At 54.5% G+C, this 57,671-nt stretch carries 52 protein-coding genes, 2 tRNA genes and 1 pseudogene (2 of these 55 cut by a window edge); 35 read left to right on the top strand and 20 right to left on the bottom strand.

Annotated features, from left to right (window positions below):
- The 3 genes from WC593_10055 to WC593_10045 all read left to right on the top strand — a co-directional run.
- Positions 1 to 2,030, top strand: the 3' portion of a protein-coding gene (locus tag WC593_10055) for an IPT/TIG domain-containing protein (GenBank protein MFA4825482.1). 1,405 nt of this gene lie to the left of the window's left edge; the window shows 2,030 of its 3,435 coding nt (coding positions 1,406-3,435); the start codon falls outside the window, past its left edge; the stop codon is at positions 2,028 to 2,030.
- Between the two features lie 587 nt (positions 2,031 to 2,617).
- A complete protein-coding gene (locus tag WC593_10050) occupies positions 2,618 to 3,547 on the top strand; it encodes a hypothetical protein (protein MFA4825481.1) in 930 nt (309 codons plus the stop codon).
- A 171-nt stretch (positions 3,548 to 3,718) separates the two neighbouring features.
- Entirely contained in the window at positions 3,719 to 5,053 is a 1,335-nt protein-coding gene (locus WC593_10045) for a type IV pilin (GenBank protein MFA4825480.1), read from the top strand.
- Between the two features lie 57 nt (positions 5,054 to 5,110).
- On the opposite strand, the gene WC593_10040 is transcribed toward WC593_10045, so the two are convergent.
- From WC593_10040 to WC593_10020, 5 genes are all read right to left on the bottom strand, one after another.
- Positions 5,111 to 6,490 (bottom strand): hypothetical protein, encoded by a 1,380-nt coding sequence (locus tag WC593_10040; GenBank protein MFA4825479.1) that lies wholly within the window; start codon positions 6,488 to 6,490, stop codon positions 5,111 to 5,113.
- A gap of 210 nt (positions 6,491 to 6,700) precedes the next feature.
- A complete protein-coding gene (locus tag WC593_10035; GenBank protein ID MFA4825478.1) occupies positions 6,701 to 8,203 on the bottom strand; it encodes a class I SAM-dependent methyltransferase in 1,503 nt (500 codons plus the stop codon).
- 43 nt (positions 8,204 to 8,246) lie between these two features.
- Positions 8,247 to 10,283 carry a type B DNA-directed DNA polymerase gene (locus tag WC593_10030; protein MFA4825477.1) on the bottom strand — a complete coding sequence of 679 codons (2,037 nt, stop codon included), beginning with the start codon at positions 10,281 to 10,283 and terminating at the stop codon, positions 8,247 to 8,249.
- The gene (locus WC593_10025) at positions 10,270 to 10,449 is read right to left on the bottom strand and encodes a hypothetical protein (GenBank protein ID MFA4825476.1); all 180 of its coding nucleotides are present in this window, start codon (positions 10,447 to 10,449) and stop codon (positions 10,270 to 10,272) included. The genes WC593_10030 and WC593_10025 overlap by 14 nt, the downstream gene beginning before the upstream one ends.
- Before the next feature lie 111 nt (positions 10,450 to 10,560).
- Positions 10,561 to 11,085: a hypothetical protein gene (locus WC593_10020; protein ID MFA4825475.1), complete on the bottom strand. Its 525-nt coding sequence runs from the start codon at positions 11,083 to 11,085 to the stop codon at positions 10,561 to 10,563.
- Positions 11,086 to 11,176: 91 nt separating this feature from the next.
- On the opposite strand from WC593_10020, the gene WC593_10015 reads away from it, so the two are divergent.
- The 3 genes from WC593_10015 to WC593_10005 are packed head-to-tail and all read left to right on the top strand — an operon-like array spanning position 11,177 to position 12,324.
- On the top strand, positions 11,177 to 11,875 hold the full coding sequence (locus tag WC593_10015; protein MFA4825474.1) for an SOS response-associated peptidase: 699 nt from the start codon (positions 11,177 to 11,179) through the stop codon (positions 11,873 to 11,875).
- A 14-nt stretch (positions 11,876 to 11,889) separates the two neighbouring features.
- Positions 11,890 to 12,063, top strand: a complete 174-nt coding sequence (locus WC593_10010; protein ID MFA4825473.1) for a hypothetical protein — start codon at positions 11,890 to 11,892, stop codon at positions 12,061 to 12,063.
- Between the two features lie 9 nt (positions 12,064 to 12,072).
- Positions 12,073 to 12,324: a hypothetical protein gene (locus tag WC593_10005; protein ID MFA4825472.1), complete on the top strand. Its 252-nt coding sequence runs from the start codon at positions 12,073 to 12,075 to the stop codon at positions 12,322 to 12,324.
- A 425-nt stretch (positions 12,325 to 12,749) separates the two neighbouring features.
- Here the strand turns inward: WC593_10005 and WC593_10000 are convergent, their stop codons facing one another.
- Together WC593_10000 and nadA are read right to left on the bottom strand one after the other, a co-directional pair.
- Positions 12,750 to 15,002, bottom strand: coding sequence for a hydrophobe/amphiphile efflux-3 (HAE3) family transporter (locus WC593_10000; GenBank protein MFA4825471.1), 2,253 nt, complete (start codon positions 15,000 to 15,002; stop codon positions 12,750 to 12,752).
- A 165-nt stretch (positions 15,003 to 15,167) separates the two neighbouring features.
- Positions 15,168 to 16,055: a quinolinate synthase NadA gene (nadA, locus tag WC593_09995; GenBank protein MFA4825470.1), complete on the bottom strand. Its 888-nt coding sequence runs from the start codon at positions 16,053 to 16,055 to the stop codon at positions 15,168 to 15,170.
- Positions 16,056 to 16,177: 122 nt separating this feature from the next.
- On the opposite strand from nadA, the gene WC593_09990 reads away from it, so the two are divergent.
- Together WC593_09990 and WC593_09985 are read left to right on the top strand one after the other, a co-directional pair.
- A complete protein-coding gene (locus WC593_09990) occupies positions 16,178 to 16,372 on the top strand; it encodes a MoaD/ThiS family protein (GenBank protein ID MFA4825469.1) in 195 nt (64 codons plus the stop codon).
- Positions 16,373 to 17,311, top strand: a complete 939-nt coding sequence (locus WC593_09985) for a TIGR00269 family protein (GenBank protein MFA4825468.1) — start codon at positions 16,373 to 16,375, stop codon at positions 17,309 to 17,311.
- On the opposite strand, the gene fdhD is transcribed toward WC593_09985, so the two are convergent.
- From fdhD to WC593_09970, 3 genes are read right to left on the bottom strand one after another with little or no spacing between them, the layout of a single operon-like run.
- The gene (gene fdhD, locus WC593_09980) at positions 17,297 to 18,103 is read right to left on the bottom strand and encodes a formate dehydrogenase accessory sulfurtransferase FdhD (protein MFA4825467.1); all 807 of its coding nucleotides are present in this window, start codon (positions 18,101 to 18,103) and stop codon (positions 17,297 to 17,299) included. The genes WC593_09985 and fdhD overlap by 15 nt on opposite strands.
- A gap of 19 nt (positions 18,104 to 18,122) precedes the next feature.
- Positions 18,123 to 18,929 carry an ATP-dependent sacrificial sulfur transferase LarE gene (gene larE, locus WC593_09975; GenBank protein MFA4825466.1) on the bottom strand — a complete coding sequence of 269 codons (807 nt, stop codon included), beginning with the start codon at positions 18,927 to 18,929 and terminating at the stop codon, positions 18,123 to 18,125.
- Positions 18,930 to 18,979: 50 nt separating this feature from the next.
- A complete protein-coding gene (locus WC593_09970; GenBank protein ID MFA4825465.1) occupies positions 18,980 to 19,312 on the bottom strand; it encodes a transcriptional regulator in 333 nt (110 codons plus the stop codon).
- A 201-nt stretch (positions 19,313 to 19,513) separates the two neighbouring features.
- Between WC593_09970 and nifS the strand changes: the two genes are divergently transcribed.
- From nifS to WC593_09945, 5 genes are read left to right on the top strand one after another with little or no spacing between them, the layout of a single operon-like run.
- Entirely contained in the window at positions 19,514 to 20,713 is a 1,200-nt protein-coding gene (gene nifS, locus WC593_09965) for a cysteine desulfurase NifS (protein ID MFA4825464.1), read from the top strand.
- Positions 20,703 to 21,134 (top strand): Fe-S cluster assembly scaffold protein NifU, encoded by a 432-nt coding sequence (gene nifU / locus WC593_09960; GenBank protein ID MFA4825463.1) that lies wholly within the window; start codon positions 20,703 to 20,705, stop codon positions 21,132 to 21,134. Before nifS ends, nifU begins: the two co-directional genes overlap by 11 nt.
- Before the next feature lie 42 nt (positions 21,135 to 21,176).
- Entirely contained in the window at positions 21,177 to 21,932 is a 756-nt protein-coding gene (locus WC593_09955; GenBank protein MFA4825462.1) for a HesA/MoeB/ThiF family protein, read from the top strand.
- Complete coding sequence (locus WC593_09950; GenBank protein ID MFA4825461.1) at positions 21,929 to 22,207, top strand: ubiquitin-like small modifier protein 1; 279 nt, start codon at positions 21,929 to 21,931, stop codon at positions 22,205 to 22,207. Before WC593_09955 ends, WC593_09950 begins: the two co-directional genes overlap by 4 nt.
- Before the next feature lie 12 nt (positions 22,208 to 22,219).
- Positions 22,220 to 22,642 (top strand): molybdenum cofactor biosynthesis protein MoaE, encoded by a 423-nt coding sequence (locus tag WC593_09945; GenBank protein ID MFA4825460.1) that lies wholly within the window; start codon positions 22,220 to 22,222, stop codon positions 22,640 to 22,642.
- Positions 22,643 to 22,700: 58 nt separating this feature from the next.
- On the opposite strand, the gene WC593_09940 is transcribed toward WC593_09945, so the two are convergent.
- Positions 22,701 to 23,186: a helix-turn-helix domain-containing protein gene (locus tag WC593_09940; GenBank protein ID MFA4825459.1), complete on the bottom strand. Its 486-nt coding sequence runs from the start codon at positions 23,184 to 23,186 to the stop codon at positions 22,701 to 22,703.
- A 103-nt stretch (positions 23,187 to 23,289) separates the two neighbouring features.
- Between WC593_09940 and WC593_09935 the strand changes: the two genes are divergently transcribed.
- The 6 genes from WC593_09935 to comE are packed head-to-tail and all read left to right on the top strand — an operon-like array spanning position 23,290 to position 29,039.
- On the top strand, positions 23,290 to 24,072 hold the full coding sequence (locus WC593_09935; protein ID MFA4825458.1) for an ATP-binding cassette domain-containing protein: 783 nt from the start codon (positions 23,290 to 23,292) through the stop codon (positions 24,070 to 24,072).
- A complete protein-coding gene (locus WC593_09930; protein MFA4825457.1) occupies positions 24,069 to 24,776 on the top strand; it encodes a GTP-binding protein in 708 nt (235 codons plus the stop codon). Before WC593_09935 ends, WC593_09930 begins: the two co-directional genes overlap by 4 nt.
- Before the next feature lie 3 nt (positions 24,777 to 24,779).
- Entirely contained in the window at positions 24,780 to 25,400 is a 621-nt protein-coding gene (locus tag WC593_09925) for a (Fe-S)-binding protein (protein MFA4825456.1), read from the top strand.
- A 9-nt stretch (positions 25,401 to 25,409) separates the two neighbouring features.
- Complete coding sequence (locus WC593_09920; GenBank protein ID MFA4825455.1) at positions 25,410 to 26,657, top strand: methanogenesis marker 16 metalloprotein; 1,248 nt, start codon at positions 25,410 to 25,412, stop codon at positions 26,655 to 26,657.
- On the top strand, positions 26,654 to 27,922 hold the full coding sequence (locus WC593_09915; GenBank protein MFA4825454.1) for a cysteate synthase: 1,269 nt from the start codon (positions 26,654 to 26,656) through the stop codon (positions 27,920 to 27,922). The genes WC593_09920 and WC593_09915 overlap by 4 nt, the downstream gene beginning before the upstream one ends.
- The gene (gene comE / locus WC593_09910) at positions 27,915 to 29,039 is read left to right on the top strand and encodes a sulfopyruvate decarboxylase subunit beta (protein ID MFA4825453.1); all 1,125 of its coding nucleotides are present in this window, start codon (positions 27,915 to 27,917) and stop codon (positions 29,037 to 29,039) included. The genes WC593_09915 and comE overlap by 8 nt, the downstream gene beginning before the upstream one ends.
- A 254-nt stretch (positions 29,040 to 29,293) precedes the next feature.
- On the opposite strand, the gene WC593_09905 is transcribed toward comE, so the two are convergent.
- From WC593_09905 to WC593_09895, 3 genes are all read right to left on the bottom strand, one after another.
- Positions 29,294 to 30,502, bottom strand: coding sequence for an aminotransferase class I/II-fold pyridoxal phosphate-dependent enzyme (locus tag WC593_09905; GenBank protein ID MFA4825452.1), 1,209 nt, complete (start codon positions 30,500 to 30,502; stop codon positions 29,294 to 29,296).
- A gap of 222 nt (positions 30,503 to 30,724) precedes the next feature.
- On the bottom strand, positions 30,725 to 31,690 hold the full coding sequence (locus WC593_09900; protein MFA4825451.1) for a transcriptional regulator: 966 nt from the start codon (positions 31,688 to 31,690) through the stop codon (positions 30,725 to 30,727).
- Between the two features lie 98 nt (positions 31,691 to 31,788).
- On the bottom strand, positions 31,789 to 32,682 hold the full coding sequence (locus tag WC593_09895; protein ID MFA4825450.1) for a DUF5667 domain-containing protein: 894 nt from the start codon (positions 32,680 to 32,682) through the stop codon (positions 31,789 to 31,791).
- 446 nt (positions 32,683 to 33,128) lie between these two features.
- Here WC593_09895 and WC593_09890 point away from each other — a divergent pair, with 446 nt between their 5' ends.
- The 3 genes from WC593_09890 to WC593_09880 all read left to right on the top strand — a co-directional run bounded on the left by WC593_09890 (position 33,129) and on the right by WC593_09880 (position 34,444).
- Complete coding sequence (locus tag WC593_09890; GenBank protein ID MFA4825449.1) at positions 33,129 to 33,692, top strand: hypothetical protein; 564 nt, start codon at positions 33,129 to 33,131, stop codon at positions 33,690 to 33,692.
- Between the two features lie 174 nt (positions 33,693 to 33,866).
- Positions 33,867 to 34,187, top strand: coding sequence for a DUF2933 domain-containing protein (locus tag WC593_09885; GenBank protein ID MFA4825448.1), 321 nt, complete (start codon positions 33,867 to 33,869; stop codon positions 34,185 to 34,187).
- Between the two features lie 104 nt (positions 34,188 to 34,291).
- Positions 34,292 to 34,444, top strand: coding sequence for a hypothetical protein (locus tag WC593_09880; GenBank protein ID MFA4825447.1), 153 nt, complete (start codon positions 34,292 to 34,294; stop codon positions 34,442 to 34,444).
- 109 nt (positions 34,445 to 34,553) lie between these two features.
- Here WC593_09880 and WC593_09875 read toward each other — a convergent pair whose 3' ends face one another.
- Positions 34,554 to 36,662, bottom strand: a complete 2,109-nt coding sequence (locus WC593_09875) for a heavy metal translocating P-type ATPase (protein ID MFA4825446.1) — start codon at positions 36,660 to 36,662, stop codon at positions 34,554 to 34,556.
- Between the two features lie 310 nt (positions 36,663 to 36,972).
- Positions 36,973 to 37,203: pseudogene (locus tag WC593_09870) on the bottom strand (pyridoxal 5'-phosphate synthase lyase subunit PdxS).
- 701 nt (positions 37,204 to 37,904) lie between these two features.
- On the opposite strand from WC593_09870, the gene WC593_09865 reads away from it, so the two are divergent.
- The 9 genes from WC593_09865 (at position 37,905) to thiI (ending at position 44,904) form a co-directional block, all read left to right on the top strand.
- Positions 37,905 to 37,975: transfer RNA gene (locus WC593_09865), tRNA-Cys, on the top strand.
- Between the two features lie 58 nt (positions 37,976 to 38,033).
- Positions 38,034 to 38,104: transfer RNA gene (locus tag WC593_09860), tRNA-Cys, on the top strand.
- A gap of 12 nt (positions 38,105 to 38,116) precedes the next feature.
- Positions 38,117 to 39,478, top strand: a complete 1,362-nt coding sequence (gene pscS / locus WC593_09855) for an O-phospho-L-seryl-tRNA:Cys-tRNA synthase (GenBank protein ID MFA4825445.1) — start codon at positions 38,117 to 38,119, stop codon at positions 39,476 to 39,478.
- Positions 39,479 to 39,622: 144 nt separating this feature from the next.
- Positions 39,623 to 40,918, top strand: a complete 1,296-nt coding sequence (locus WC593_09850) for an O-acetylhomoserine aminocarboxypropyltransferase/cysteine synthase (GenBank protein ID MFA4825444.1) — start codon at positions 39,623 to 39,625, stop codon at positions 40,916 to 40,918.
- Positions 40,919 to 41,000: 82 nt separating this feature from the next.
- Positions 41,001 to 42,491 (top strand): homoserine O-acetyltransferase, encoded by a 1,491-nt coding sequence (locus WC593_09845; GenBank protein MFA4825443.1) that lies wholly within the window; start codon positions 41,001 to 41,003, stop codon positions 42,489 to 42,491.
- Positions 42,488 to 43,033 carry a threonyl-tRNA synthetase editing domain-containing protein gene (locus tag WC593_09840; protein ID MFA4825442.1) on the top strand — a complete coding sequence of 182 codons (546 nt, stop codon included), beginning with the start codon at positions 42,488 to 42,490 and terminating at the stop codon, positions 43,031 to 43,033. The genes WC593_09845 and WC593_09840 overlap by 4 nt, the downstream gene beginning before the upstream one ends.
- Complete coding sequence (locus tag WC593_09835) at positions 43,030 to 43,512, top strand: DUF1890 domain-containing protein (GenBank protein MFA4825441.1); 483 nt, start codon at positions 43,030 to 43,032, stop codon at positions 43,510 to 43,512. The genes WC593_09840 and WC593_09835 overlap by 4 nt, the downstream gene beginning before the upstream one ends.
- Positions 43,491 to 43,778 carry a DUF1894 domain-containing protein gene (locus tag WC593_09830; GenBank protein MFA4825440.1) on the top strand — a complete coding sequence of 96 codons (288 nt, stop codon included), beginning with the start codon at positions 43,491 to 43,493 and terminating at the stop codon, positions 43,776 to 43,778. Before WC593_09835 ends, WC593_09830 begins: the two co-directional genes overlap by 22 nt.
- 16 nt (positions 43,779 to 43,794) lie before the next feature.
- Positions 43,795 to 44,904: a tRNA uracil 4-sulfurtransferase ThiI gene (gene thiI, locus WC593_09825; protein MFA4825439.1), complete on the top strand. Its 1,110-nt coding sequence runs from the start codon at positions 43,795 to 43,797 to the stop codon at positions 44,902 to 44,904.
- Positions 44,905 to 45,440: 536 nt separating this feature from the next.
- Here thiI and WC593_09820 read toward each other — a convergent pair.
- The gene (locus tag WC593_09820) at positions 45,441 to 46,163 is read right to left on the bottom strand and encodes a DUF4013 domain-containing protein (GenBank protein MFA4825438.1); all 723 of its coding nucleotides are present in this window, start codon (positions 46,161 to 46,163) and stop codon (positions 45,441 to 45,443) included.
- 196 nt (positions 46,164 to 46,359) lie between these two features.
- Between WC593_09820 and WC593_09815 the strand changes: the two genes are divergently transcribed.
- Positions 46,360 to 47,085 (top strand): DUF169 domain-containing protein, encoded by a 726-nt coding sequence (locus WC593_09815; protein ID MFA4825437.1) that lies wholly within the window; start codon positions 46,360 to 46,362, stop codon positions 47,083 to 47,085.
- Positions 47,086 to 47,321: 236 nt separating this feature from the next.
- Here the strand turns inward: WC593_09815 and WC593_09810 are convergent, their stop codons facing one another.
- A complete protein-coding gene (locus tag WC593_09810) occupies positions 47,322 to 47,726 on the bottom strand; it encodes a pyridoxamine 5'-phosphate oxidase family protein (protein ID MFA4825436.1) in 405 nt (134 codons plus the stop codon).
- Between the two features lie 265 nt (positions 47,727 to 47,991).
- On the opposite strand from WC593_09810, the gene WC593_09805 reads away from it, so the two are divergent.
- Complete coding sequence (locus WC593_09805) at positions 47,992 to 51,888, top strand: PAS domain S-box protein (GenBank protein MFA4825435.1); 3,897 nt, start codon at positions 47,992 to 47,994, stop codon at positions 51,886 to 51,888.
- A gap of 136 nt (positions 51,889 to 52,024) precedes the next feature.
- Here the strand turns inward: WC593_09805 and WC593_09800 are convergent, their stop codons facing one another.
- Both WC593_09800 and WC593_09795 read right to left on the bottom strand, forming a co-directional pair.
- The gene (locus tag WC593_09800; GenBank protein ID MFA4825434.1) at positions 52,025 to 53,113 is read right to left on the bottom strand and encodes an ABC transporter permease; all 1,089 of its coding nucleotides are present in this window, start codon (positions 53,111 to 53,113) and stop codon (positions 52,025 to 52,027) included.
- On the bottom strand, positions 53,110 to 54,204 hold the full coding sequence (locus WC593_09795) for an ATP-binding cassette domain-containing protein (protein MFA4825433.1): 1,095 nt from the start codon (positions 54,202 to 54,204) through the stop codon (positions 53,110 to 53,112). The genes WC593_09800 and WC593_09795 overlap by 4 nt, the downstream gene beginning before the upstream one ends.
- A gap of 559 nt (positions 54,205 to 54,763) precedes the next feature.
- Between WC593_09795 and WC593_09790 the strand changes: the two genes are divergently transcribed.
- Both WC593_09790 and thiM read left to right on the top strand, forming a co-directional pair.
- Positions 54,764 to 57,448: an aminotransferase class V-fold PLP-dependent enzyme gene (locus WC593_09790; protein MFA4825432.1), complete on the top strand. Its 2,685-nt coding sequence runs from the start codon at positions 54,764 to 54,766 to the stop codon at positions 57,446 to 57,448.
- Positions 57,449 to 57,563: 115 nt separating this feature from the next.
- Positions 57,564 to 57,671 carry the beginning of a hydroxyethylthiazole kinase gene (thiM, locus tag WC593_09785; protein MFA4825431.1) on the top strand. 693 nt of this gene lie beyond the right edge of the window, so only the first 108 of its 801 coding nucleotides appear in the window; its start codon is at positions 57,564 to 57,566; its stop codon lies off the right edge, out of view.

Here is a 57,671-nt window from a genome sequence, read left to right as displayed (position 1 = left end):
CGGTGAGCGGTGGTACCGTTGTAACGATCACCGGTACCGGGTTTACTGGTGCAACAAATGTCATATTCGGAGACTATGAAGGCACCAACCCGATCGTAAACTCGGATACAAGCATCAGCATCACTTCTCCCGCCAATCAGGCCGGTACCGTTCATGTAACGGTCATCACCCTCACAGGTGGCTCCAGCGCTACTTCCCCAGCTGATCAGTTCACGTATATTGTTGTCCCAACGATAACCAGCATCTCACCGGTAAGTGGACCTGATATCGGGGGTACCGTTGTAACGATCACCGGTACGAGCCTTAACGGCGCAACCGCAGTAACCTTTGACGGGACACCGGCTAGCACATTCTCGGTTATCAACGAGACTTCAATCTCCGCGACCTCACCGGCTCATGCAGCGGGAGCCGTTAACGTTAATGTCACCACACCCAACGGCGCTGCAACAGGGACATATACCTATATAACTCTCCCGACCGTGACTGACATCTCACCGGCAAGTGGACCGGTGAGCGGCGGTACCGTTGTAACGATCACCGGAACGAACCTTATCGGTACAAATGCAGTAACATTTGACGGGACACCGGCTACCGCTTCCTCGGCAATCAACGAGACTTCAATCTCCGCGACCTCACCGGCTCATGCAGCGGGAGCCGTTAGCGTTGTCGTCACCACTCCCAACGGCACTGCAACCGGGACATATACCTATGTAATTCCCCCAACCGTGACCGGCATCTCACCGGCACGTGGCCCTGCGAGTGGCGATACCGTTGTAACGATCTCCGGTACGAACCTTAACGGCGCAACCACAGTAACCTTTGACGGGATACCGGCTACCGCTTTCTCGGCAGACAGCGATACTACGATCACTGCGACCACACCGGCTCATGCAGCGGGAGCCGTTAACGTTGTCGTCACCACCCTTACCGGCGCTGCAACCGGGACATATACCTATATCGGAGGTCCGACCGTATCCAGCATTACTCCAGCCACAGGAGTTGCGGGTGAATTAGTAACGATAACTGACCTTGCTGGCACGAACTTTGTTGAAGGTACGACACCGGAAGTCTGGCTAGCAAAAACGGGAGAAAAGAATATTAATGCGACCAATGTCTTCGTGGTCAACCCCAATCAGATCACCTGTACAATTCAGCTCGCCCCCTACAGTAACACATTACCCGGGAAATGGGATGTCGGGGTAAAGAATTCGGACGGGCAGTCCGGGTCACAATCTGCTTTATTCACTCTGACAAACCCTGCTCCATTGGTAAGTTCCATCGAACCAAACAGCGGCATTAACGGAACCATAATCCATGTAGTAAATGTTACGGGCCAGAACTTTGGCTTTGGGACCAACCCGATCATATGGCTGTCAAAAGATGGGCAAAGTGATATTATGGCATCAGATGTGCATATCTACGGTACGACCAGTTTGGACTTCTTACTCAATATTCCCGTAACAGCTGAGGCTGGGGTGTGGGATCTCCATGTCAGGAGCCAGGACGGGCAAACCACGGCATATCTCGGCCAGTTCACGGTAATATCGGGACTTCCTGAAGGTTTCATCTGGGACTGGACTACTGATGGCTGGGATGGCTGGACGTATTCATCTTCATATTCGGGAACGGAGTCGTATTCGGTAATCGGCCCGGATATTGTTAGTGGCAATGGTATATACGGCGTGTCACTTCCTGCGGGCACAAGAAATAAAGTGGTGACATCCACGGTCTCGAAAACCTTTACCGCCCCAGCGGGTTCCCAGTGGAGTACTTTGACCTTCAACGGTCTGCTCAGTTCCTCTGATAATGATGGCGGAAGATCGTTGAACATTAAAGTGAATAGTTTGGACGTGTATCCTGAAACAACAGCCGCAACAGACCCTACGCTCAACGGTCAGCAGGAATTCACCATTACGAAGCCATTCGACAGGGCGAATGAGGTAATTGTCACCATAATAAGTAAGGGAACGGTATTGAAAAAGACTACATTCGTGTATACAACGCAGTTCAATTCATTGACCCTGAGCTGAGAAAAGACCATCGCAATGCTTGATGAAAACAAAGGCACCGGCTGTCAAACCCGATAGTTCACTCGGGAACGCGACAGCTGGTACATGAGGGAATATCCCTCTTTTTTATTTTTTGATGTAACCCCATATTCCTTGGTGAGATTATTCACGGGGGTATTTTTTGTCCTGTCAGGAATGGATTGTTATTCGTTCAGAGAGATCACGATGCACCAATCATATATTCCGTCAGGAATATCCAGACGGTACCAGGAAACAGGGGTTGTGTTGCACCGGTGGATAGCAGAGATATTCTCTCTATTGATTCAGATAACAACCAGGACTTAGCCACATCAAAGAGCCGGGAGCGGCTCGTTCTGTCGTAAGCCGTTCATGGATACTGCCCGGCGGCAATCCCTGTTGACCCTCTCATACTATCGCTTAATTTATTTACTAATCCGACCATCGATTGTATATCTGGATAAGAGCACAAAACAGCCAACAACCCTGCTGGATCTCTCCCCTCGGTTATTGACCAGATGAGAACATACACCCGTGCGGGAAATGTCTTAAAAAATTCCCAAAACAATTCAATCGCGAAGGAGTATCGTATGACCCCCCTACCCCCCAATAAAGAAAGGTTGCTGAAGATTGTTGGGGCACTCATAGGTATTGCGATTATTGGCCTTGTCCTTGCGGTCATTGCGATGGGTGCTTTTTCGACACCCCCGCAAAAGGAGAGCCCTCCCGTGAATATAACACCGGCTCCTCCCTCAATAATTTCTGTCATCACCCCGCCCTCAGGCGGTTTAGGGACACTGGTACCGGTAACCATTGAGGGTAAGGATTTTTCCTATGGCCCGTCACCGTCCATCTGGCTGGCAAAACAGGGTGAACGCGATGTCAGCGCAACCGATGTGGCGGTAGTCTCACCAACCCTGATCAAGTGCACGTTCCCGCTCACTGCATCGTCCATGTCGGCCGGGCAGTGGGATGTTTTTTTGAAGAACGTTAACGAACAGTACGGGTCAAAGATCGGCGTGTTCACCGTAACAAACGAAATTTCGCCCCCCCTGAAGTGGAACTGGTCTGCTGACGGCTGGGGGGACTGGCAACATGCTGCTTTATGTAAAGGAACGACGAGAAAGGAGACCGGATCCTGTTCGGAATATGGCCCGTTCATGGAAAACGGCTTCGGCGTACAGGGATCAAGTGTTACTTACGACAGGGTTCAAACAGAATCCAGTGTCTGGAAGACCTTTACCGCTCCATCCGGTACCCGGTGGAATACCCTTACCTTCAACGGTCTGCTCAGTTCCTCTAAGCTACCTCGCGCACGATGGATGGCCGTCGAGGTGAATGGTGAGAGGATATTTTATGCCAATGCCACCCAGACACCCCCGGGCAACGGCCAGGCATTTACCATTACACAGTCATTCAACCCTGCAAATAGTGTAACGGTCATGATATCAGGCGGGCAGGACCCGACATGGGGCACAACGATGTTTACCATGCAGTTCGATACATTGACCCTGAGTTGAGAAGAGAACGCGCCAATGCTTATGACGGCCTGGCTGTGAAAGCAGCGGATAACTTTCAGCCAGACCCGGACCCGTGATCCAGGAGAATAATAACCCGGTGCTGCAACAACTCTATCGAGAAAGAGTGTAGGGGATCATCTGCATAATTCACGTACCCACGGGTAATGCCACATGACCCATCCACCGGATTCTGAACAGCCCGCGTCTGAAATTGTCGGTGCGATTATCCTTATCGGGGTTATTGTTATGGTTTTTGCCTTTGCAGGGATCCTGCTGTTCTCCCAGCCCCCGTCCCAGAAACTCCCTACCTTGAGCGTCACTACATCCATCAACGGGCGGGTAATAGATATTCACCATAACGGCGGGGATATCCTGTCGCACCCGGATATGTATATTCTTGTCAATGATGCACGACAGGATTTTTCCAAGAATAACGATCCTTCCTGGACAACATGGTCTGTCGGAGAATCCCTGGAATATGAGGTTCCCGGTACCGTTCCGATCTCATCGATAAAAGTTATTTATGACAGCTCAGGTACATCCGCTGTATTATACTCTGCCAGTTTCGAAACCTCTGCACTACCGGCCACGGTTACCACGACGCCCCCCATTATTACCCATACTATCGTCGCATCAGCAGGAGCCGGTGGATCGATCAGTCCGTCGGGCTCAGTGATCGCATCTGATGGATCCGATCAGAGCTTCACCATAACCCCGTCACCTGGCTATCATATTGCAGATGTTTTTGTTGACAGCGTGTCACAGGGAACCCTCTCCAATTATTTCTTCACAAATGTGGAGGCCGACCACACGATCTCGGCATCGTTTGCGATCAACACGTACACGATAACGGCGAGTGCCGGAGCAAATGGAACGATCACTCCGGCTGGAGTAATGACCGTCACCTATGGAGCCATGCCGGCCTACACCATAACACCGGATACCAGCTATCATGTCGAAGATGTCCTGGTTAACGGCACTTCAGTGGGAGCGGTAACGAAGTATCTCTTCCCGCCCGTGACCACCAACAAGACGATCTCAGCAATGTTTGCCCGGAATTCACGGGCACAAATATACTACGAAGGCTTTGAATCCGGATCAACCGGGTGGGTACTTAACGGTGCCTCCCGCCAGAATGGCATTGTCCCGAAGAACCAGACCTGGAGCATGCGACTCAGAAACACCAACAGTATGTACCGGCCCACCACAACAGCGAATTATGAATCCATTGTTGTGCAATTTGCCTGGACAGCCCAAAGTCTAGACAGCATCTCGGAGACCGTCCTGGCGGAGTATTCAACGGATGGCGGAGCGAACTGGAATACCCTTTCACAGATCACCGGACCCACCGCGAGTCCAACAACACTCACCATTGTCACCTCCGCGACACTTCCCGCAAGTGCCGGCAACAATGCCAACTTCCAGCTGCGATTCCGCATCACCGGCAATAACAACAATGACCTTCTCTATGTCGATGACGTAAAGATAACCGCAATCCCCATGTAAGGATATCAGCCCCCACTCTCCCCCAGCGGGGGAGGCAGTCCGGGTGGTGCGTCCAGTCTACAAGGGAACATGCAGGTCGATCAAACCCTTTGGTTTCTTTGTTTCCAGCCGCGAGATTAATGTCCCGTCTTTATAGACTTCAGCTACCATTTTTCCATTGGATGCGTCTGCCTTCTCGATTGACCCCTCAACGATACCAACATTTGCCGGTATCTCATATAACTGGTCCCCGGTACCCTCTATCGGTGTAAAGAGTCCCCGTCCCCCGATCGATCCGGAATAATACCCGGGATAATATACCCGAACCCATACACCGCCGGGGGGAATACTGATCTGGGGAAGGAAATCTTCAGGGGCCCGGATGTTCGGAATCGGGACAGGAGTAATTGCCACAACAGTCGTTGCCGCAGCATTCGTGATATCTTCTGGCCGGGTCGAAACCAGATCGATCACCCCAAAGGGGGACTTGGTACTCCTCCGTGAGATCAGCGTCCCGTCTTTGTAGATGTTGACTTCCATTTTATCTGCAGATCCGTCCAGTTTCGAAATTGATCCGAATATTGTGGAGGGGTCAGTAACTGACAACTGGTAGAACTTTGTCCCGGACCCACTTGCCTCGATTATTGTCCCACCGGTACTGATGGTCCCGGAGAAATTACCGGGATACTGCATCTGTACCCAGACTCCGTTGGCAGGAATATTGCTCTGGGGAAGTAACTCAACCGGGGCTGGGGTAACCTGAGGTTCGGGTGTCGGAGTCGGGGAGGGACTTGTGGGGCTGGGGCTCACACTCGTTACCGCTGAGGAGGTCGTGTTCTTCAGGAGGGTTTGGGGGGGCTCATGCAGCGTTTGTGCCATGAGGGCCACGCCAATGATAAAAACAACAAGAATAATGAATAGCGCGGTGATGGTCGTAAGGGGGGATAGCTCACGGGGCTCATCATCTTCAAGGGATTGTTTGTTATTACGTGATGGGCCAATAATGGTCCATTCCGGTACTGCCGGGCGGTTGGCCTGTTCTTCAACAACCAGCATCCCCGCGTTTTTCCGATCTATCCTGCTTAATTGAACACGAATTGCCAGCGGGCTCATGCCCTCAACCGGGATATTCTGATCTTTGAGGACTGCGATGCATCTCTCGAGTTCAACAATATTCTGATAGCCGGTCGAGCGGACAAAGATGAGTTCCAGTGTCCGGTGCTCTCCACCGGGAGAGGTTATCGTGAGCGTGATAATGGGCTCCCGTAATTTATTTACGCCGGATTCTGCCAGACCAATATCGGCATACGGGATCTCTTCATGGATGCGGCCCGTTTCACTTGCAACAACGATGAGGCGTCTGCTGGTAAGTACGGCTTCGTGCCTGACGCCATTGATAATAATCGTCTGCGTCTTCTGAAGTATCGCTTCATCGCTGTTCAGGTTGAGGTCATCCATGGCACTACATTTAACTATAAATCTGAACTATAAAAACCAATTCGGATTTAAGATACATCTACACCGGTTTTAAATAGTTTTTTGGTAGTTGTGGCAACCGGGCGGGTATGCGGGGGACCCCCCGGAGAGTCCGTCCATTCAGCATAGGGGAACACGATCCAACCGTACGCAGTCGTGTGTAAAAAATCCCGCCCGGATACGCATAGTCCGCTATTCATTTGCGGCGCCGGGTTTATGGATCCCGGTATTCCGGCTCACCAGTACATTGTACGCATCATGCTTCGGGTTGTGCCGGACGAGCACGCTCTCTAGTTCGAGGATTGTCCCGTACGGTGCCGAGACGATCGCCTCATTCTCCGGTGTCACATGGTACGCGGGCACCACCGCATATACCGGTGTATCTGCCGTGCCATCGCAGAGCTTGAACACCATCGTCTTGCCATCCCCCAGGTTCCCTGACATCTTGGCTGCAATGAGATTGATCCGTTTCTCCACGTGGCGGCGGATCTGGGACAACCGCAGGACCCGGGAACCAGTGGGCACCCGGTAAGAGTTCCGGGCTTTTCCGTCCTTCCTGAGCACCACGTACGTGTACTTGATATCGATGTTGAGATACCGGAACGGCTCTTCACCGGATGCAAGTATCCCCATCATCCGGGTGGGCTGGATGTTCCGGCTGGTGGCAAAACTCCAGCACCGGTCCGGCGTGCAGTTCGTCCCCCAGATAAATGTGCAGGGGCTGTGAATCGTCAATCCCCGTTTCTTTAACGCAAGCGAGAGCAGCCGCAACTGGGCAGAGTTGGTCTCTTCGGCAGGCTCAATAATGAGGATCGTGCCATCCGGTGCAAGCCTCCCGGCCAGTTTCATCACGAGATCCGCCCGCCGGTCAAGCGACACATCGCTGATCTCGTTGAGCACATTGGAAAAGATCATCAGGTCGATCTGCTGCGGGATTTTTGCCGGATCAAGGGTGGTGAGATCCGCCTTTATCGGGGGCTTGATACTGACATTGCCCCCTTTCTGCGTGCACTGCTCCCGCAGGTACATGAACGCCTCGATGTGCTCTTCCGAACGTTCTACCGAGTACACCGTTGCCGTAGCACCATCCAGCCGGGAATAGAAATCTGCAATCGCAAGGGGCACGACCCCTGGGCCGGTACCGGCATCCAGCACGGTCATTGAGTTCTTCAGCAGCCCGTCACAAGCGAGCATGGCGAGGATGTGCTGGGTCTGTACATAGTAGACCGGAAAATGGTACGCGAGATAGCCCAGCACATGGTATGCCTTGGTGTACTGCAGCGATCGCTGGTGCGTCGGCTTCCAGTAATCCGACTTCTGGGCAACAATTGCCCTGCGGAGCCGCTCGAGAATTATCGGGTCGGTCAGCTCCTTTCCCACTTTTTTGGGAATGTACTGCTCGATCGCTGCTTCGAGTGCCGGGGGAAGGCGGCGGGTTGCAAAAAACGCATCCTGCCTCTCCTGCTCTGCCGGGTTCAGGGTATACTCCTCTGCCGGAACCTTCCGTGAGATCTCATAGTCTGCTCCCGTCTTTTTTGCCACAAGGTTCAGTTCGTCCAACAGGGGGGTGATGAGGGTCAGTAGTTTTTCAACCGGGTGTTTTTTTTCAAGGTACGGCACGATCTCCGAGAGTAAAAAGACCGGTTTGGTGCCGGCCACGTATTTTATGGTGGAGATGAGCTGCTTATCGGTCATAGTTGCCGGTTACTTGGTGATAGACCCTATTACATCTTTTGTGTCACTCATTACTCCGCTGTTCAGCACAGATCGGCCGTTGCACCCGTCCCGCAGGAATTCCCTGCCGTTCGTTGCTGATCCCTCCCCCGCTTTTAAACGCATAGGTAATCTCGGCCCACGCCCGCTCCAGCAGTTCCCGGTAGTACGGGATATCAAAGCGTTCTGCGTTCCATGCAGGGTCCACCCGGTACGTGCGTGCATCCCGCACCACATACCGGATCTTCATGCCCGGCGCGACAGGCACCCCGCATTCCCGGTATGCATTCACCGCAGCGCCTTCAATGCAGCGGTGGGCATACGTGAGCCGGCTGATTCTCCGGCTGATGGCCATATCCTGTGCGGGGGCAGACGGGAGCTGCTGAACCGCGTTGTGGTATATCGCGTTCACCTGATCCCATACTCCGGTGAGTTCCGCAATCGTTGCCGCCTTCCCCATGACAGCGAGCATGTCGCCCTGCATTGTCCGTATATATTCCGGGGTGTCATGCCGGCGTGCGGCAATGCCCCGCACCTTCACGCTGCCATCAGAAAGCCTGCCATAGTAGCGGTTGTAGGCCCCCAGTCCGTCATTAAGCGGCAGGAAGACTAACCAGGTGAAATGTTCGACTTCGGTTGACAACCCGGTCTCGCGGTTGACCCGCTCCTGCAGTGCTGCAACCGGCGCACCCTGCACCCAGAGGCAGTCCACAATCCCGTGGAGGACGCAAAAGCCCATCGCTTCGGCAATATCCTTGGTGCGCAGGAGGATATCGCGCGATCGCCCGGTGATCCCCTCGTGCACCTCGATCCTGCCGAACTTTGCGTTCTTGTAGCCCGTGTAGCCGAAGCAGGTGACCAGCATCCACTTGAGGATCGCATCGATGCCGGCCAGGGACGGGTCGGTCTTTTTCAGCTGCTTTGTCCGTATCCGCAGGTCAAGCAGGGGTTCAAGGGCCGTGGGGAGAAAACCCCGGCGCTGCTGTTCCGGCTGGCCGATGGTCTCCGGTGACAGGTTTGCCTTAACGATGATGGAGGGGTACATGGAGGTGAAATCGATCTCGTCCACCCCGGCAAAGATGCCGGGCTCCGGCTGGAACATCATCCCGCCCCGGTCCGCAGTCCGGAGCTGGGAGAATTTCCGCAGGACTTCAGCATCGCTCTTCCTGAACGGCACAACAATTCCCCTTCGCACCGCTTCATAGGTCTCGTAGCTGGAGATGAGCGTGCCCGGGGTGAACCGGGACGCAAGGCTGGGCGAGAGTCCCGTGAGCCGGGAGGCCATGAGCACCCCGGCAAGCCCTCCCTCGCGGTATACAAACGACTGTTCGGTATCGATCAGGATCCTGCCGTATGGTATGAGTGCTGCTTCCTTGTGCTCGACCCTGCCATAGCTCCAGTAGGAGCGCGAGTCCATGGTGCGATACTTCCCGTTCCGGGAAAACGGCATTGTAAGGCCCAGTACCCCGGCCCGTACCTGTAGTTTTGAGATCCAGCGATCGGCATCGGTCATCAGGATCAGGTCCGGGTCAGATGCAGCAACGAGCCCGAAGAGATCGGCAAGCACATCCCGCTCCGGCCCGTGCAGCCGCTCGGTGCGCCCGCAGATGATCTCAATATCCGAGCAGGTCCGATCACGGGCCGGGTCATCATGGATCCGGATCTCCATGCTGTTCAGGCCGTGCCCGAACACGGGGAAGAACCGGGCCTCCGGGTCGGCACAGCAGGGAACAATTCCCCGCTCGGCCATGAAGCGCTGGTCGCGTCGCACGTCCACGTTGAAGAGCTGCGCAGCAAACTGTGTCTGCTGCTCGATCGCCTCTGCCACCCGCCTGCCGGCAAAAACCCTGTACCCCTCGCAGTTGCCAAAGATAGTGGTAAACGTGCAGGGCTCCGCACGGTAGTGCTCCTCTAAGGCTTCGATCATTTCATGATGTAAGTCCGGGTCCTTAAGCTGGAGATAAAACGGCGGATCATAATCGTGATGGCACTTCTGCACCGTTCCCTCCTTGTGCCACAGGTCCACGCCCCCGCTCCGGAACGCTGAGTCAAGGATCCACATCGCGTTTTTCTCCCCGCGCTCCCGTATCCGGGTCAGCGCATGACGGTGTTTGCTGCACTTCCTGTTGCCTGAGTATTCCCATGAGCACCGAGAAGACCGCAGCCTCCAGCGGATCATCGCAGCCATAGAATGCCTCGCTTGCATGCAGCCGGGCCAGCGCTACCACCCTCTCGCCATACGGCTGATCATCTTTCCTGAGCGCCCGCGTGGCCCGGGCCCAGCGATCTATCGGGCCCTTTACCCCCTGCCGGACGCTCGCAAAACTCCTGCCCGTCTCCTACACCTCCAGCGTCTTCTGGGCTTTTTGCACCACACCACCCTTCCGGCAGGAGCGCTGGCTTGCAAAACCAAAACGGTCCGGGGCCGGGCCCTCGGGCAGAATCTCAATGATCCGGTCCGCCTGCCGGATCAGTGCGGCAAAGGACCGGTCGCTGGCCGGCGCCCACAGGATCACCATGGCTTCCCTGCCGGCCTGCCTGAGCGCTGATGCGATCGGGCCGAGCAGGCGCTCTGCCCCGTCAAAGAGCGTGGGGTCATGCTCGACAAAGACAATCGTGTGGCTCGCCTCGTGGATGACCGTTAAGAGCTGGTCTGCGGTAAACGGTCGCCGGACTTCGAAATTGTTCGATGTGCGGCCAATGCCCGAGAGGATGCGCGAGTAGTTGCCGCAGATGTAGAGGAAGAGAAAACGCTGGAGATCGGCGTTGCTGTTGAGCGCAGCGAGGATCTTTTTTTCCGGTGCAATTACCGCCGTGAAACTGCCCGGGTGCAGGGTGATCCCTTTGGAGAGCTCGATCAGCATAGCACCGGATCCCTGCTGCACCGGGCGGGATAAGGCTCAGGCTCGCGGGGGGTGAAAGTGTTTTGGAAGGCATCGTAAGATTGATGAGCGGGTGGACAAGAAGTGGAATGTAATGTGCGGCAGGTATTCCCTCATCTGCATTGATGATCTCGGCAACCGCTTCCGCATCTTCAACCCGATGCTCGGTGCCCGCTCGAAGTTCAATATCGCGCCCGGTACCCGGCAGCCGGTGATCGTGCAGGGGGTTTCCGGCAGGGAACTTAAGCAGATGCAGTGGGGCCTTGTACCGCACTGGACAAGGAGCTTCAAGGCGGCGCACCCGATCATCAATGCCCGGGCAGAGTCCCTTGCGGAAAAACTCATGTTTGCCACCCTGTTAAAAACGAAGCGCTGTCTCGTGCCGGCCAGCGGCTTTTTTGAGTGGAAGCACGAGGGGGCAAGAAAGCTCCCGTTCTATATCCAGGTAAACGACCAGCCACTCTTTGCTTTTGCCGGGCTGTACGATGAGTGGCACGATCCTGCAGGAACGGACCTTGCCACGTACACGATCATCACGACAGAGCCCAATACCTTAATGGCAACGGTGCACAACCGGATGCCGGTTATTGTTTCGCAGGATCACGAGGAGGAGTGGCTTTCCGGCGAACAACTGGACACGGGACACCTTAAGGATATGCTCATACCGTACCCTGCAGAAAAGATGGCCATGCATCCGGTCTCCCCGCTCGTGAATTCCCCTTCAGCCGATGACGAGCGGCTGATCCACCCTCTTTTTGGGCTCACCGGGTAAACGTACCCCAACGTATGCCGGATAATGAATCATCCGGAATATCCGCAGAAGACCCTGCATCATTCTTCCATGCAGGGGGAACGATGATTTCGTGGCATACCCTGTGTCCGGAATTCACGAGCCACCCGGGCGACCCCTGCACCGCATGCATGACTTCCTGCCCGTACTTCCATAAAGGAGAACGGTGAATTACTGGTATGCTGTTGGATCATTGCCCGGGTGCGGCGAACCTGCGCACCCCCACGCTTGCAATCAAAAAGTGTCCCCGGTGCGGAGAGGAAGTGGAACTGTTCTCAAACGACATCTCCGTGAAATGCAGCTGCGGTTTTGTGGTCTATAACGACATCGAATCCTGCATTCAGTGGTGCACACATGCCAAGGAATGCGTTGGTGACGAGATGTACAATAAAATCATGGCACAGAAAAACGTGCCCGAACAGAAAAAATAGGTTCTTCGCTATTTCATGTGGGTAGAATATGTTACTAAAAATTTGTTTGTGATGTTCCCCCGCCTCAGGGCCTCTCTTTAGGCACGGCGGGGAAAGGAGGTTTTAACTTTTGGCTCTGGAGAAAACCCATTTTACGAATATATTGCCCCCCTCTTGCGCCACCAGTCCCCCATTGGGGGACGGGCGCAGTGCGATAGCCCGGGTAAGGTTACAAGTAATACGTCGTCATCACAATGAGGAGGCGCCCCGTCGGGGGCGGCGGCGTTCATCACATTTTGGGGTATGGGGGCATCAGCCCCCATCTTTGTAATCTACCTGATACTTACGTTACCCATTTAAAAATCGCGAAGAACCAAAAAATGAGATTACCGGTGATTGTCAGGTTCAGGCAGGACAACCGATTAATGTTCCTAAAAATCCTCTTTTCAGGTATCCGGGTTTTCCTTCGGGCCCGTTGATCCGCCTTCCATCGATCCCACCAGTACCAGGATCGCGGGCATCACGATGATCGCACCGGCAAGGGCAAAAAAGACCGAGATGACGGTTACCGTGCCGAAATTGCTGATGATGCCAAAGGCAGAGACCATGAGAGCGGCAAACCCAAAGACCGTGGTCATGCCCGAGACGGTAATCGCGGTGCCGATCTTCTCAATACTATACTGGATTGCCGGCAGCAGCGCGAGGCCGTTCTGCCGTTCTTCATAGTACCGCTCCATGATCAGGATCGTGTATTCCGAAGCGACACCGACCGACATCGAGCCAAGTGTTGCGGTGAGCGGGGTATAATCGATGGCAAGCATGTACATGATGAGGCCATTCCAGCCTACGATCATGATGATTGGGACCAACGGGGTTGCCGCTTTGGCAAATTTCCGGTAGATGATGTAGAGGAAGCCAAAGATCATCCCAAAACCAAGGATGGTCATGAATGTCTTCCCATCCCGGATCTCGCGGATCAGGTTGGTAAACATCTCCCACATGCCTGTGAAGGATGCGTGGATGCCCGGAGGAGGTGCCTTCCATGCGAGATCTTTTTTCATCTGCTCGATCGTTGACATGGCGATATCATTGGGCATGGCAATGAAGGTGAACTCGATAACAGCCTCGGTGTTCCAGCTCACGTACCGGTCACGGATCTGCGGGGGAATCTTTTTCATAACGGCATCGATCTCAGGGGCCGTCTGCGGCAGAACCCCGTCATTGTACTGGACAAGGTAGGTTGCAATGCTCGTTGAGCTCGTGATCTTGGGATTGTGCGTCTCTTCGTACTGCTGGAACTCATACATCCAGCGGACAGAATCCGGGGAGAGAAGATCGCTTCCCTGCACCAGCACGGGGACGCTGGAGGTCTCGCCCATCGTGCGCCTGATCTTGTCAAGGTTCACCTTTGCCGGCATATCAGCAGGGACAAAGGTCTTCTCATCGGTGTTGACAATGATCTCGTTGTCCAGCTGGAACCCGATGACAGCAAACAGGATGCAGATGATCAGGACCGGAACCGCATTCCGGGATACCGTTTTCACGACCCTGCCCACGAGCTCATTATACCGGTCGATATTCGATTTTGCGGTATCGGATTTTTTCTGTACCTGCTCTGTTACAGGACGGTAATTTACCAGGAGGGCAAAAACCGGCACAACCACGATCGCCGCAAGGTAACAGCAGATGATCCCGATCACGCAGGTCAGGCCGAAACTGCGGATCATGGGGAGCGGCGAGATGGACAGGGCGAGAAAACCCATAGCAGTGGCAATCATTGCATACAGCACGGATGGCCCGGCTTTGGTAATGGTTGTGGTAACCGCTTCAGCAATGGGTGATTTTCGAATCTCTTCATCAAATCGCGAATGGAACTGGATCGCGTAATCGATCCCGATCCCTATCATGACCGGGAAAGCACCGATGGTCACCATCGTGATCTGCATGCCCGAAAACCCAATAACCCCGAAGGTCAGGATGAGACCGGTCCCCACGATGAAGACCGAGAGAAGGCGGTACCGGACGTGCCCGAAAAGCAGGCCTACAGCGATCACCATGAGGATCATGGCAACAAGGATGAGTTCCCCCATGGACGTGCTCATTTCATCAGACGTTTCTTTGTTGTAGGCCTGGTTGCCCGAGACAACCACGCTCACCCCGGGAGGACGGTCGGAAAGACTTACCCTCTTATTGATGTTATCCACAAGCGTGAATGCCTGGGCATCCTTAAGTCCCTGGTCAACGGTAACGACAGAGATGGTCATGGTCCGGGAGGGGACGTAAAGGGTGAGAATCTCTGGGGGCACCTCTTCTTCAAGCCGGGAGATATCGGCCTTGCTGGTGGGAAGCATGCCACCATTCCGGTCCTTGACCAAATCGGAGATGCCGGAGGCTCCAGTGACATAGCGCTCCTGTGAAATATCCCGCTGGAGGCGGTCGATATAAGCGAGCACATCCGGGCTCATCACATCGTCAGACTCAATGAGGATCAGCACACTGTCGGACTGGAACGTCTTGGTGTATTTGTCGAGAAGCATCCCGCGCCGGGTGTCCTTGTCGAGGTAGGTATCCGTACCCGTAGCCATGGTGATCATGGTCATGCCGTAGAGCGCTATGATAAGCAGCAGGCAGAAAATGACTGCCAGATGTTTCGGGCGGGTGACGATGAGGGAAGCGAGCGCGTCAAACGGGTTGAACATGAGTGTCCTGCGGTGAAGTGGGAGAATGACTATCTGTATGTTAGGAGCTCGACTACAAAAAGGAGTGCGGTTTATACGAGGGGATCTGGTGAGAGAAAAAGAGTATCCAACCTGATGTCGTGAGTGACCCCGCGTGCGGATCGGGATTTTTATTCCTTAAAAAAATCAGAGGGCGAGCATCCGCTCGATCGCCCCGCGGGCACGCACCGCAATCTCTTCCGGAACTGTAATGCGGGGGCGGAGGGCCTGTAACGCGTCCCGCACTTTTTCAAGATCGGTCTTTTTCATGTTCCGGCAGACAGATGCCTGCGAGAGCGGGTAGCACCGTTTCTCCGGGCACTCCTTTGCGAGCCGGTGCAGGATGCCGACTTCTGTTCCGATAATAAATTCCTGTGAGGGAGATGTGCAGACATGGTGGATGATACCGGAGGTGCTTGCCACGTGATCCGCAAGATCGATTATTTCGGGGCGACATTCCGGGTGAACAAGCAGCACCGCACCCGGGTGCGCCTTTCGGGCTGTCGCGACCTGCGCCGGGGTGATCTGGTCGTGCACGATACAGAATCCTTCCCAGGGCAGGACTTCCTTTTTTGTGAACCGGGCTGCATAACGCCCGAGGTTCCGGTCGGGCACGAAGATCACGCGATCCTGCTCTACCGAGTTGACCACTTTTACGGCATTTGAAGAAGTGCAGCAGATGTCGCTCTCAGCCTTGACTTCTGCAGTGGTATTGACGTAGCAGACCACGGCAGCGTCCGGGTTGCGGGCTTTTGCGAACCGCAGCTCTTCTGCCGAGATCATCTGCGCCATCGGGCAGCAGGCATCGGGAGCGGGAAGCAAAACGGTCTTGTCCGGCGAGAGAATGGCCGCGGTCTCGGCCATGAAATCCACGCCGCAGAAAACGATCACCTCGCCTTCCATGGTGGCCGCAGCCCGCGAGAGTTCAAGCGAATCCCCGCAGAGATCGGCGATGTCCTGCACTTCCGGCAACTGGTAGTTATGGACAAGGATGATGGCATCCCGCTCTTTTTTCAGGGAGTGAATCTCATCCATTAGTGAAGTGGCCGGCACGTAATTGAACGCTCCTGTTTTGTATACATGCGATCCCGGGTCTCAAAAAGCTGGCGTGTGGGGAAATTTATGAACGGGCACGCCCAACTATTCCCTGCTCTCTGATGAAAATCATCCTTCCTGACAGAACAATACAGCAGATGCCCGGCGATCCGGTCCGTATCAGCCGGATCCTGGACCAGCTCGGCATCCACCCGGCCGAGGTGATCGTATCGCGGAACGGGACACTGGTTCCCGAGGATGCAGAAGCGGGTGGCAACGACGAGATCCGGATCATCCGCATAGCGCACGGGGGATGAATGGCACAGGGCGAACGCGTACCGGCAGGAACGGAACGGTGCTCGCTCTGCGGAGAACCGCCGGTCATTCTCTTACACGACCCGGAGCGACATCTCTGCGCAGCTCATCTCATTGCTGAGGTAGAGGAACGGGTAGCACAAACGATCCGTGAGCGAGAACTCATTAAACCGCATGACCGGATCGCCGTTGCGCTGAGCGGCGGCAAGGACAGCACCGCACTCCTTGTGATCCTTTCCCGACTCCTCCCGGCATGGGAGGATGTGAGGCTTGTTGCCATCACCGTGGACGAAGGGATTGCAGGCTACCGCGATGACACGATCCGGGCGGCAGAGGACCTGACCAGAAAAACCGGCACGGAACATGTGTGCGTCTCATTTAAGGATCTTATCGGCGATGATCTCGATGCCCTTTTGGTCGGGCGCGAGACGCAGGCATGCTCTGTCTGCGGGATCCTGCGCAGGAAAGCACTCTCGGTTGCGGCGTATAAGGCAGGTGCAGCCAGGATTGCCACCGGCCATAATCTCGATGACGAAGCCCAGTCAGTCCTGATGAACACGCTCCGGGGTGACCTGCCCCGCCTGGTCCGCACCAGCGATGCGGACTCTTCTGACTGCTTTATTCCCCGGATCAAACCCCTTGCCGATATTGCAGAAAAAGAGATTGCTGCGTACCTGTTCGTGCAGGACCTCTTTCCCTTCCTTCCCGAGTGCCCGTATACCCGCTATGCCCTGAGATTAGAGGTGCGATCCATGCTCTCTGCCCTTGAACAGAAACATCCCGGCACCATGCGTAACCTGATAAAAAGCAAACGGGCGATAGAAAAACAGGTGGGCCGGAGTGCCATGTCCGAACCCCTGAAACGCTGCCGGCAGTGCGGGGATCCCTGCAGCGGGGAACTCTGCCAGGTGTGCAGCCTGCGGCAATCACTGGGAAAGTGACGGCATGCCCTGCACGCGCTCGGAGTGCGTGTAGATTACCATCTTTGTACTGCGGACAAAACCGACAACGCACAGGCCGGTCTTTGCGGCGATCTCGATCGCAAGGGTAGTTGTGGCCCCCCGGGAGATTACGATCGGGATATTTGCGATCAGGCATTTACGGACCATCTCTGAGGAGATACGCCCGGAACAGATCGCATAGGTCCGGGAGAGATCCACGTTGTTTCTCAGGCCATACCCGATCACCCGGTCGAGCGCATTATGCCGCCCGATATCTTCCGAGCGGGCAATCACGCCATCGGCAGACGCAAGTCCTACAACGTGGATGCCACCGGTTTTATCGTGCAACTCGGAATCAAGAATTCCCCGTATTGTTCCGCTGATGATGGTTGAAGGGATGGAAAAGTCGGATTTGATGGAGGGCAGTTTTGCGGTATCGATGAACGATGCACTGCCGCCGCAGCCGGAGAGGATCGTCTTTTTTGGGCCCAGCACCTTGAAGAGGTTCTTTGTGATGACGCTGAGGCGGTTCTTCTCGATCCTGATCGATTCGATCTCGTCTATTCCCCTGATGATCTGTTCCGTAAAGAGATACCCGGTGACAAAATCCTCCAGCTGCACGGGGCTCATCATGGCGGTCATCGCGTGCCTGCCATTGATAAAAAGGGCATACGGGATCTCTTCGATCACTTCGTGGGTGGCAGATCCCGCTTTTTCCCCATCCACCTTTATGCAGGGCACGTGCCTGAACATTGCCTCCCCTTTACTCTCTCCATCTTTGTGTGCGGTCATTGCTGTCCTTATCCTGGTGTTACCCGGTTGTTAATACTTCGTCCATGCTGCCGGAACGGTAGCCTTCGAGATCGAGCGTGACATAGGCAAACCCGATCGCTTTGAAGGTTTTTGCAAGTTTTTCCTGTATTGCCAGCAGTTTTTGGAGATCGTCGTTCACGATCTCGATCCGGGCAATACCCCCGTGCATCCTGACCCGGCACTGGGAAAAACCACTGGTGTGCAGGAATGCTTCTGCCTTTTCGATCATGGCCAGTTTTTCAGCAGTGATCTCATCGCCATAGGGAATGCGGGAGGAGAGGCAGGCGGCTGACGGCTTGTTCCAGAACGATAAGCCATAAGCACGTGCAATCTCCCGTATGTCTGCCTTGGTGATCCCGGCATCTAAGAACGGATGGGAGATCCCTTCTTCCGTGCTTGCTAAAAGCCCGGGCCGGTGTTCACCCGTATCGGAGAGATTGATACCATCGGCAATGCAGGCAAAGTGTAGTTCCTCTTTTCGCCGTTTTAGCATTTCGGCTGAATTTTTCTTGCACCAGTAGCACCGCTCAGCAGGATTTTTCACAAACCGTTCATCACCCATGACGTGAACGGGAAGGATCTCCAGCGCCAGATGATAATCCTGCGCAATCTGTCGTGCCTCTTCAATCGCGGTACGCGGGACCACCGGGCTGTCGAGCATGATACACCGGGCATTGCTGCCCAGCTGCTCAGTTGCAAGCACTGCCAGCAGGGCGCTGTCCACACCCCCGGAATAGGATATGAGCATCGATCTCCTGGATGCGATTATTTTCTTAAGCGCCTGCGTCTTTTCATGGGTATTCATGGATGCACCGGAATTGCCATACACAATCGAATAGGATACGGATTAAAAAATTATGAACCGCACCGTTCAGGAGCCGGCTCGGCACATCCGCCCTCGCCTTCACGCAGCTGGCGGCAGATCGCGCAGATCCGTTCGATAACCCTGACCTCTTTTTTGTCAACCAGGTCCTGCGCCAGTAAGGCGATGGATTTTTTCACGTCGTCTTCGAATTCGATCCGGTACCCGCGTTTACCGGAGAGGTACTGGGAGACTGCGGACGGTGCAATCTCGAGCATTCGCGCCGCTTCTACCTGGGAGACCCCGCACTTGACGAGCTCCACGGCGATTGCCGCCCGGATCGCCGGCAGGACATCCCACACTATTTTCTGACAGGGTGCTTCCATGGTATCACAACGTTTAAGTTATCACAATTGTCACATAATATATTGTATTCACAATTGTGAATTAAGCCGGGAAACCACAAATATCTTTGGAATCCGGGGACTTTTTCGGTTCGCCCGAACAAAGAGCGTGGTTTTCCGGCAGGTATGAGTGGGAAAGAATAATCTCACTATCGGTAAACATAATCAGGTACGAGAAAAGCCATGGGAGCCCAACGCACAATCTACATGGATCATTCCGCAACCACGTTTGTAAAGCCGGAGGTGGTAAAGGAAATGATCCCCTACTTCACGGAACATTTCGGCAACCCGTCATCCATCTACGGCATTGCCCGCGAATCAAAAAAAGCGGTCGATGCCGCACGGGCGCAGACGGCAAAGGCGCTGGGCGCGGATCCGGACGAGATTTATTTTACCTCGGGCGGGAGCGAGTCGGATAACTGGGCGATCAAGGGAGTGGCGTTTGCGAACCGTAAGCGGGGCAACCATATCATCACCACGCAGATAGAGCACCACGCAGTGCTGCACACCTGCCAGTATCTCGAAAAGGAAGGTTTTGAAGTCACCTACCTCCCCGTCGACCAGTACGGGCTGGTGGATCCGGCAGTGCTCGAAAAAGCGATCACGGAAAAGACGATCCTGATCTCGATCATGTACGCGAACAACGAAATCGGGACGATCGAACCGATCGCCGAACTCGGCGCGATTGCCCGCAAACACAAGGTGTACTTTCATACCGATGCGGTCCAGGCAATCGGCAGCGTACCGATTGACGTAAAGGCGCAGAACATCGACCTGCTCTCTCTCTCCGCCCACAAGTTCTACGGGCCCAAAGGGACCGGGGCGCTCTACATCAAAAAAGGTGTCCGGATCGACAACCTGATCCACGGCGGCGGCCAGGAGCGGAGGCGCCGTGCGGGTACGGAAAATATTGCCGGCATTGTCGGCCTGGGAAAAGCAATCGAGATGGCAACTGCAGATATCCCGGGACATGCTGCAAAGATCCGCGCAATGCGGGACCGGCTCATCAGGGGCGTTCTTGCCACCATACCCCATACCCGGCTCAACGGTCACCCGGAAAAACGGCTTGCAGGGAACTTCAACGTGAGTTTTGAGTTTATCGAGGGCGAGTCCATGCTCCTGTGGCTGGACGATGAGGGCATCTGCGCCTCCACCGGGAGTGCCTGCACCTCGGGTTCACTCGAACCGTCGCATGTGCTGCTCGCAACCGGTCTCCCGGTTGAGATATCGCACGGCTCGCTCCGGCTCACGCTCGGCGATGCAAATACGGATACGGATGTAGATTTCGTGCTCAAAGTGCTTCCGAAAGTGGTTACAAAACTGCGGGACATGTCCCCGTTATACTTAAAGAGCGGAAAGGAAGGTGGCTGCAATGTACAGTGACACGGTGATGGATCATTTCAAGAACCCGCGTAATGTGGGCGAGATCGAAAACCCCGATGGTGTCGGAGAGGTCGGCAACCCGGTCTGCGGTGATATCATGAAGATCTTCTTAAAGATCGAGAACAACATTGTCACCGACGCAAAGTTCAAGACGTTCGGTTGCGGCGCGGCGATCGCATCGAGCAGCATGGCAACGGAACTCGTCCGGGGAAAGACGCTCGAAGATGCATGGGAGCTCTCGAATAAGGCGGTAGCCGAGGCGCTGGATGGACTGCCCCCGATAAAGATGCACTGCTCGGTGCTCGCAGAGGAAGGAATTCACAAGGCCATCAACGATTACCGCGTCAAAAAGGGGCTTGAACCGTGGGTGGAGAAGAATCCCCACCCGCATGAACACGAAGATATGACCTGCCAGCACTAAGGGCAGACGGTCACACGGGAACAAGAAGTCGTCAGGTGAGCTATGTTTTCACAACGGGAACTCGAACGATACAAGCGGCAGATGATCCTCTTTGGAGAGGAAGGCCAGGAGCGGCTGAAAAAGGCACATATCTTTATTGCCGGTGCCGGGGGACTGGGCTCACCGGTCTCCATCTACCTCGCTGTTGCCGGCGTGGGAACGATCACCATCGTCGACATGGACGTGGTTGACCAGTCGAACCTGAACCGCCAGATTCTCCATTTCGGCCGTGACATCGGGAGGAAGAAGACTGCATCGGCTGAAGAGAAGCTGCGGGAACTTAATCCGGATATCACGGTCAACGCGATCGATGCGAAGATCGAGGAATCGAACGCGGCAAAATTGATCGGGAACGCGGACGGGATTGTGGATGCGATGGACAATTACCCGACACGGTACCTGCTCAACGATGTCGCGATAGCAAAGGCAATCCCGCTCTTCCATGGGGGTATCCGTGGGTTCTATGGACAGGCAACCACGATCATTCCCGGCACTACTCCCTGCCTGAAATGTATCTTCCCCAAAGCCCCCCCTAAAGAAGTATTCCCGGTTGTCGGCGTGACACCGGGTATCATTGGTACGATCCAGGCAAATGAAGTGATCAAATACCTGACCGGCAGCGGGAAACTGCTGACAAACCGGCTCTTCATCTGGGACGGGATGGAAGCGCATGCGGAAGAGCTCTGCGTTGAACGCAATCCCGCCTGCGAAGCGTGCAGTGGCATGACAACAACAAAAACAGCGAGGAAGAAAAAATGACCGTTAAGATCCGATTTTTTGCACGTTTCCGCGAACTGCTCGGGACTGATATTGTAACAGATATACCCCCGGGGACGATGTTCACTTCCCTGATCACGACCATAGCCCGGAAAAATCCTGCAGGATATGCAGCCATCTTTGATGAGAACGGCGCCTTTCACGAGTTTGTCATCTTAATGAAGAACGGCAAACGGATCGATATTGCGGATGCGGCAAAGACGGCGATCGCAGACGGCGATGAGATCGCGGTCTTCCCGCCGGTTGCGGGGGGATAAAGGAGGTAGACCATGATCGCGATTCAGACTGACGATGTCGATATCGGGGCTCTCATCACTGCTGCAAAAAAGCCCGGTACGGGTGCAGTCGTCGTCTTCGATGGCGTTGTCCGTGACGATGAGATCACGGAGATGGAACTCGAAGCCTATGAGGAAATTGCGGTTAAGGAACTGGAGAAGATCGCTCATGATGCAACCCGGCAGTTCAGGCTCCTGCATGTCGATATCATCCACCGGATCGGAAGGCTCAAGGTTGGCGAGAATATCCTGATCATCGTGGTGAGTGCCGGGCACCGCCCCGAGGCATATGCCGGCTCCCGCTATATCATCGAAGAGATCAAGAAAGGGGTTCCCATCTGGAAGAAGGAACTGACAAAGGACGGGGGGCGGTGGGTGCCGGGCGAGCACGGGCACGGGAGCGGGAAACCCCGCTAACCCGCCCCGGATTTTGCTTTTATCAATCTTGTTCTGCCATCGATTACCGTGATGCGGGTCAGATCCTCCGCGCAATAACATCCAGCGCATCAAGCACGGTCCCTGCCTTGGGTTTCATGATGGCCACCGGCACATCCACAATCTTTTCGATCATTGATGCCAGGATTGGCGCACAGATGATCCCGGCGGCCCCGTCTTTTTCAGACATAACTGCGGCAATGATGCATTCCTCGATGGAATTTGCGGTATATCCCCGTATGAAATAGGTCTGGCCTTTTATGGCAATCTCCTGCCCCTCTATCTCGTCAAGAAGAAATTTTGCTGCAATCACGGCAATGAAGACCGGCAGCTTCGGTTCGAGCACCTGGACGATCTTTTTCACCGTCGACAGGCGCACATCTCCTTCACCGGAGGTGATCTTGTACAGCGTAGCCGCGGGGATTCCTGCCTTTTCCGCGAGCTCCTTAATGGTCATGTTCCTGCGGGCGAGCTCCTCCTCAAGCGCAGTCCGGAAGTCCGTTTCAAATACCCTTTTTAAGAACATTATACTATCATAGTATTAATCAAAATTAAAATATATCCTTTAATGGTAAAAATTTTTGAGTATAATGCAAACTTATATCCTACCAGGGTTCGATCTGGTAATTATGAGTCCCGGCACCATCAGCGAGATCACCATCCTTCCCGGCCATGATAAGCATGGGAACCCGGAATCGTTTGACCGCATTGTGATCCGCCCCGGGGACACCATATCCATAGTCGGACCTACGGGTTCGGGAAAAACCGCCTTCATCAACGACATCGAGGTATTTGCCTGCAATGATACCGCGACCGGAAGAACGGTACTGGTTAACGGGGAAATCCCAGCCGAAGAGTACGTGCGTGACCCCTCAAAAAAACCCATTGCCCTGATCACCCAGAATACCAAGTGCCTCGCGGACATGACCGTAGAGGCGTTTCTTGCCATGCATGTCCGGGCACGGAAGATGAGCGGATCGGCAATTGTTACCGGGACCATCGATCTGGCCAACCAGTTCACCGGGGAGCAGATACAGCCAGGCTGCCGGATCACGGCACTCTCCGGCGGCCAGACCCGCTCGCTCATGGTGGCCGACGCGGTCCTGATCAGTAATGCACCTCTTATCCTCCTTGACGAAGTGGAAAATGCAGGAATTTTCCGGGAAAAGGTGATCGAGGTCTTAAAAGAACACCAGAAATCGGTGATCTTTGTCACCCACGACCCGCTTGTGTCCCTGTTATCCGACCGGCGACTGGTCATGCGCCACGGCGGTGTCGAGAAGATACTCCAGCCGGATGGCCGGGAGATGCATATCCGGGAGATGGTAGCCCGCATGGATCTCACGCTGTGCCGGTTCCGGGAGCGGATCCGCGCCGGGGAACTCCTCACCGAAAAGGGGTTTACGGTATGAAACTTATCATCATTGCAGGACCCCCGAGTGCAGGAAAGACCGCAGTGACCCGCCAGATCGTCCGGCACTTCATTGACAGGAAAAAATGTGCTTTTTTAAAAATTGATGTTGTCAGGGCGTTTGAAGACGAAGAACTCCGGGACGAGTTCCATATCCCCGCCCGCAAGATCTATTCCGGGGACCTCTGCCCGGATCACACGGGAATTATGGTCTTGAAAGATGCCCTCGCGTGGGCTGAAGGACTGGGCACGGATATTTTTATTGTTGAAAGTGCCGGGCTCTGCCTTCGCTGTTCGCCGTATGTTACACAGTCCCTCGGGATTGTGGTCCTCTCAGCAGTCAGTGGTATGAACTCTCCGTTAAAGATGGGGCCCATGATCTCTCTTGCCGATGTTGCGGTGATCACAAAAACGGACCTTGTCTCCCAGTCAGAAAAGGAGGTGTTCCGCGAGAAGACCAAGGAAGTGGCACCGGCCATCGATATCATCGAGACAAACGCGATACAGGGGACCGGGCTCCGGTACCTTATGCGGTCTATCGATGCGCTTGCCGATATCGGGGATGCAAATACCATCATGCTTCGGGGTATCCCCCCGCTCGGGGTCTGCACCATCTGCGTAGGTAAACGGGAGATCGGTTGGCAGAACCATTTCGGGGTTGTCCGGAAACTGGACGGGGCAGACGATATATTCCGGGGTGACTAGGCTATGGACAACTGGCAGCCTCCCGGGAAGGACTGCGGTGCATGCGGTGCGAAATGTTGCGGGGATTTTCTGCTGATGGTAGGTAAGGGAACAAAGTCCCCGGCGGACTGCCCGTTTCATGGTACATCCACGCCAACCGTTGCCCTTGATGCACCTGCCCGTACAGGAACCGATGTGTGCGGGAGGGCTTATGATTTCATTATCGGCCCGCTTGCCGGGGAGCCGTCTGCGCGGAAGATCATCCTCCCGTTCCGGGCCGATCTGGTTGAACGATGGAATATTGTTGCGGGGGATATCGTGATCGGCCGGCCTATGGGGCAGGGCTGCCCGGTGCAGCATGTGCTCCGCGTGCTGGAGGCAAACCCGGTGACCGGTGTCCTCACCTGCCACACGGTCGGACCTCATGAGGCACGACTCGGTGGAGGAAAAGACGTGCAGGCATATCATGTCATCGGGTTCGAGGGGATGGCTGAGGTGGTGAAACGACGCCCGGAGTTCGGGTTCCGGCAGTTCTTCCTCCCCTCGTTCTGCATGATGCAGGTCGCCCATACCGGCGTTGTGAACATGGTGCTCGAGAAATCCACGGGCCTGCAGGTAAGAGTTGAGGATATCAGGATCCTCTAGGAGTACGGGATGAAGACCATCGACGGGATAAACAGGAAAATTGCCGAGGGCAATGCTGTCGTCTGTACTGCTGCGGAACTGAAACACCGCATCGCGGAGGGCGAAAAGGTCACCGCGGCCGATGTCGACGTGGTGACTACCGGGACATTCGGCGTGATGTCCGGCACGCTTGCTGTCCTGCACCTGCCGGTAACTGCCCCCGGCACCTTCCGCCACGCGGAAAAGGTCTGGCTGAACGGCGTGCCGGCAATACCGGGGCCTTGCCCGAACGAGGGGCTCGGGTCTGTCGATCTCGTGGTATACGGGACTGCCCGGGCAAGTGCCACGTATGGCGGGGGACACCTCTTCCGCGACATCGTTGCAGGAAAGGAGGTGGCAGTCGTAGTGGAATCGTCGCACAAACGGTTCTCCCGCACTGTGACGCTGGCCGATATGGGCCATGCCCGCCTGATCACCACGCGGAGCGCTTTTAAAAATTACCTTGCCGTCGTCAATACCCAGCCTGATCCCGTGCGGACCATCTTTTCTGTAAAGGAACTTACCGGCCCCTTCCGCGAGGCTTCAGTGAGCGGGTGCGGGGATATCAACCCGCTCCAGAACGATCCGGGCCTGAACGTGATCGGTACCGGGACAAGGATTCTTCTCAACGGGGGGACCGGTTACGTCATGGGCCCGGGCACCCGGAGCAGCCGGGAAAAACCCAACATTGCAGCATACGGGGATATGCATGCTATGATCCCGGAGATGATGGGCGGTTTTGTGACCGCGTTGGGTCCCGAGTGCAACACCTCGGTTGCCATTCCCATCCCTGTGCTTGACGATGAGATCCTTACCGGCCTCCGCATCACCAACGACCGCATACCGCTTCCTGTTGCCGATGTACGGGACCGGGTTCCCTTTGCCACTGCCAGTTACGCAGATGTCTGGGACGGTACGGATCCCGTCATCGCATTCTCACCCGGCGCCTGCGTGCAGTGCGATTCCTGCACGGCAGCGCAGATCTGTCCTACGGGTGCAATCACGCCCCAGGAAGGAATTGACCCCTTACTCTGCGTGAACTGCGGCACCTGCACCCGTGAATGCCCCGGAGGCGCATTCTCCGGAAACCTCGGGGCGATAACCGTGGGCACAACAACGGTCCCCATCACGCTCCGCCAGTCGGACCGTGCCCGGGCACTGCGTCTCTGCGGTCACCTCAAAGATCTGATCCTTGACCGTAAATTCAGCCTGACCGGCAAGGTGGAGGACCTCTGGTGAGTAACTATACCCTCCGCTGTGTCCTCTGCGGCGAGGAGGTGCCGGAGCACTATACTACAGCCTGCCCCCGGGGCCACCCCTCCCTCCTGCGGGCCGATTATGCTGAAAAGCAGTTGAATTTAACCAGGGCTCCCGGCATCTTCCGTTTCAGCAGCTGGCTTCCGATTCACGGCACGCTTCCGATAGATGCGGGCCCGGTCTGTTATCAGAGCGAAGCGCTGGCACGCGAGCTGGACCTTCCCCACCTGTATATCGGTTTCAACGGCTACTGGCCGGAGCGGGGAGGGACAATTTCCACCTGCTCGTTCAAGGAGCTCGAAGCCCTTCCGACCATGGTCCGGGTACAAGAGAACACGACCAAAACCCTTGTCATTGCATCCGCCGGCAATACCGCTCGTGCATTCCTCCAGGTCTCTGCCCTGACCGGGGTGCCCGTCGTGGTCGTGGTACCCGAGAAGGCCATCTCACGGCTCTGGACAACAATACCGGCCGAGAAGGCCTGCGTGATTGCAGTCCGGGGGGACTACACCGATGCCATCCGCTTCAGCCGCGAGGTGTGCTCCCTCCCCGGTTTCATCGACGAAGGCGGGGCGCGGAATGTTGCGCGGCGGGATGGTATGGGAACGGTCATGCTCGATGCAGCCGTCACGATCGGCCGCATGCCGGACTACTACTTCCAGGCTATCGGCAGCGGCACCGGGGGGATTGCTGCGTGGGAAGCTGCGGTCCGCCTCCGGGCTGACGGGCGTTTCGGCGCAGCGCTCCCGTCTCTCCACCTCAGCCAGAACCTCCCGTTCATCCCGATGGTTTCAGCCTGGAATGACCATCGGAGAGATCTGGCAGCGGAGACGGATATGCCGGATGCACAAACAGCCATATCCCGGGTCTATTCGGACGTTCTGACCAACCGCGAACCCCCCTATGCCATACCCGGCGGGGTATTCGATGCCATGGCGGCCACAGATGGCAGGATGTACGCGGTATCCAATGAAAAAGCCCGTGCGGCCGGGACCCTGTTTACGGAACTTGAAGAAATCGACCTCGACCCCGCTGCTGCGGTATGCACAGCCTCGCTCATCCGGGCGTGTGAGAGCGGCACTATCGATAAGAGCAGGACCGTGCTCCTGAATATCACCGGCGGAGGATATGAACGGGTGCGGAAAGATTATGCTCTTGTCCCGGTACGCCCGGCATTCTGTGTCCCGGCCGGCTCTCCGGCAGGGCAGGTGGCAAAAGAACTGGCGGAGATGGTAAACCATGTATGAAGACCTCGTTATCGATATCCTGAAAGAGCACGGTATCAACTGTATCGCGTCGATCCCGTGCGACAAGGCAAAAGACCTCTGTTTCATGCTGCCCGATCGCTTCGATCATGTCTGCCTTACAAGGGAAGAAGACGGGATCGGTGTCTGTGCCGGCCTCGCCCTTGCCGGCCAGCGGCCGGCAATGGTCATCCAGAGTTCGGGGCTGGGCAATTCCCTCAACGCGATCATGTCCCTGACAAAGACCTACGATCTCCCGCTTCCCATCATCGCGAGCTGGCGCGGGGTGCAGGACGAGGTGATACCAGCACAGGTGCCGTTCAATGCCGCGATCCCCAAGATCCTTGACGCGACCGGGATTCCCTACACAATCGTCCATACAAACGAAGAGTTCGGGAAGATCGGCGATGTGATTGAGGACGCATTTGTGCATTCGCGACCCCATGTGGCCCTCGTGCTCCCCAAAGCATGGGAAGGGACAGGGTCCTGCCGTGAGGAGTGCCTGCCCCCGTCCCGCGTACGGCAGGTCGTGGTCTCCTATGAACGGATCATCAGGGAACCGGTGATGACCCGGTTCGATGCCATCCGCGTCATTGCCCGACATCTTAAGGAGCAGGCCGTTGTCTCGAATATCGGGGTGCCCGGCAAGGAACTCTATGCCGCCCGCGACCGGCCCCTGAACTTCTACATGCTCGGCAGTTACACGCAGGCTTCGCCGCTGGGGCTCGGGCTTGCTGCCGGCTCAGAGCGCGATGTCTGGGTGATTGACGGCGACGGGAGTATCCTTGGGACCGGCATCCTGCCCGTTATCGGTGCCCGGCAGCCGGAGAACCTCACGATCTTCTGTCTCGATAATGGTGCGTTCGGCAGCACCGGCAACCAGCTCACCCCGGCATACCGGGACACGGACATCGAGCTGCTCGCCATCGCAGCGGGTTTCCGGTACACCGCAAAAGCCCAGTCGGAAGCGGAACTGGCAGCGGTTATCGGGGAACTCAAAAAGGGCCCGAACTTCGTCCATGTACTCCTGAAACCCGGCAATGCCGCGGTAAAGAATATCCCCCTCACCCCCCACGAGATCCGAGACCGGTTCTCGGCAGCGTTGAAAAATCCCCGGTGAATGGGAGGTTTTAGAGAAAATCTGCATTGGAGAAAACCTTTTTTCACGTACTCTATTACCTCCCTCTTGCGCCACCAGTCCCCCGTTGGGGGACGGGTGCAGTGCGATAGCCCGGGTAAGGTTACCGGTAATACGTTATCATCGCAAAAATCAATAGTGATCCGGGGGAACAGGCACGGTCCCCACCGTCAAAAAATTTTTGGTCTGATGCTAAAAAAACAATGTTAACTCAAAGCTTATTTTTACCGCACAACCTACCCAATCCCCAGCGTTTCCAGCCGCCGGCATGCCTCGACCAGCGTCTCGTCCTTTTTCGAGAAGGTGAACCGGAGTTTCGTCTCTCCCCCCTCGTGGTAAAACGAGCTTCCCGGTACCGCCGCAACCCCGGCCTTTTCCACGAGATAGCGGGCAAACTCTGTATCTTTCATGCCAAACCCGGCAATATCGGTGAAGATGTAGTAGGCACCTTCCGGCAGATTGCAGGCGAACCCGGCTTTCCTGAGCCCGGCAAAGAGGATCTTCCGTTTCCGGTCATATTCCTGCGCAAGCTCATGGTAATAGGATTCCGGCAGCCGGAGCGCTGCCACGCAGGCATGCTGGAGCGGGGCGGGTGCACCTACGGTTAAAAAATCATGGATCTTGCGGAGGCGTTCCGTGATCTCCTTACCTGCAAGTGCGTACCCGACACGCCACCCGGTGACGCTGTAGGTCTTGGAGAAACTCCCGATGGTGATAGTACGGTCGTGCATTCCATCCAGCGACCCGATCGAGACGTGTTTCCTGCCATCATAGAGAATATGCTCATAAATCTCATCCGTAATTGCGATCACGTTGTGGTCGATACAGAGGTCCGCAATGAACGCAAGTTCCTGTTGGGAAAAAACTTTGCCGGTCGGGTTGTTGGGAGTGTTGAGGATGATCGCCCGGGTTTTATTAGTGAACGCGGATTTCCAGGCCTCTTCATCGATGGAGAAATCATCCTTAAGCTGGACATACCGCGGCACCGCACCCGAGATCTGTGCGTCCGGCCCGTAATTCTCGTAGAACGGTTCAGGCACGATCACCTCATCGCCGGGCTGGATGATGGCGAGCATCGATGCCATCATCGCCTCGGTCGAGCCGCAGGTGACCGTGATCCCTGCCTGCGGGTCAAACTCCATCCCGTTGAATTGTTTCACCCGGGCAGCCAGTGCCTCGCGGAGGTCTTGTGCCCCCCACGTGATCGCGTACTGGTTGTAGTCCTCATTGACCGCTTTGCATGCCGCAATCTTCAGTTCAGCCGGGCAGGGAAAATCCGGAAAACCCTGCGCAAGGTTGATCGCGTTATGCTTCAGGGACAGCCGGGTCATCTCCCGGATCACCGATTCCGAGAAATTATCCGCCCGGGACGGATGAGTGGAAAAAAACTGTGCCATGGTATTGTTCCGTGATGACGGAGGGGTACCGGGCGTTGCAGGCTTCATACCCTATACGGTTGGCGCCCGGGAAAATAAGGTATCAGGTTTGCGATAAACAATGCCTGAAACATCTGCACATGCCCGCCCGTTGTGGTCCAATATTGCGATTAGGAGTGTCCCTGGTCCCTGCGATCGGTTTCCCCAAAGAGCCTCTTTCATTTGCTGTTTCCGGGACACGCCGTACATGAAAGTATTTGGTACGGGTAAGGGGTATGGGGTGCAGGGATTTTATGTCCGGCCCTGCACGAGCCGGATGAGATTCTCCCGCCCTTTTTTTACCTTCTGGATGATCCCTTTCCGGTGGAGGTTGTTGAGAGCGGAGCTCACCGTTGATTTGGGCAGATCAAGGGTTTTTACAATCTCCGACTGGTACTGCTCTCCCCCGCCGGCTTCGAGCAGCCGGGTGATCCTCTCTTCAAGGCCGGCCTCATCCGCTGCGGACAGGGGCGCTGCCGGTTCCTCCTGCTCTGCCTGCTCGTCCCGGCCTTCACGTATGTACTGCCCGGCCTCGCGTTTTGTTGCCCGGTATAAAATAAAGCCTGCAAAGACGGCGATGACAATAATCCCGGCGATCAGCGGGATGAGCGGGAATGCAGGTTTTTCGAGTACGACCCGGGGTTCACCGGGACTGAAGGATCGCAAACCATACCAGACAAGATCCTCGCGCTGCTGGTCGGGCGCCGGTTCCACCCGCGAGACGGTCCAGCCATAGGGGAACCGGATGATGAGGGTATTATCTTTTTCAAGGTACATCCCCCCGGAAAAAGCATCGCCGATCACGAGACTGCCGCCGTCAGGTTTGGCAAATCCCGACCAGCTGAACGAATAGATGACGATCCCGTACCTGCCCGTGGGGGAACTCTGGACAAGGGCGTTGCCGGTTACGTTGCTGATGGTCATGGGACGGGAGGCGGCGACCGAGGCCTGGACTGCGGAATGCTGCATCAGGTCCCTTACCTGCGGCAGGTAGACGGTCGGCAGGTCGCGGGTATAGTTATCGAACGCCAGCAGGTCGTCATCGGATGCAAGGAGCGTGCGGTACTCCAGCTGCCAGAGGGCAGAGCCGTCTTCCTGGACCGTGATCGTGTATGTTGTGGTGTATGAAGGGACCGGGGCTGCTACGGTGCCTGCCGGTAAAACGCACACCAGCAGTATTGCCAGTAAAAGAAGGCGCTTTTCGGTTACCGATCTCATGGGGCCACGTGCCTGAGGAATACTATCACATCCGGGTATTAAAAAATGCATAACCCGGTGGATGCCGGGTCATGCTCCGTTTTCCTTCCTGTATCGTATTACTTGTTCGGGGAATTGCCTTTTCCCTTGGTATCCGCATTGCCGCTGTTGCCGTTATTACCACTGTTGCCGGCCTGCTTATCATCGGATTGGTGGCCCTGCTGCTCCCTGGTCACGGTTACGGTCTGGGTCGGCTGGGTTGTGGCTGGTGCGATAGTGTCCGATACCGGTTTCTTGTTCTGGTTCTTTTCCTGTTCAGTCTGCTGTTCCTGTTTGTCTGTCACCGATGGCTGGGTGTGGGTTTCGTTTGGCTGCGTGGTCATGGTCGGTTTCCCGTTACGCTCCATCTCTTTCTGCTCGAGCCCGATTGCCCTGAGTATGGTCTTATTGTTCTTGTCAGTAGTACGGCCGAACTTTACCGCAGTCTTTTCTGCAAACTTCTCCTGCAGCTGGAGGCTGTTGCTGTACGCCCGCTGGAGACCCGTGTTGTTCGGGTGGCTGAACAGGAGGTTTTCCAGTACGAACTGGTGTTTTGCTATCTGTTCCTGTGCATGGAGGAGCCCGGTGGCATTGGACCCGAACGGGGCGATGGTGGACTGGGTGAGGTTCATCTTCTGCCAGTAGAGATCGAGGGCCTGCCGGACTGAATCGGACTGGTTCAGTTCGAGCGCCCGGCGCACTTCTGCAATGCGGAGCCGTGCGTGGCCTACCTGCTTGTCCACCCGTTCGCTCTGGTTTGAGGTGAAGGATTCATCAAGGTCCTCCAGGGTGATCTTTAATCCGTACAGGGGGCTGCCTGCACCGATCGGCCCGTCATAGGGCTGGATGTCATCGGCCAGTACAGTATCTGAAACATTGGTTGCCGATGTGTCATCCTGTGCTGCTGCAATGCCGTTGAGGCAGAGCAGGCCGAGCACGAGAAGACCCGTGAATACTATCTTGCTGGTTTTCATGTTCGTTTTCTCCAAATCCGGCGCTTGCCGTTTGCATCTATGTTGCATGTGCAGGGGCATAAGGGTCGTGAAAATCCGAGAGTTTCCTGTCCGTCCGTGCAGTCATGATTTGTTCCGGGATTGTTCCGGACGGTTTTGTTTTGCAATCGGGGGCTGGTTCTGGGGGAAAAGGATCTGGGTGATTTGGCGGGATTTTTTTGTGTACTGGGGGGTTGTGGGGCGTTCCGCGCTGTGATGGGCAGGGGTCTGTGCCGCAGTTGGTATGGGGGGGTGGGGGGTCCCCCTCTCGAATTTTGGAGAGGGGAGGATCTCCCGGTCGAATAATGCAGAGATGAGTTTGCGAGAATACCTTTATATAGACCTCAGCATAGTAACGATTACTTTGGCAAATCCCGGCACATTACATCAGTTGGTACGGAAAACGGCCGGAGCAAAGGGGTATTAACATGAAACAGAACGGCGGTTTAATGCAACGGGCTATTGTTGTGAGTATCCTGATGGCCCTCATCTGCCTTGGAATTGTTGGGATGGTTGCAGCAGTCGACAATGATATGATGGACAATTGCCGACAACTTGCAGCGGGAAATGGGACTTCCGGGTATTGGCCGGGAATGATGGGTGCCGGGGGTGTACAGATGATGGAGTCTGTCGAGATCAATGCGATGGGGGGTCCCATGCACGATGAGATGCAGGGGCTCGTTACGAAGATGATGGCCGGCAGTCTCAGTGCAACGGACCAGGGCCGCATGATCGATATCATGAACAAGTATCCCGGCGCCTCGAACATGATGATGACCCGGATGATGGGCGGCACCGGGCTGGGCGGGAGTGGCTACCAGGGCATGATGGGAGGGTATGGAACAACCGGTGCGGCCGGCATGATGAACACCGGGTTCATGTCACTCGGAGTGATTCTGGTAGTCCTGTTCTTCGTGGTCTGGCTGATTGCCGGAATACTCCTGATCATCTGGCTCGTAAAACAACTCCAGAAAGATAAAATCGCCCTATAATTTTTACGGGGAGATTTTCTGGCGGAATGGGAGATATGATACGATGAAGCAGGAACATAAAACCACGGGCACTCGCATACATCTGCAATTACATTGCACAAGGAGATAAAACAGCATGAAAAACAATGAGATAATCCGGGAGGGTTGGTTATAATGGGTTGCTGCGGTGGAGACATGAGCGGCATAGGTGCATGGTTCAGGAGGCTTGGCATCTACGGATACATCCTGATTGGATTACTGATAGTAATTGCAGCATACTTTATCATTGAACATAAGGCACATCTTGCAGCATATTCAACGATCATCTTCCTTGTGATTTTCATCGGATTGCACCTTGTCATGTGCGGCATGGGACACGGCAGTCACGGGGGACGGAGTGGGGGAAGCTGCGGAGGATCGCATGGGGAAGAGCAACAAAAGGAATCTGGTAAGGAAGCCGGAACGGGAACCGGAGACGACGAGGACAATAAAAAGAAAGATGGTAGTTGTCACTGATAATGGAGGAGAGGAGAGATAAAATCCCTTATCCGGGCGGATATGATCAAATAGCGGTACTACTGATAATCATTGGACAAGGGAAAAGGGGACGGTGAAATATTGTGACGGTAAAAAATGAACGTGTCCTTACCATAGGGACAATTCTTTTGAGTATCGGCATTTTGCTGGTGAGCGGACTGACCTCTTCGATTATCTGGGGACTGCTGATGATCTGTATCATTGCAGGTGTCTATTTTTTCCTGTTATACCGGTAATCTGCATCAAGAAAAACCGGTCGTGGATCGGTTGCGAACTCGGCAAAGCTGAATGAGACACACGATGCAGTCTGCAGTCCGCCCGTCCCTGATTTTCGCCAATAAAAAATTACGCTTTTTTCTCTTCCTCAAACTTATAACGTTTCAGCAACGCAGCATTCCCGACAACGGTCAGTGATGATAACGCCATTGCCGCTGCTGCAATGATCGGGTTCAGGAGCCCGACTGCTGCGACCGGGATCGCGAGCGTGTTGTAGGCAAGCGCCCAGAATAGATTCTGTTTGATCTTACGCATGGTCGCCTTCGAGAGCTTGATACCCTTTACCACATCGCGGAGGTCGTCCCGAATCAGCACAATCCCGCCGGTCTCTTTTGCCACGTCCGACCCGCTGCCGAGTGCAATCCCGATATCGGACTGGGCAAGCGCTGGTGCATCGTTGATCCCATCCCCGACCATGGCGACCACCTTCTTCTCTGCCTGCAGTTTTTTGATCACATCGGCTTTCTCACCGGGCAGGACATTTGCGATCACTTTTTCGATGCCTACCTGTGCGGCAATGGCATGGGCAGTCCGCTCGTTATCCCCGGTCAGCATGATTGTCTCTACGCCAATGGCCTTGAGTTCCTTCACGGCCTCAACAGCATTCTCCTTTAACGTATCGGCGACCGCGATGATCCCGCTGATGGTACCGTTCACGGCCACAAGCATTGCGGTCTTGCCCTGTACTTCGAGTGCCTGGATCTGCTGCTCGTACTGTGCGACAGAGATGCTGTTTACTTCTATCAGCCTGCGGTTGCCGACAAGAACAGTCTTTCCCCCGACAGTCACTTTGATCCCGTGACCCGGTACCGCTTCGAAGGATTCGGCACTGGTGACTTCGAGGCCGCGCTCCTTTGCTCCCCGCACGATCGCTTCACCAAGCGGGTGTTCTGAGCCCTGCTCGGCAATGGCAGCAAACCGCAGTACTTCGTTGGGGTTCTCCGCGATGATATCGGTGACCGAAGGTTCGCCTTTTGTCAGCGTGCCGGTCTTGTCAAATACCACGGTGGTGAGTTTCTCCGCCCGCTCAAGGTATTCCCCGCCCCGGATCAGGATGCCGGCCTCTGCACCTTTTCCCACGCCGACCATGAGGGCTGTTGGCGTGGCAATCCCGAGCGCACACGGGCAGGAGATGATAAGGACCGCGACGAATGCGAGCAGTCCTGCGGTAAAGTTCCCGAGGATTACCGCCCAGGTAAAGAAGGTAAGAATCGCGACTGCGATCACCACCGGGACAAAATACTCTGCTACCTGGTCCGCGAGCCGCTGGATCGGAGCACTGGATGCCTGTGCCTCCTCCACCATGTGGACGATCTGCATCAGGGTTGTATCGTGCCCGACCTTGGTGGTCCTGAACTTCAGCATCCCCATCTTGTTCATCGTTGCCCCGATCACCGGGTCGCCGGGTTTCTTCTCTATCGGGATGCTTTCGCCGGTGATCATCTTTTCGTCCACTGCGGACTGCCCTTCAATCACCACACCATCGGTCGGTATCTTTTCCCCAGGCCGGACGACGACGATCTCATCCACCATGAGCATCTCGGCCGGAATCTCCTCCTCAACACCTTTCCGGATCACGCGTGCCGTGCCGGGCCGGAGATCCATGAGGGCCCGGACTGCCGCAGACGTGCTCTGCCGCATGTAGTCTTCCATGAATTTCCCCAGCAGGACGAATGCGATAATGACGGCTGCGACTTCGAAGTATACGTCGTTGGTCTTGACCGGGAGCACCGTAGGGAAGAACAGGACAAATACGCTGAAGAGATACGCGGTGGTCGTGCCTATTGCGATGAGGACATCCATGTTCGCCCGGTGGGACTTGAGCGCCGAATACGCTCCCTTGTAAAAGCCCCAGCCACCGATGATCTGGACCGGGGTGGTCAGCAGGAAGAGCCAGTATCCCCACGTGAAGTACGGGAGCTCAGGGATCGGTGCCCAAGTGACGAGCGTGGCCCCAGCGGCGAGAGAAAGCGTTGCCACAACACGGAGCAGGGCAAGCACCGCAACTGCCGACACGGCAACGGCAACCCGGGTCTTCATACTCTTGAGCTCTTTTTCCGGGTCCTCAAAGGCCAGTGCACAACTTTCCATGCAGAAATAATACGTCCTGCCGCCGATCACCCGTTTTATCGAGGTCTCTTCGTCCACTTCCATGCCACAGACCGGGTCTTTTGCCATGGTTCACATCCTGCTGGTTTTTTTCATCGGATCTTTCCCATCGTTTGAGTTCCCTTACAGGAATCGATGATGAGCCATGCAACGTCCATCTACATAATCTGTTGGATATCGGCGAATTTCCGGTCATTTCCCCGCCACGGCCAAACATCAGAGGTACTTCCTGACAGTGTTGCGAGATGGATGAGAGGATCCGTACCGCGTTAAATCCACCGCATTTTGTTGTCCATGCATTTCATTGATGCTACATGATCCGGGAACCAGTCCGTAGTCTATCGAGCTAACCGCACAGTTAGCTGAATGATGCGGCAAACTCGACCGGGGCTTCGATCTCGCGGGTATACGCGACAAGCTCCTGCGGTTCGAGTTTCCGGATCGTCCGGATACCTCCCTGGATCGCCCGCATGTGGCGCACTGCCTCGACCACGTTGCCGGTGCCGGTCTCGCCTTTCGTTCGGATCATGGCCGCTCCTTCATTGATGCGGCGAAGCACCTCGCCAAGGTTCCGGGCACCGCACACGAACAGGACGGTGAATTTTGTCTGCATGCACTGTGCCGGGGAGTATTGCAGAGAAGGGTGAAAGGTGATACTATACTAAAAAGCAAGTATGCAGGTTAAGGGACCCTGAGGTAAAATAAGTCCAATTGGGGCTCCTTTTCTCTTCCCTATATGCCGGTCAATACCGGAAAAACCCGTAAAACCGTCCGTTTCCGGCCCTGGGGGAAATATGCCCGATATTCGACCGGATTGCCGAAAAACGGGAGGAAACGCCCTCATATAATGGCCCCCAAAGGCCCTTAAATCGAGGCTTTTTTCGCCACCTGGTTTAGCCCATTGGACCTTAGAAACCCTGCCGGAATGCGAATATGAGGGTCGTTTTTTCCGGAGAGGTGATGAAAAATTGAATTGGCGAAAACACCCTTCTTTTCGTTCTGACCGTGCTACCTATCCAGCGAAAAAAGGTGCTGCCGGAAGCCCGCTAAATTGCAGGGGTAAAAACCATTTTGTAGGGTTATTTCCCCAAAAACTCCGAATAAAACAGTATTTTTCGTAAGCGTGGACACCAATTCCACTCCGCCAAAAATCGCCTTGCCCGGATTGGCAAATGGAGCATTTTACGGGCGTATTCGGGATGAAGTCTTCTGCGATCCCCAAGGATTTCTTAAAACTCAGCCGAAGCCAAAATCTATAAATATTCACAATTGTTATTATTATGAGGAAGTTCACAATCGTGAACACCCCATGCCAGAGTGGCGGACAGGCTACGCAGCTGACTGCAGATCAGCATAACCCGGTTCGATTCCGGGCTCTGGCTTTTCTTAAGGATGCAAAAATCCTGATGAAAAAAACTCACAGCGAATCTTTGAAAAAATGCCAGCGTGGCGGAGTGGTTACGCAGCTGACTGCAGATCAGCATATCCCGGTTCAATTCCGGGCACTGGCTTGGTGGAAAACCATGAGTATCAGAATCCAGAAAACATTCGAAGCGCTCTTTGCGTTAGAAGAGATCCGGGGGATCTTCCGCGAATCCTTACCAATCGGTCTGGATGCAGAAGAGGACGCGGTGTTCCGGCAGCGGATCGCCGACCTCAAAGCCATTGTTGCGGATCTCGAAGCTGGGACCGGCGCACCTAAGGTGACCAAAATCGCCGGCACCATCGATGTCCGGACCCGCGAAGAGGAATCGATCAATATCCAGCCGATCCAGGCCGCCGGGAGACTGACAACCGAGGCAAGGAAGGCCCTCATCTCGTACGGGGACGGGTACTCCACGTGTGACGCCTGCCGGAAACCGTTCCGGCTCGACAAGATTTCAAAGCCGGGCATTGCCGATTTCCATGACGATCTCGCAAAGTTCGTCAACATGGATCTCGCCCGGGTTGTGCCGGGAGCACGGCGCGGGTTCCAGGCAGTAGCCGGTACGCTGGTCGGAAAAGGCGATACGGTGATCGTATCAGCCCTCGCCCACTACACCGAGTTCCTCGCGGTTGAAAATGCCGGCGGCGTTGTCCGGGAAGTGCCGCTGAATGCACAGAACATCGTGACCGCAGAAGCCACGGCACAGAAGATCGAAGAGGTCAAAGCAGAGACCGGGAAACTTCCGGTGCTCACGATGATCGATCACTTCGATTACCAGTTTGCAAACGAGCACGATATTGCCGCGATTGCAAAAGTCTCCCACCAGTACGATATCCCGCTCCTGTACAACGGGGCCTACACGGTCGGCGTGATGCCGGTCGATGGGAAGAAGATCGGGGCAGACTTTGTCGTCGGCTCCGGACACAAGAGTATGGCCTCGGTCGCGCCGTCCGGAGTACTGGCGATGACTGAGGAATGGGCGCCAAAGGCGCTCCGGACAACCGCGATGGTTGGCGACCTGACGAAAAGGAAGTTCGGGATCAAGGAAGTCGAGATGCTCGGGTGCACGCTGATGGGCGGGACGCTGCTCTCGATGATGGCATCATTTCCCACGGTCAAAGCCCGGACCCTGAAGTGGAACGAGGAAGTGAAGCGATCGAATTTCTTCATCGACCGCATCCTGAAGATCGGCGGCAGCAGGGTGCTCTCGGAATACCCGCGCAAACACACGTTGACGAAGGTCGACACCACCGGCAGCTTCGATACCGTTGCACAGACTCACAAGCGTCGCGGGTTCTACCTTAGCGATGAACTCTCGTCCCGGGGAATTGTTGGCGAGTTTGCCGGCGCAACCCGGACCTGGAAGCTGAACACCTACGGCCTTTCCGATAAGAAGGTACGTTACCTCGCCGATGCTTTCTTCGAAGTTGCAGAAAAATACGGCCTGCCCGTATCATAAGAAGATCGTGCGTGCATCCTGATTGAAAAGAGACAAAAAACGGCTCCGGCAAAGACCTGAATGTTACCATCCCTCTCCCTCAAAGGAGAGAAAAATTTCCATGATAACCATCCCCTGAAATAAATCCATAAAGAGGAACCCCCCATGACAGAAAAGAAATTCCGCCTTGGAACAACCGCCCTCCATGCAGGGCAGGTGCCCGATCCGACAACCGGATCCCGGGTTGTACCGCTCTACCAGACCACATCGTACGTGTTTAAGAACACCGAGCACGCAGCAAATCTCTTCGGCTTGAGAGAGATCGGGAACATCTACACCCGGCTCATGAACCCGACTACCGATGTCTTCGAGAAGCGGATCGCCGCAATCGAAGGCGGGACCGGTGCATTAGCCACCGCATCGGGAGCCGCTGCCATCACGTACGCGATCCTGAACATCACCCTTCCCGGAGACGAAATTGTCTCGGCCGACAACCTGTACGGCGGCACGTACGAGTTCTTCCACTATACCCTCCCGAAGTTCGGGCGGCATGTCATCTTCGTGGACTCCTCAAAACCCGAAGAGTTCAGGAAAGCGATCACCGGTAAGACCAAGGCAATCTATGCAGAGACCGTAGGCAACCCGAAACTGGATGTCCCGGATTTCGAGAAGATTGCCAGGATAGCCCATGAAGCCGGCATTCCGTTCATCGTTGACAACACTACCGGTGTTGGCCTCGTCCGCCCCATCGACTACGGTGCGGATATCGTTGTCCACTCGGCAACCAAGTATATCGGCGGCCACGGGAACTCGCTCGGAGGTGTTATTGTCGACTCCGGAAAGTTTGCCTGGAATAATGGCAAATTTCCCGAGTTCACTGAGCCTGACCCGAGCTATCACGGCCTGAAATACTGGGAGGCATTCGGGAATTTCCCGGGCCTTGGCAATGTCGCGTTTGTCTTTAAAATCCGTGTCTCACTCATGAGAGACACCGGAGCCGTGCTCAGCCCATTCAATGCCTGGCTCTTCCTGATCGGTCTTGAAACGCTTCACCTGCGGGTTCCCCGTCACTCGGAAAATGCGCTTGCCGTAGCCCGGTTCCTGAAAGTGCACCCGAAAGTGGCATGGGTGAACTACCCGGGACTCCCCGATAATCCCAGCCATGAGCTCACGAAGAAATATCTCACCGGCGGATACGGCCCCCTTGTCGGTGTCGGCATAAAAGGGGGAGAGACGGCGTCGAGAAAGTTCATCGACAGCCTCAGGCTCTTTTCCAACCTCGCCAACATAGGGGACTCGAAAAGCCTCGTGATCCACCCGGCGTCCACAACCCACCAGCAGCTGACGGTTGAGGAGCAGAAAAAGACCGGGGTAACTCCCGATGCAGTCCGGCTCTCAATAGGTACCGAAGATATTGAGGATATCATCGCGGATCTGGAACAGGCTCTTGCCGGGGTATAATGAATCCTGTTGCTGTCAGATCCTTTGAAAATATCCAAGACATCCTTGCGGAGCTTTCCGCATTACGGGATGGTGCGTGGAGATGATCAAAGGGTCTGTAGGTACGGTAACAACACACCATTATCACCATTCCTCCCCGCTCATACTGGAGAGCGGGGATATTCTTCCGTCCCTTACCATTGTGTACGAGACGTACGGCAAACTGAACCGTGAGCACAACAATGCCATACTGATCTGTCATGCCCTGTCGGGCGATGCCCATATTGCAGGACTCCATGAGGGCGAAGATAAACCGGGTTGGTGGGATGCCATTGTCGGGCCGGGCAAGGCCTTTGACACCGACCGGTATTTCATCATCTGCTCGAACGTGATCGGCGGGTGCAAGGGATCGACCGGGCCATCATCGATTAATCCGCAAACGGGAAAGCCGTACGGGGCAAAATTTCCCGTCATCACCATCAGTGACATGGTCAATGCCCAGAAACTGCTCATCGACCATCTCAAAATCCCGCAGCTCTACGCGGTTGCCGGTGGATCGATGGGCGGTATGCAGGCTCTCCAGTGGACGGTCAGTTACCCAGACATGATGAAAAAGGCGATCATTATCGCAGCGACAGGCTACTCCACCCCACAACAGATTGCCTTCAATGAAGTAGGAAGGAAAGCGATCATCTCGGATCCGGAATGGAATGGCGGGAATTATTACGATACGAGATCGTATGATGCGCCGGGCCCGGTCAAGGGGCTCGCCCTTGCGCGGATGGTCGGCCACATCACCTATCTCTCTGACGAATCGATGCATGCAAAGTTCGGGCGCTCGCTCCAGTCCAAAGACCGGATCGGGTTTGACTTCTCCACCGATTTTGCCGTTGAGAGTTATCTCCATCACCAGGGAGACACGTTCACCCAGCGGTTCGATGCGAACTCGTATCTCTACATCACCAAAGCGATCGATTACTTCGACCTGACAAAAGACGGCTCGCTCGTAAAAGGGCTGGCGGAAGCAAAGGCGGGATTCCTCGTGATCTCGGTATCTTCCGACTGGCTCTATCCCCCCTACCAGTCGCAGGAGATCGTCTCGGCCCTGACCGCCAATGAACGGGAGGTCCGGTACAGCGAGATCCGGTCCAACTATGGTCACGACGGATTTTTACTGGAATCCGGCCAGGTCAATTACCTGATCTCGCAATTCCTTTCAAGGACCATTGTCGGCGATGTGATGTTCCGCAATGTCCCGACGATTGAGGAAGGGGCGACAACGGCAGTCACCGCACGACGGATGATCAACCTTGAGGTCAATCACCTGCCGGTATTATCGGGTGACGGCCATCTCGTCGGCATCGTCACATCGTGGGATATCGCAAAAGCCGTTGCGAAAAATTTCCTCTGGCTCGATGAGATCATGTCAAAGGACGTGCATACTACCACGCCGGATGAACCGATCGAATCTGCTGCAAAGAAAATGGAGGAGCACTCTATTTCAGCCCTGCCGGTGGTGGATGCCGACCAGCACCTCATCGGCCTTATCACGAGCGATGCGATCAGCACCCTTGTCGGGAGAGGAAACCCGTGAGGATCCTCTCCATCCATGCCACCTCCATGTGGTACCATGCCACGCAGAAGACGAAGATGGCAGAATCCGTCACCTCCCGTGAGGACCGGATGGAGGAATGCGTTGTCCTCTTCTGCTGCATAGAGAAACTGGACGAAAAAAATCCCGGAAATGTGATCGCGAGTGCGGTAAAGAATGTCCGGAAGCGGCTTTCGATACTCGGCGTGAACCGGGTCCTGATCTACCCGTATGCCCACCTGACAAGCACGCTCGGCTCCCCGCAGGTGGCCCTTGCGATCCTTACCGGACTCGAAGACGCACTTTATGCAGAATCGGTCGAAGTGAAGCGGGCACCGTTCGGCTGGTATAAGGAATTTGAGATCCGGGGCAAGGGCCACCCGCTCGCGGATCTCTCGATGACGATCTGCCCGTACGAGGGTACAGAATGCGACTTCACCTGCCCGTACTGCCATCACCCGTTCAAGGAAGCGGATGCCGTGCATGTCTGCCCGCAGTCCGCTGAATGCACGGGCACCTGTTCCGGAACCGGAGTGAAAAAATGACTGAACCTGTTACAATACCCAACAAAGCGCTGCTCCTGCTCGGCTGTCCGGAAGCGCCGGCGCAACAGGCGATCGCCCTGTATATAGCCCACCAGCTTCGCACGCACGGATCGGATCTCCTCATCACCGGCAATCCTTCGGTGCTGAACCTGCTCAGGGTCTCCGACCCGGAGAAGCACTATATCGGGCCGATGATGGTGCTCGAGAAGTGTATCGAAGAGATCGTTGAGAAGCACCGGGCCGCGGATCTCTGCGTGGTCTGTGCGCACAACGACGCAGCGATTGCATACGCGGCAACGATGCGCCACCTCCTGCCACAGAGCCGGCTTGTGGTGATCATCTTTGGCAAGGATCCCGGACCGCTCGCGGCATCGATAGAGTTCCCGTGCGAGAAGATCGTGGAAAAGGCAGTGCACAACCCGGTGCAGCTGAAGGCAAAGGTCAACGAGGTGTTCGGATGGGCTGTATCGAGAACCTGAAGTACGAGATGCTCCTCCCGCTCGGGGCTTCATTCAAGGAATGCAGGGAATATGTTGAGAAGAATTTCTCCGAAGTCTGGTATGTCGATCCCGGCTACAAGCTTTTCGATGAGTACATTATCGGCCTCCCGCCGATCGCGCTCGGGCTTGACGGGGGAAAAATTGTCTTTCCCTATACCAAACCCTGCCACGGGACCTATCTCCTGCGGATCGAAGATACCGATGAAGCAGATCGCGTCCGCAAAACCGCGAGAAAGAAAAAATAACCGGTGAACCAGTTTCATGAAAAAACAATGGCTTGTGCGCTATTCTGAACTATTTTTAAAATCCGATCCGGTTCGCCGGCAGTGGGAGAATGTGCTCATCGCAAATATCCGCGAAGTGATGCCGGGCATCCATGTACGGAACGAGCGGGGACGCATCTGGCTGGATGGCGATGTGAAACCCGAGTTGCTGAAAAAGATCTTCGGGATCGTATCGTTTTCCGAAGTGGAACACATAAAACTTGACGAGATCGAGTCCAGTCTACCGGATTACTGTCGCCGGCATGGGATAGGCACGGCAAAGACGTTTGCCATCAAGATGAAGCGGGTAGGCACCCATACCTTCAGCTCCAACGACAAGGCGATCGAGTACGGCTACCTGCTCCGGAATGAATTCCCGCACCTGAAAGTGAACCTTGCCAATCCGGATAAAGAGATCCATATCGAGATCCGGGCAAACGAGGCCTATCTGTACGATAATGTAACAAAAGCCGTAGGGGGACTCCCGCTCGGGGTCGAAGGCACCCTTGTCGCTCTCGTGTCCGGGGGAATCGACTCGCCCGTTGCCGCGTGGATGATGATGAAGCGGGGGTGCCGGATCATCCCGCTCTTTGTTGCACTCGACTCGTTCCTCGATGAGACCACGATCGCCCGTGCCCGGCGCGTTGTCGAACAGCTGGCCCAGTACCAGCCCGGCATCGAACTGACCGTGATTGCCGATTCGTATCTTGCAAATGCAAAAACAGAGCTCATCAGCAGGCATCTCGAGAAGTACACCTGTATCTTCTGCAAGCGCCGTATGTACCGGGTTGCAACTGCTTATGCAAACCGGGTGGGGGCAAAAGGGATCGTGACCGGTGAATCCATCGGCCAGGTGGCAAGCCAGACGCTTGATAACCTTGTCGTGCTCACCGATGCAGCTGAGATCCCGATCTACCGCCCGCTCATCGGCTTTGACAAGGAAGATGTGATCCAGCTCGCCCGGCAGATCGGGACATTTACGGAGTCAACATCAGCGGCATCGGGTTGCAAAGCTGTACCAAAAGGGCCGTCTACAAAAGCAAAACTTGAGACCATACGGGAGATTGAAAGTAACCTGGAAGCCACCGGCATACCCATTCCGGTCTGATAATTTGCCGGTATATTCACTTTTAACGAGAAGCAAATACATTTTTTTGCCCTGTAGAAATGGGAATGGACAGACGTTCGCACCCGAAGCATGAAAATCGTTTTTATAATTCTCCCCGCCTCAGGGCCTCTCTTTAGGCACGGAGGGGCAATGAGGTTTTAGTATTTTTAGTCACTTAATCGCCGCGGGGGCGCCCCGTCGGGGGCGGCGATGTTCATCGCGACAGGGGGTATGGGGGTTTCAACCCCCATCTTATTAATGAGTACGATTTTCAGGATAAATCATCTAAAGACCCTGACGCTCTCGGCAGCTTCGCTCCCATTGCGATGACGACGTATTACCGGTAATCTTACCCGGACTATCGCACTGCGCCCGTCCCCCAACGGGGGACTGGTGGCGCAAGAGGGGGGCAATATATTACGTCAAAAAAAGTTTTCTACAATGCAATTTTTTTTAAAGAAATTCCGGTCCACAGGACCGGGAATATTCCGGACAGAACCTTAAGAACAAGATTCCTGTTACGGGAATCCAAAAAATTATGCCTCAATTGCCGCACTATCGTAAACCCTTGTCATGTAACGTGCCTGGAAGACCGTAAACAGGGGGGCGAAGATGAGGATAATGAGGATTCCTGCTAAAATTAGTCCGAGTAGGGCAATGTTGCTGCCACCCAGCATGAACATGCTGATCCCGCCGATAAGGATGAGACCGAAGATAATGATACAGATCGGGATGGCAACGACAAGGGAGACAAGGATCAGGGCGATGATATAGTTGATCCACCCGATCTTTTTGATGGTTTCAAGGATTGCACTGAAGTTGAAAGCTTCGGAAAAACTTCCTGTGCGTGCAAATCGTATTGCTGCCACCGGCATGATGATCGCGATGACGATCTCGATGGCATACATAACGAGTATGAGTCCCAGGTTGGGAGACCAGTTCTCCATCGCGGCTGTGCTCAGGTTCCCCTGCACCACCGTAAGCAGCATGCCCCCGTAGATGAATGCCCAGAGGATCATCATGGGAATCGCATAGATAATCCCGACAATCATCAGCTTGATGCCGTCAACAAACAGGGTGCCCCACTGGTCCACTTCCGGTGCCGGGGATGCCCCCCGGTAGATCCGCATGATGTACCCGTTCATCGGGATGCCAAGGCAGATGATCGCCACAAACAGTTTTATCCAGCGGTTCACATTCGAAAAGATGCCCTTTTTTGTATAGTGAAGCGCATCGTCCAGTAAATTGCCATATTCCATGATGTAACCTTCGTATCTGTTTGTGGGAGGGGAGGGATAAGGGTAGCGTCATTCCACAATCCTTCAGTATACGGGTTCCCGGCCCCGATGCCACTTATCCACCTATTTTTTGCACGGTCACTATCTTTAAATAATTCCCGTCACATGGTCTAGATGTACACAAACCCCCTATACGGGGATTATGAGGTGAAATCTTATGGCAGCAGATATGAAAATTGCAATAAACTACGCAGAGGCATCCGAGACGCTTAAGAAGTATCTCAAGCTCAGCGGTTCACCGGTTGCATTCCGGTTTGCAACCAAAAAGGAAGAGATCCCGGCAGGCATGGAAGCATTTGACAAAACGATCCGTCACTGCTCAATGATCGGCCTTGCACGAAAAGAAGGGCGGATCTTCTACTCGACTTCTGAAAAACACGAATGCAATGGCGGTGCATGGGCACTGGGTCTCCGGGAGATCACCGAGAGCCTGAAGAATGGTGATTTCTATTATAAGCTCGGAAAATTCGAGAGCTCTGCGTCCTGCAAGCGGACCATTGACCGGGTTGCACACCTGCATACCGGGGATACGTACGCCACGATGTATGCCCCGCTCGAAAAGACCCCGTTCGATCCCCAGGTCGTAGTGATTGTTGCGAGTCCCTGGGCAATGCTGAAACTTGCGCAGAGCACGATGTTCCGGCTGGGGGGACGGATCCAGTCGGAATTTGCCGGTATCCAGTCGGTCTGTTCCGATGCATGTGCGCAGACCTATCTCACCGGCCACGTGAACTTCTCGCTGGGCTGTGACGGATCCCGTAAGTTCTCCGGCATTGAAGATGGCGAACTGGTCATCGGCATACCGGCCGAGCTGCTTCCGGAGATCACTGAAGCATTAAAAATCGTAGCTGCGGCACCGGGTTCGAAACCCGGTACGAAGTAAGAAACGGCCTAATCCCTCTTTTTTATCGCGACACGCCGGTATCCGCAGACGGCTCCTTGTCCGTATCAGGCACCGGTAAAGGTGTTTCCGGGAAAATATCACTCCATTCCCAGTGTAAGTGCACACGGTGGAAAGATCCATGAGGATCGATTCTGTTCATAAAAACCAGATGATTCCGATCGCCACAAGCATAGGGGTACATGAAAATGGGAAAGCCATTTTCATAGTAAAAAAGATCAAAGAATTTTTGCACCGGCAGTCGGGCCGGGTTTGCATTCGAAAACTTCGGTTATCTTCACGATGACAAGTGACCGGGCAGGCAGTGCCGGGTTCTTGATGTTGAGCTTTGCCTTCATCTGATCATATTCCGGGCCGCTCGTCTTAATCGCAGCCACCCCCTTGCACTGGAAGCATCCTTTGATCTCCGGCCCCCATACAAAGAAGGCGATCTTGGGATTCATCCGGATATTAGAGAGCGTCTTGTTCATGAAATTGTCCACGAACCAGACGGTATCGTCACTTACGAGCTCGGCTATTCCCAGCGGGATCACATTGGGTGTGCCGTCTTTGGTTGCCGTTGCAACCGGGAAGACCTTCATCTTTGCAAACGCGTCCTTCATCTCTGCGGTTAATTTTACCATAGTACCATCTCTATCTTTTTCCTCATGGTTTCATTGCGTATAAATATATTGCATAATCAGAATCCAAAAAAAGGGTTTCAAGATAGAAATTTGAAAATAATACACACTTAATCATCAAAAAAAATTCAAAATTACGTAAAAATTAGAGAGATATCCGTCGTATCGCTGGATATATATGGTGTAAATTTAAATACTATTGCAGATGTATATAAAAAAATTTACTATCTTTTTATATTTTGTCTTTTAGGGTACCTGGTGGCAAATATTGATCTCCGTTCTTTATGTTGATGATGAACCGGCTCTTCTTGACATAGGAAAGACCTTTCTCGAACAGAGTGGCTCGATCACGGTTGAGATCTGCCATACTGCCGCTGATGCGAGGGAACAATTGGCGAAACACCACTATGATGCGATCGTTTCTGATTACCAGATGCCGGTAACAAATGGCATCGAGTTTCTCAAATACATCCGTACAAGGTATAGCGATCTCCCGTTTATTCTTTTCACCGGCAGGGGACGCGAGGAAGTGGTGATCGAGGCGCTCAACCTTGGCGCTGATTTTTATCTCCAGAAAGGGGGTAATCCGGTACCGCAGTTTGCCGAGCTGGAACACAAGATCAAGCAGGCGGTTCACCAGAAACAGTCAGAGCGGCGGATCAATGAATCTGAAGAGCAGTACCGCACCCTTTTTGAAGGAGCAAGCGATGCTATCTTCATGATGGAACAGGGCGTGTATATTGATTGTAATACAAAGGCACTGGAGTATTTTGGCTGTTCCCGTGAACAGTTGATCGGCTCCCACCCCTGTGATCTTTCTCCGGCTACCCAGCCCGATGGCATCTCATCTATAGAAAAAAGCCGTGAACTTATGCAGGTAGTGATCGGGGGAACACCCCGGTTATTTGACTGGCGCCACCGACGGCTCGATGGGAGGGAATTCGATGTCGAAATCAGTCTCTCCCGCCTGGACGTAAAGGGCCGGAATCTCCTCCTCGCGATAATGCGGGATGTCCATGAGCGCAAACAGGTAGAGTGCGCACTGCGTGAATCTGCCCAGCTTATGACAAATATCATCAGTTTTCTGCCCGATGCCACATTTGCAATAAATACTGATGGCAGGGTGATTGCCTGGAACCAGGCAATGGAGAAGATGACCGGCATTTCAGCAGGTGCAATGATCGGCAAGGGGGATTATGAATACTCACTCCCGATCTACGGTGAACGCCGCCCCATATTAATCGATCTGATCCTTTCCCGGGATGAGACGATATTCTCCCGCTACACCACGATCGATGCAGACGGTACTAACCTTATCTCGGAGGTTTTTGCACCAGGACTCAATTCCGGAAGAGGTGCACATCTCTGGTTTACTGCATCTCCACTCATCGACACCCAGGGGAATGTTATCGGGGCGATTGAATCTATCCGGGATATAACGGCAAGAAAAAACCGCCAGAACGAGCTTCAGGCATCCTATGAACAGATCGCAGCAATGGAAGAGGAGCTGCGCAACAATTTTGAGGAACTTGCAGCACGGGAGCGGCTGGTGGCCGAAAGTGATGCCAATTACCGGGCTCTCTTCTCTGCCATGGTTGAAGGACATGCGGTCAACGAGCTGGTGTATGACGGAAACGGTATGCCGGTGGAATACCGGATCCTGCAGGTGAATCCTGCGTTTGAGAAGATCTTCGCAATTCCCACCAATACTGCAATTGGCAGGACAAGCCGGGAGATTTTTGAGAGGGATGAGCCCGGGGCCTTTGCTTTGTATGCCGAAGTTGCCTGCACCGGGATTCCACGCCACTTCGAGATCTGGTATCCCCTGATGAAAAAACATTTCTCGATCTCGGTGTATTCTCCCAAAAGAGGAACATTTGCCACGGTATTTGAAGATATCACCGACCGCAGGCAGAAAGAAGACGAACTGCGGGCAGCCTACGAGCAGATTTCGGCAGTTGAAGAGGAGCTGCGCAATAATTTTGAGGAACTGACGTCACGGGAACAGGAACTGCGTGAATCTGCCCAGCGTATGACAAACATCATCAGTTTCCTGCCGGATGCCACGTTTGTAATTAATAGTGACGGAAGGGTGATCGCCTGGAACCGGGCTATGGAGACACTGACCGGCATTTCAGCCGATGCAATGGTCGGCAAGGGTGATTATGAGTACTCAATCCCGATTTACGGTAAACGCCGCCCGATACTGATCGATCTGATCCTTTCCAAGGATGAATCGATAGCCTCTCATTACACGACGATTGAAAAAGAGGGAACGACTCTTTTTTCTGAGGTTTTTGTACCCGGACTCTATTCAGGAAAAGGCGCTCATATCTGGTTTACCGCATCCCCCCTTGTTGATACCCGGGGAAAGGTAATCGGTGCAATCGAATCAATCCGGGATATCACCGCACATAAAAACCGGATGATCGATCTTCAGGCATCCTATGAACAGATCGCAGCAATGGAAGAGGAGCTGCGCAACAATTTTGAGGAACTGGCATCGCGGGAGCGGCTGGTGGCCGAGAGTGATGCCAATTACCGGGCTCTCTTCTCTGCCATGGTTGAAGGACATGCCGTTAACGAGCTGGTGTATGACGGAAACGGCATGCCGGTGGAATACCGGATCCGGCAGGTGAATCCCGCGTTTGAGAAGATCTTTAACATCCCCCGCGATACGGCAACAGGCAAAATGAGCAGGGAAGTGTTTGGGGGTGATGAACCCCGGGCGCTTGCCCTTTTTGCCGAAGTCGCCCGCACCGGAACCCCACGCCACTTCGAGATCTGGTATCCCCGGATGAAAAAACATCTTGCCATCTCGGTGTATTCTCCCAAAAAAGGAACATTTGGCACGGTATTTGAAGATATCACCGAACGTCGACAGAAAGAAAACGAACTGCGGACAGCCTACGAGCAGATTACCGCGATCGAAGAGGAGCTGCGCAGCAATCTTGAAGATCTGGCAGCACGGGAGAAAGCACTGCAAACGAGCGAGGAGGGTTACCGGCAGATCGTGGAGACAGCAAACGAAGGCATCTGGTCAATGGATCACGGGCTGAGAGCGACCTTTGTCAACTCCCGTCTTGCTGATATGCTCGGGTATTCCCCGGACGAAATTCTCGGAAGACCCGTTGAGGATTTCATGCATCCCGAAGAGATGCCGGATCATGCTGAAAAGAAACGGCTCCGTCGTGCCGGCAATCGTTCGGTATATGAGCGGAAGTTCTGTAAAAAGGACGGAACGACTCTCTGGTGCCAGGTCTCGGCAACCCCTCTTCTTGATGCCAGGGGCATGTTCCAGGGCTCGTTTGCCATGCTCACCGATATCACGGCACGGAAAATTGCCCGGCAGGAACTCGAGCTGAAGAACCAGGAGCTGAATACGGCTAACGAACAGATGGCTGCTGCGTTTGAAGAGCTGAAGTCAACCGAGGAATTGCTGGTGGCCCGAAACCGTGAACTCGAGGAGCAGCAGGAATCGATACGCAGAGCTAAAAAAGCGTTAAAGATCGCAAACCGGAAACTCAACCTGCTGTCAGGACTTACCCGCCACGACGTGGTAAACCAGCTGACGGCGTTGAGCGGGTACGTGGAGTTATCGTCACGATTTGTGCAGGATCCAAAATTCCAGCTGATGATCGAAAAAGAACGGAAGGTGATCGATATGATCAACCAGCAGATCCTGTTCACCAAAGAGTATGAGGATATGGGGGTGAACGCACCGGTTTGGCAGGACCTCGGCAAAACGGTAATGAACGCTGCAACAGGACTGGATCTCTCAGGTGTTTGTCTGAAGGTGGAATCAGACAATCTGGAGATCTTTGCCGATCCTCTGCTCGGGAGGGGGTTCTATAACTTAATGGACAACACCCTTCGCTATGGCAGAACCGTATCGGAAATCACGGTCTGTTGTGAGAGAAAGGATGGCGGACTCATCATCACTTATATCGATAATGGGGTTGGAATTGATGCGGAAGCCCGTCCACACCTGTTTGAACGAGGGTTTGGGAAACATACCGGTCTTGGTCTCTTTTTTACCCGGGAAGTGCTCAGTATTACCGGGCTATCCATAGCGGAAACAGGTACACCCGGCAAAGGCGTCCGGTTCGAGATTAACGTGCCGGAAGGGGATTACCGTTTCACGGATACCCAAGCCTCGTCCTGATAATTTTTGTTTTCTACAATATTCATCAGAACTTTTGCCCTGCAACACTATCTGAACGTTGTGAAAACATTTATCAAAACGGGGGTTGCATGGGGCAGAAATGACTATCCGGCAACAAGGAAACCCCTCGTTCGCATTATTCCAGCGTGCGCCGGTACGTGGCGATACCCAGTATCATCGCTGCAACCGAGAAGATACACAGGGCAATGAGATCCGTTCCGATTACGTCGATCCCCTGACCCCGCAGGATGAGGCTCCGGAGTGCATGCACTGCATAATATTCCGGGTTGATGATCGTGATCCAGCGCAACCAGTCCGGCATACCGATGACCGGGTAAAATGCACCGCTGGTCATGAAGAGGATCAGGTTGAAAAATGCCGACATGGAGGCATACTCCTGCTGGTTGGAGAACCGGGATGCCATCGAGACCATGAAGCTGGTGATCCCGATACTGGTGATGAACAACACCAGCAGGACCATAAAAAAATTTTCCGGGGTCTGGATTATGATCCCGGTGATCAGGAGATCGACGATAAAGATGACGAATCCTGAGAGAAATGCCCTTACCGTGCCGCTTGCGATCATGCCCATGATGATGCTCGAACGCTTCACGGGGGTTACAAAATACCCCTCGATAATGCCCATCTCACGATCCTTGATTAGGGCGATGCCACCGCCCATCATCGTGGTCATGAAGATCGCCATCACAATGACGCCGACACCAAAGAACTGGATGTATTTGATATCGCCATAAATTTTGTTTATTTCGACCTGATTATGGGACCCTGATTGTACGAGCGCTGCATTCACGCCGGATATGATCACGGCTGGGGTCACCGAATCGGAACTGTCCACGTAGAGCCGTATCGGGCGATCGATAAAGTGCGGAGAGGGTAAGATCAGGACCCCGCTCACTACCCCGCCCTGCAATGCCCGTTTGGCTTTCAGTTCATCGGTGTATACTGCGACATCGAAGGTGGGGGGATTGTCCTTCTGCGCCGTATGTTTCAGATCATTGACAAACGCGGTGAACAGGGGGGGTTCATGAACGTAGGGCTCCTCCTGCACGACGGCGATCGATATGTGGCTGATCGACCCTCCCATCGCGTTGCCGAAGATCACGAGATACATGATCGGCATTAACAGGGTAAAGATGATCACGAACGGGTTGCCAAGAAATTTCTTGAAATCCCGCTTGAAAATCGCAACGGCACCTTTGATCATGAAGGCCTCCTTCTGTCAGGAGCCGGCACACCGCCCCCACCCTGTGCGCCATCGCTTCCCCCGCCGTCGCTCAGGTTTTTACCGGTCAGGTAGATGAAGACGTCTTCAAGGGAAGGGGACCGGATAGAGATTGCGGTTATGGTTACTGCATAGCGATCAAAGATCGCAAGAATGGCCGGCAGGATGGTGTTTCCGTTTTTTGCGGTGATATGGAGCCTCTGCTCTTTTACGTCAGCAGAAATGACAAGATCATGTGCTCTGATTGCAGAAATGATCCGGTCATCCAGCCGATCAAACCCAATTTCGATAAGATCGCCGGCAGGAAGCAGCAGGCGCAGGTTATCCATGGTATCTAACGATATGAGCCGGCCCCGGTCCACAAACGCAATCCTGCCACAGAGTTTCTCTGCCTCGTCCATGTAATGTGTGGTTAAGATGATGGTGGTGTTCTCTGCGTTCAGGTGTTCGATCTGCTGCCAGACCTCGCGCCGGGACTCAGGATCAAGACCGATGGTCGGTTCGTCAAGAAACAGGATCAGGGGGCGGTGGATGAACGCCCGCACGATCTCAAGCTTCCTCTTCATCCCGCCCGAGAAAGTCTGCACTTTCATGTGGGCCCGGTCAGTAAGCCCGACCATGGCCAGAAGTTCCCAGATGCGATCCGGCAGGATGCGGTCATCGACATCCTCTAACTTTCCATAGAACTCTAAATTGTCGTACGCGGTGAGCTCATTATCCAGCGTGCTGTTCTGGGGACAGACCCCGATGATGCCCCGGATCTTTTCTGGATCTCTGGTGATCTCATACACATCAACAAATGCTGTACCCGAGGTGGGTTTGAGCAGGGTGGTGAGGATGCGTATCAGGGTGCTTTTTCCGGCACCGTTGGGCCCGAGCAGGCCGAAGATCTCGCCGCGTTTGACATCAAAAGTGACATCATCCACGGCTGTTACCGTTCGCTGTTTATCCTGGAACGTTTTGGTGAGATGTTCGATCCGGATAACGCACTGTTCAGAAGAACAATAGCCCCGGCTTTTAAGATGCTGCAGTGCATCTTCCTGTTCATCGGAATTCGCAGCGGGGGGGCTCATACGTATATTAAAAATTACGTGGGATCTGGTAGTACTTAAGGTGTGGGGAATGTTACAAAACTGTCTTGTCCGGCATGTGTCTGGTTAATTTATCGAAAGAATTGTTCTGAAAAACTATTGTTCTTTGCAAATCTGGGAAAATATTTAGGGTTCATGATGGGGGCTGATGCCCCCATACCCCCGCTTACGATAGACACCGCCGCCCCCGACGGGGCGCCCCCGCGGCGGTTCAGGGTCCGGTCAGTCTCATTCAATTTACATAAAGACGTTTTGAAAAGCAACCGACCAGATAGTGCAACATCCTTCAAGAGGTTGATGCATTCCTGAAAATGAAGGGGGTCAAGGGGATGCTCCCCTTGGGCTGCCTCCCCCACGGGGGGAGAGAGGGGGTCACCCTCATAGTTTCATAGAGCATGAATAAATTGACAGGAGAACTGTTTCTTAAGAGTCGGAAAATAATTGAATGCAAAACAGTCCAGTATACTATCCCTAAAAAGGCATTAAACGATCCCCCTCCCCAATCGCTTCTCTTATCTCCCTTCCCGCGCAATCAGTGTGTATGATGCACGAGCCGCCGGTAAAAAAGGTCCTTTTCTGGTGTGATCAGTGCAACGTGCCGCTGGTGGCAAAGAGCTGTGCATGCGGGGCCGAGGGCCGGAAGATCGAACTTCTCCAGCCCTACGATGTCCGCCCTGCCCTTGCCGCTGACATGGCACTGGTCAAAAAACTCGTGCAGGAGCGGTTTGGCAATGTCCCGCTCGCAAAAATTCTCCTCTTTAACAAGACCGGAGGCGTTGACCGGGCGGATCTCGTGATCATGCACGGAGAGCGGCTCGGCTGGCTCACCTTCGATCCTGTGTCACGGAAATTCAGCCTGGACCTTTCGCCCGAAGCACTCCCGTTCATCCTCCCTTATGCCACGCAGGGTATTGTGGATCTCGACACCCACACGAATGTCCGGCAGGAGCAGGGGCGGGTTGGCGGCAAACGGATCGCCCTCAAAATTCCCGTTCCAGACGGAACCGTTATTGTCAAGTACAAAAACCGGTTCGGCACCGGCATGGTAAAGGAAGGGTCCATCAAGGTCAAGGAGCTCATCAGCGTTACGCCCCGCACCCCGAAAAATCCCGGCTGGGATGTGGCAATCGAGAAGAACAAGTTCCACTTAAAAAACCTTGAGCGCCACGCGATCCGTGCCATCAAGCAGCACATTTCGGATCGCCCGACCGCAAATGTATCGTTCTCCGGGGGAAAGGACAGCACTGCAGTACTCCATATCGCCCGGAAAGCCGGGGTGACTAAGGCATTCTTTATCGATACCGGTCTTGAATTTCCCGAGACGATCGCATTTGTCGAATCGCAGGGAGTAGATATTATCCGGAAAGCCGGCGATTTCTGGCAGGCAGCAGAAAAAGCAGGGCCGCCGGGCAAGGACAACCGCTGGTGCTGCAAACTCCAGAAACTCCACCCGCTCAAACTCTATCTCGCGGATGTCGGCCCCTGCGTCACGGTGCAGGGCAACCGCTGGTACGAGTCATGGAACCGGGCGGGGCTCGACGAGACCAGCCAGAACCCGGCCAACCCGCTCCAGCTCAATCTCTCGCCTATCCGTCACTGGAGGGCGCTGGAAGTCTTTCTCTACCTCTGGTGGCAGAAGGTGGCGACCAACCCGCTCTATGACAAGGGGCTCGAACGTATCGGGTGTTATCTCTGCCCCGCGATGCTCGAGAGCGAGTACGAGGAACTCCGCGTGCTCCAGCCGGAGTATGCAAAGCGCTGGGACGAGTTCCTCAAACGCTGGGCGGCAAAGAAGGGATTGCCGGAAGTATTCTGCACCTGGGGACTCTGGCGGTGGCGTGCCCTCCCGCCAAAGATGCGGGAACTCTGTAATCTGAAAGGAGTGCCGTTCAACGAAGATCACACGCTGCGAACCGGGCCACCCCGGGCACCTCCACCGGTGACAGCCGAATCAAAGGAAGTCAAAAAGGCAGATGAAATAAAGGAAGAGATGAAAGACCGGGAAGAAAAAATAATGGAGCCATCAATGGACCTACAAATGGTTGAAGGATATTCCGTAGCGGATATCAGGAAGGATTTTCCGATTCTTGGCGATCTCATCTATCTCGATAATGCAGCCACGAGTTTTTCACCCGAACCGGTGATCGAAGCAATGGTGGAGTTCGAGCACAACTACCGGGCGAATGTCGGCCGGGGTGTGCACCGCCTCACCCAGATCGCCAGCCAGCGCTACTGGCATGCCCACGAGAAGGTGGCCGGGTTCATTGGCGGGAAGAACGGTACCTGCGTATTTACCAAAAATACCACTGAATCGATCAACATGGTCGCCCACGGACTAGCCTGGTCTCCCGGGAACCGCGTCATCACCACCATTCTTGAGCATCACTCCAACCTGCTGCCATGGCGGGCGCTGAAATCGCGGGGTGTTGAAGTCGATATAATCGGTCTTGGTGCGGATTACTCGCTCGATCCCGATGCACTGGAGAAGATCATCACGCCGGCAACCCGCCTTGTTGCCGTTACCCATGCCTCCAATGTCCTGGGAGTCATCACACCGGTCAAAGAGATCGCGAAGATCTGCCACGATCATGGGGTAAAGTTGCTCGTGGATGGGGCCCAGACCGTTCCGCACCTGCCGGTGGATGTCTCCAAACTCGGCTGCGATTATTTCGCGTTCTCCGGGCACAAGATGTGCGGTCCGACCGGAACAGGCGTCCTCTGGATGAAAGAGCCGGACCTCGAACCCTTCATTCTTGGCGGGGGGATGGTTGAAACTGTCACCGGCACCGGTTTTACGGCCGCTGAAGGTTACCAGAAATACGAAGCCGGTACCCCCAATATTGCCGGTGGGATCGGGCTTGGCGTAGCAGCCGGGTATCTTGAAACGTTAGGCATGGAAAATATCCGGCGCCACGAAGAGATACTTACCACGAGGCTGATCAACGGACTTTCCCAGAACAAGAAGATCCGGGTCTATGCTCCGGAGCATCCTGAAGCACGCATCGGCGTTGTCTCGTTTACCGTGGACGGGTTTCACCCGCACGAGGTTGCCCAGCAGCTGGACGAAGCAGCAGACATTCTCGTCCGATCCGGTCATCACTGCTGCCAGCCACTGATGGATGCACTTGGCCTTCCTGACGGGACGGTCAGGGCAAGCCTTGCGCTGTACAATACCGCAGAAGAGATCGATATGCTCATCGCAACGTTAGAGGAACTCACGCGATAGGCATATTACTTTTTTTTTAATTTTAACTCCCGTGCTGTCACGGTTTAATAGTCCTGCGGCAAATATTTGTGTAATACAATTATCCGAATACTACCCCAACTATCTGGAGACTATGATGATACCTGCTCAACTATCAGACCTGTTTGCCCGCGTGCGGAAGAACCGCCCGCTTGTCCACCATATCACCAACTACGTCACGGTCAATGACTGCGCAAATATCACG

It is taken from the genome of Methanoregula sp., assembly GCA_041645435.1.
Classification (GTDB): domain Archaea; phylum Halobacteriota; class Methanomicrobia; order Methanomicrobiales; family Methanospirillaceae; genus Methanoregula.
This window is presented reverse-complemented; position numbering and strand designations above follow the sequence as displayed.

What these genes read in the sequence shown, in the direction of transcription:
- WC593_09875 (MFA4825446.1), bottom strand. Translation starts at nt 36,662, where the DNA reads ATGGCAAAAGACCCGGTCTGTGGCATGGAAGTGGACGAAGAGACCTCG.
- WC593_09810 (MFA4825436.1), bottom strand. Translation starts at nt 47,726, where the DNA reads ATGGTAAAATTAACCGCAGAGATGAAGGACGCGTTTGCAAAGATGAAG.
- WC593_10010 (MFA4825473.1), top strand. Translation starts at nt 11,890, where the DNA reads ATGCCGGATAATGAATCATCCGGAATATCCGCAGAAGACCCTGCATCA.
- WC593_10030 (MFA4825477.1), bottom strand. Translation starts at nt 10,283, where the DNA reads ATGTGGATCCTTGACTCAGCGTTCCGGAGCGGGGGCGTGGACCTGTGG.
- larE (MFA4825466.1), bottom strand. Translation starts at nt 18,929, where the DNA reads ATGAATACCCATGAAAAGACGCAGGCGCTTAAGAAAATAATCGCATCC.
- WC593_10050 (MFA4825481.1), top strand. Translation starts at nt 2,618, where the DNA reads ATGACCCCCCTACCCCCCAATAAAGAAAGGTTGCTGAAGATTGTTGGG.
- WC593_10005 (MFA4825472.1), top strand. Translation starts at nt 12,073, where the DNA reads ATGCTGTTGGATCATTGCCCGGGTGCGGCGAACCTGCGCACCCCCACG.
- WC593_10040 (MFA4825479.1), bottom strand. Translation starts at nt 6,490, where the DNA reads ATGGATGACCTCAACCTGAACAGCGATGAAGCGATACTTCAGAAGACG.
- WC593_09945 (MFA4825460.1), top strand. Translation starts at nt 22,220, where the DNA reads ATGATCGCGATTCAGACTGACGATGTCGATATCGGGGCTCTCATCACT.
- WC593_09895 (MFA4825450.1), bottom strand. Translation starts at nt 32,682, where the DNA reads ATGAAAACCAGCAAGATAGTATTCACGGGTCTTCTCGTGCTCGGCCTG.
- nadA (MFA4825470.1), bottom strand. Translation starts at nt 16,055, where the DNA reads ATGGATGAGATTCACTCCCTGAAAAAAGAGCGGGATGCCATCATCCTT.
- WC593_09820 (MFA4825438.1), bottom strand. Translation starts at nt 46,163, where the DNA reads ATGGAATATGGCAATTTACTGGACGATGCGCTTCACTATACAAAAAAG.
- WC593_09940 (MFA4825459.1), bottom strand. Translation starts at nt 23,186, where the DNA reads ATGTTCTTAAAAAGGGTATTTGAAACGGACTTCCGGACTGCGCTTGAG.
- WC593_09850 (MFA4825444.1), top strand. Translation starts at nt 39,623, where the DNA reads ATGACAGAAAAGAAATTCCGCCTTGGAACAACCGCCCTCCATGCAGGG.
- fdhD (MFA4825467.1), bottom strand. Translation starts at nt 18,103, where the DNA reads ATGACCGCACACAAAGATGGAGAGAGTAAAGGGGAGGCAATGTTCAGG.
- WC593_09800 (MFA4825434.1), bottom strand. Translation starts at nt 53,113, where the DNA reads ATGATCAAAGGTGCCGTTGCGATTTTCAAGCGGGATTTCAAGAAATTT.
- nifS (MFA4825464.1), top strand. Translation starts at nt 19,514, where the DNA reads ATGGGAGCCCAACGCACAATCTACATGGATCATTCCGCAACCACGTTT.
- WC593_09795 (MFA4825433.1), bottom strand. Translation starts at nt 54,204, where the DNA reads ATGAGCCCCCCCGCTGCGAATTCCGATGAACAGGAAGATGCACTGCAG.
- WC593_09920 (MFA4825455.1), top strand. Translation starts at nt 25,410, where the DNA reads ATGAAGACCATCGACGGGATAAACAGGAAAATTGCCGAGGGCAATGCT.
- WC593_09845 (MFA4825443.1), top strand. Translation starts at nt 41,001, where the DNA reads ATGATCAAAGGGTCTGTAGGTACGGTAACAACACACCATTATCACCAT.
- thiI (MFA4825439.1), top strand. Translation starts at nt 43,795, where the DNA reads ATGAAAAAACAATGGCTTGTGCGCTATTCTGAACTATTTTTAAAATCC.
- WC593_09990 (MFA4825469.1), top strand. Translation starts at nt 16,178, where the DNA reads ATGAAAATCATCCTTCCTGACAGAACAATACAGCAGATGCCCGGCGAT.
- WC593_09790 (MFA4825432.1), top strand. Translation starts at nt 54,764, where the DNA reads ATGATGCACGAGCCGCCGGTAAAAAAGGTCCTTTTCTGGTGTGATCAG.
- WC593_09885 (MFA4825448.1), top strand. Translation starts at nt 33,867, where the DNA reads ATGAGCGGCATAGGTGCATGGTTCAGGAGGCTTGGCATCTACGGATAC.
- WC593_09815 (MFA4825437.1), top strand. Translation starts at nt 46,360, where the DNA reads ATGGCAGCAGATATGAAAATTGCAATAAACTACGCAGAGGCATCCGAG.
- WC593_10000 (MFA4825471.1), bottom strand. Translation starts at nt 15,002, where the DNA reads ATGTTCAACCCGTTTGACGCGCTCGCTTCCCTCATCGTCACCCGCCCG.
- WC593_09835 (MFA4825441.1), top strand. Translation starts at nt 43,030, where the DNA reads ATGACTGAACCTGTTACAATACCCAACAAAGCGCTGCTCCTGCTCGGC.
- WC593_09830 (MFA4825440.1), top strand. Translation starts at nt 43,491, where the DNA reads ATGGGCTGTATCGAGAACCTGAAGTACGAGATGCTCCTCCCGCTCGGG.
- WC593_09985 (MFA4825468.1), top strand. Translation starts at nt 16,373, where the DNA reads ATGGCACAGGGCGAACGCGTACCGGCAGGAACGGAACGGTGCTCGCTC.
- WC593_09925 (MFA4825456.1), top strand. Translation starts at nt 24,780, where the DNA reads ATGGACAACTGGCAGCCTCCCGGGAAGGACTGCGGTGCATGCGGTGCG.
- WC593_09935 (MFA4825458.1), top strand. Translation starts at nt 23,290, where the DNA reads ATGAGTCCCGGCACCATCAGCGAGATCACCATCCTTCCCGGCCATGAT.
- pscS (MFA4825445.1), top strand. Translation starts at nt 38,117, where the DNA reads ATGAGTATCAGAATCCAGAAAACATTCGAAGCGCTCTTTGCGTTAGAA.
- WC593_09930 (MFA4825457.1), top strand. Translation starts at nt 24,069, where the DNA reads ATGAAACTTATCATCATTGCAGGACCCCCGAGTGCAGGAAAGACCGCA.
- WC593_09900 (MFA4825451.1), bottom strand. Translation starts at nt 31,690, where the DNA reads ATGAGATCGGTAACCGAAAAGCGCCTTCTTTTACTGGCAATACTGCTG.
- nifU (MFA4825463.1), top strand. Translation starts at nt 20,703, where the DNA reads ATGTACAGTGACACGGTGATGGATCATTTCAAGAACCCGCGTAATGTG.
- WC593_10045 (MFA4825480.1), top strand. Translation starts at nt 3,719, where the DNA reads ATGACCCATCCACCGGATTCTGAACAGCCCGCGTCTGAAATTGTCGGT.
- WC593_09950 (MFA4825461.1), top strand. Translation starts at nt 21,929, where the DNA reads ATGACCGTTAAGATCCGATTTTTTGCACGTTTCCGCGAACTGCTCGGG.
- WC593_09955 (MFA4825462.1), top strand. Translation starts at nt 21,177, where the DNA reads ATGTTTTCACAACGGGAACTCGAACGATACAAGCGGCAGATGATCCTC.
- WC593_09970 (MFA4825465.1), bottom strand. Translation starts at nt 19,312, where the DNA reads ATGGAAGCACCCTGTCAGAAAATAGTGTGGGATGTCCTGCCGGCGATC.
- comE (MFA4825453.1), top strand. Translation starts at nt 27,915, where the DNA reads ATGTATGAAGACCTCGTTATCGATATCCTGAAAGAGCACGGTATCAAC.
- WC593_10035 (MFA4825478.1), bottom strand. Translation starts at nt 8,203, where the DNA reads ATGACCGATAAGCAGCTCATCTCCACCATAAAATACGTGGCCGGCACC.
- WC593_09890 (MFA4825449.1), top strand. Translation starts at nt 33,129, where the DNA reads ATGAAACAGAACGGCGGTTTAATGCAACGGGCTATTGTTGTGAGTATC.
- WC593_09905 (MFA4825452.1), bottom strand. Translation starts at nt 30,502, where the DNA reads ATGAAGCCTGCAACGCCCGGTACCCCTCCGTCATCACGGAACAATACC.
- WC593_10020 (MFA4825475.1), bottom strand. Translation starts at nt 11,085, where the DNA reads ATGCTGATCGAGCTCTCCAAAGGGATCACCCTGCACCCGGGCAGTTTC.